Genomic DNA, 57,671 nt, shown 5'->3' on the forward strand with positions numbered 1-57,671 from the left:
ATCGACGGCTGTTTTTGCGGGTCGGGTTTTTCGTCGCGATTCTACTGATCGCCGCCACACCTTTTTTCCTGCAAGTGCAAGGAACCGTTTCCGGCGACGACGCCATGTATCAGCGCCACTTGAACATTTTTCCCGGGCCCGGCCCCAAGCCGACGGAGGAACCGGCGCTGACCAGCTTTGCGTGGGTCGATTTCTTCACCCCCGGTACAGCCGGACGCCGCGCCGACATGTACACCGACAAGCTGCTGTACGTGGCCTACATGGGTTTCGCGGCGTTGGGTCTTGCCCTGGCCGGATGGCGGCGACGCGGAGCGGCGACCTTCGCGGGGTTGGCGTCGCTGTTTTTCCTCTTTGCTCTCGGGCCGCTGTTTTTCGCGGGACAGGCCCGCACGTTCCCGGCCTGGACGAATCCGGTGTATCTCGTTTTTTACTACGCCTTTCCCCTGTTCAATGCGACGATTCACTCCGTCGACCGTTTCGCCGTGCCCTTCCAGTTGGCGCTGGGCGTTGCCGCAGCGGTGGGCTTGGCGCGATTCATGAAGCACGTTCCCGACCGCCGACAAATGTGGCTGGGCGGCGCTGTCGCGGCGTTGATCCTCATCGAGACGCTGCTGATTTCCCCCGCACCGTGGCCGGTCCCCGCGTCGCCCGCGAAGCCCGATTTGGTGGCGCTCGAATTGGCTACCGCGCCGCGCGACGGGGCGGTGTTGGACTTGCCGCCCTATCACGGCGGCACGGGGCTGTTTGACGGCGATATTTTCTTCCAGCAAACCGTGCACGGCTTGCCGATCCCCTACAACCTGGAAGGTGTTTCGCCGACCGTCTACGACAATCCCTTCTACGCGCACGTCGAGGCAATCCTTTTGGAAGGCATCACCTCGCACGGCATTCGTCGGCCGCCTCCGGTTCCGGCTTGTGAGGGCGTCGCGCGACTGGCGGGCTTGGGTTTCTCGTGGGTGGTGCTGCGTCCGGAGCGCTTGGCCCCCTCGGCACGCAACCGCGTGGTGGATTTGATCGAGTCCTGCCTCGGCGAGGGTCGAAAAGTGGGCTCGTCCGTCCTGTATGCGCTGCCGGCGGCGGTGCCTTAAACGAGAAAAGCGGGCCCGTAGGCCCGCCCTCTTAACTTCTTTCGCGATAAATCATTTAGCGCCGATGATCGGCCCAGACGGCGTCCATACAGCGTTGAAGCCCACGTCCGCGCCGGCCGACCAATCGATTTCGCCGGTGATTTCGCTAAGCAGCGGGCGGAAAATCACGTTTTCCAACGCGCCGTCGAACACGTCGCCCACCCAACCGATCTGGTTGATCGTCGCGCAACCCGAGACGCTGACGTAGAACGAGTCGTACGCGCCGGCCATTGTCGCACCGAAAACCATGGCGACGTACATGTTCGGATTGCCGCCGTTAATGCCCTGACCTTCGGGTATATTCAGGTCGTAGTCGCCGGGCGGCACGCTATCCGGGTACATAATCGTCCAGCCGAGTTGGTCGATTTTCAGCCCGTGGATGCCGATGATACCGGCCGGGCTTACGATGTCGACTCCCTGGATCGTCGCACCCAGGATCATTTCCTGTCCGGCCATAATCGGCGGCTCGTTCGGCCAATAGAACGCGGTCGCTTCACTTTCGTCGATTGGCGGGCAGTCGATCGGGGCAGTGTCATCGTCGTTGTCATCGTCGTCGTCATCGTCGTCGTCATCGTCGTCGTCGCCGGCGGTATCGTCATCGGCTGTGTCGTCATCGGCTGTGTCGTCGTCCGTCGCGTCGTCGTCCGCTTCCGCTGTGTCGTCATCGTCATCGTCGTCGTCGCAAGCGCTGCCGACCGCAACAAACGCCATGGCAAGCGCGGCAATCAACACGAGCAACCAAAGATTGCGAATATTCTTCATTTCCGTAGCCTCCACAAAAAAGAAAAGGTACAGGACCATGGGGCCCCGCAAACACTGTTAAATTCGCAGAACCTTAACTATAGGTCAACCTCCACCGGCGCGGCCAGGCGACGCACGCAAGCGCGGTCGAATGGGTCGAACGGGTCGCTCAGCCAGTCCGCGACTAATTCGCGCAGGCAGCGCTGGTCTTCATCGGGCAAGCCCAGCCAATCGGCGCCCAAATCGATCAACAGCGCGTGGTCGGCATTGACCGGCACCACCGCCGCACCTACGAGCCCTTCCGCGACGGCCTTAAAAGCGTTTCCTGAGGGCGTCGCTTGATCGAAGCGGGGAGCGATCAGCAAACCGGGCATCGTCGCGGTCACGGGCGTGCGGTCGACGGTCGGCTCCCGCGTATAGCTCGCGGCCAGCTCTTGGCAAGCGATGTGTGTCATGGCCTCGATCTGTTCGGTCGAGACATAGGGCGGATGCAGCCGCCGAAGCACGAATTCGCGCCCGGCGAAGTCGTTCCAACCCGGAAAATCGATACACATCACGTTGTCGGCATAGGGATCCCAATAAAAACGGTCTTCGTCGGTATCCAGTTCCGACGGCTCGGCCCGCAATCCCTTCGCGGCGTCGTGCCATTGGCGCACCAGCGACCAGTCACCCGCCAACGCTCCAGCCAGTGACCCGACCCACGCCGCCAGCACCGCCGGGCGATCACCCAAATGGAACAGATCCTGGGTCAACGCCCAACCGAAATCCTCGTCGCCGCCGGCCTCATTGAGCAGCCATTCTGTCTCTTCGATCAACGCTTGCCCGTCGGCAAAGGGGCAACGGTCCGAGGCATCGCACGCCGCGGCGAGTTGATCGAGGTTTTCGTCGAGAAAATGCCGGCCGGTGCTTTGCGGCGGCAGTGTGGAATCCAGTACGTAGGCCGACACGCTTTCCGGAAAAAGCCGCAGGTACTCCAGCATGAGCCGCGATCCGTAACTGTTGCCGAACAGCCGCATCTTCTCCACACCTAGGGCACGTCGCACGAAATTCAAATCACGAGCCGCATCGACCGTGCTCATCAAGGCCGGGGACACGCCGCTCTGTTGCGCGTTCAAGCACTGCTGGACGTAGCTGCGGTAGCGCTCGAGGTCGGCAAAGTAGCGCCCGTCCAATGTTTCCGGGCACACCAGCGGTGTCGACGACATGAAACTGCCGCGTGTTTCGACAAAAAGGATGTGGTAGTCGGCCGTCAACCCCGCCGGCACCAGGCCGTCAGGGCGCAGCGAGAAGAGCAACGCGTTGCGCAGATTCGCGTCGGGACCGCCGAGATTGACGGCCAACACGCCGCGCGGCGAGTCCCCCGTCGCCGGGGCCACGGCAAACCGTACTTCCAGGCGTTCGGTATCTTCGCTTTCTTCCCAATCCACCGGCGCTTCGACGGTGCCGCAGGCTAAATCGTTGGGGATCAAGTGATGCCAAGGCGCCGGGAAAAACAGAACGCAGTCGCGCCAAATGATGGTCGGCACATCGGGCCCGCCGCTGGTGTCGTTGTCGTCGTCATCGTCGGACATGGCGGAGTCGTCATCGTCGTCGTTGTCATCGTCGCTGCTGGAGGGGGGGCCGGTCACGGAGCCGGGCATGGGAAGGTCGTCGCCTTCGTCGCTGGAATCGGTTGCGGCCGCACAGCCAAACAAAAACAAAAACAGTACCAATAAAATAACGGAATCCATCCGCTTCATACGAACATTTTGCTTCGTGACGCGCCCGTCGTCCAGAGCGAACTTAGAACACCGGATCGATGCCCGCCGTGAAGTGCGCGCCGAGCATTTCGGCCAGGTATTGGCAGTCGGCCACGGTCGTCGTCTCGCGGATCGAGTGCATCGACAGCATCGGCACGCCCACATCCACCGTCGCGACCCCCAGCCGGGTCGCGCTGATCGGCCCGATGGTGCTGCCGCAGGGCAGATCGCTGCGATGCACATACTGCTGCAGCGGAATGTCGGCGCCCTCGGCCACCATCGTCAGGTAGGTGCGAGTGGCCGCGGTGGTCGCATAGCGTTCATTGGCGTTGACTTTGATCGTGGGGCCGCCGCCCAGTTGCGGTTTGAAGTTGGCGTCATGCTGGCCCGCGTAGTTGGGATGAACCGCGTGCGCGCCGTCGACCGAGACCAGCACCGACCGCGCCACGGTGCGCAGCATGCCTTCACGACCGCCATCGTACCCGAGACACAGGCGTTCGATGACGGCATCCATCAACGTGGAGCCGGCGCCGCGAAACGTGTTGGAGCCGACCTCTTCGTTATCGAACAAGACGGCGATCCGCGTGGTTGGCGTTTCATCGTCTTTGGTTTCGATCAACGCCCATATTGCCGCGTGGCAAGAAACCAGATTGTCGATCCCGCGCGCAAAGAGGAAGTCGTCCTCGAGGCCGCCCAGAGTCGGCGGTTGCGTGTCGACCAAATCCACCATGTAGTCCTGGACCGCTGCCTCGTTAATACCCGCCGCTTCGGCTAGTAGGCAGCGCAGGCTTTGATCGTCCATTTCCTGCTTGCGATCCAGGGCGTAGATCGCCGGCAGGTGTTTCTGCTTGTTAACCTTGTATTCCTCGTTGACCTTGCGGTTGAGATGAATCGCGCAGTTGGCGATGCGCGCCACGGGTCGCTTGAGCGACACCGGAATGTATTGGAGTGGGCCGAAATTCTTGCTGGCCACCAATACGCCGGCCAACGTCAGGTCGCGGTCGAACCAAGTCGCCAGGATCGGCTCGCCGTACACCTCGACACCGAGCATGCGGTAGCCTTCCTTCGAATACACGCCCCGAGGCTTGACGCGCAATGCGGGAACATCCGTGTGCGCGCCTACCAGCCGCAACCCCACCTCGGCCGGCGCTTTTTGCCCGACGATGCCCGCGGCCAGGCTGCCGCCGCCACGGCGTACGAAAAAGGCGTCGCCGGGCTTCAACTCCCACGCGTCCTTCTCGTGCAATTCTCGGAAGCCCGCGCCCTCCAGGCGATGCGCCGCCTCCGCGGCCGTATGTACGGCGGTCGGCGAATTTTCCAAAAAATGCAACAAATCGTCGGGAAAGAGTTTCATGCGCGATCTCCTGTATCGGCGCCGACGCTCTCGTCCTCGCGGTACACCCGCGCCGCTACCGACAAAATCAACTCCGTGGTCGAGGCCAACCCCGCCCTCAAACTACGACCGGAAACCAATGAGAATCCACCTTACCCAACCGCAGCCCGGCGGGCAAGACAGCGCCCGTGACGAAGGACGGCATTCGGTGTTATCTTTGGCCGATGAGTTACGCCCTCGCCCGCTTCCGCGCGATCCGTCACGTAGCGACCGCCAACGCAGCCGCATGCGTGGGCCGCGCTCCATGGCCCCGCGCCGCGCACCTGGTGCCCACATGGCGCTGCAACCTCCGATGCCGCGTGTGCACGGTGTGGAAACGCGCCGGCGACCAGCCCGACCTACCCCTGGCCGACATGCTGCAAATCGTGCGACGCCTGCGCTGCCTGGATATCGTCAAAGTTATCGGCGGCGAGCCTTTCATGTACGAGGAATTCGCCGCGGTAGGGCATGCTATTCGGAAAGAAATCGACCCCTACATCTTTCAGATCATCAGCAACGGCACACTCACTGAGCGCATCGTCGACTTTGTACGCGGGATTGCGTGGCCAGGGCTGCACCTTCGGCTTTCAGTCGACGGCCTGGCGGCGCGGCATGCCGATATGCGCGTCGGGCAGGATGACGGTTTCGAACGAGTCATGAACACGCTGGAGTCGTGCGCACGGCTGCGTCGCGAAAAGAACTTCGTTCTGGGCGTCAATTTCAACCTGACGACCCGCAGCGCGCCGGACCTGCCGGAGATGGCGCGGCGGTGCGAAGAACTTGGCGTCGATCTTATTCCCGGCATCCCGGTCAGCCCCTTCCTGGAAGACGTCGACATTGAAGCCGCCGAACATCGCGTGCTGGAAATCGAAGACCCGGAAGTCGTGCGCGAGGCCCTGGTGCGCGCGGCTTACGGCTCCAAGAAAGGCGTCACGGGCTTCGGCAAGCGCTTTCTCGCGCTGGCCAACGACCGCATCTTCACGCGCCTGCTGGCCGGTGGGGCGGCACAGCCCTTTGGTTGCCGCGAAATGCGCAGCATGATCTACGTTTTTCCGCAGGGGGATATCGTGCTGTGCGGCCTGCGCCACTTGAAGCTGGGTAATCTGGTGGAGCACGATCTGCCGACCCTATGGCGCTCACCCCGCGCCGAGGAATTGCGGCGTGCCGCGGATACCTGCCCGGGCTGCAACCAAGCGGCCATCGAGATCGTCAGCCGCCTATACGGTTTTTGCCCCGCCGTTCGCGCTCGTCGCTTGAATAAGTAAGTCGCTCGATCTAGCGGATGCGCAATGTTGTTGCGTCGCTTTTGGGCGTTAGTGCAATGAAGGGCCACACCGCCCCGAGTACTTTTTCTTCGCCGACCTCGGAGCCGTCGGTCGCCGCCAGCCCCGGCACAGCATGGAACTTCACGACGACCTTGCCGTCGGCGTCCGGTTTCAGATTGCTAAGCCGCAGCTCGCCGAAATCCCATGTGAGGGTTCCCTCGCCGCGCACGAAATAGTCACCGGCCGGGTGATAGCCGAAGGCGACGTGGCCGTCTTGCGACCACTGCTCGGCGAGGAACTCCGCGAAACGCCCGCGGCACGCCGCCAGCGCATGGGGAGAGTGGGCGACGATCAACCTCACCTGATACGCATCGAGATAGTGCCGAAATTCCGCCACGCCGACTTTCTCGATGGGTCGTTCGCCCAGGCGTCCGGCCGTGAAATTCACGAGGTTGTATTTGATGAAGTAGTTCGGATAGTGCCCCGACAAAAACGGCTTGCCGGTCGCCCGCGGCAATATCAGGTGGCCGTACAGCGCCGTGTTATCCGGCAACGGGTCGCGCGCGGCATAGAAAAGATTCCACGTCTCGAACATCACGCGGCCCGCGCCCGTATCGGTCTCGGCAATACGTTCGGCCAGCCTTCGCCATAGGCCGGTGTCGGCTTGAATGCGCTCGGGGGATATCGTCGGCGCCGCTGTGTTGCGCAGCCACGCGATCGGCGCACCGAATAACGCCAGCACCACGAGCACCGCCACCACCCGCGTGGTCGAGGCGCGCCGCGTGAGGTGCCCAACGGCCCACGCCGCGCCGACCACCGCCATGATTTCGGCGAGCAACACGTACACGCACGGATCGAAAATGAACAATCCGGGGACCAACGAGCCGAAGTACGCCAACGCGAAAATCACGGCCCACGCCGCGCCCCAAGCCGCCGCCAACCGGGGCCGGGTGCGGTAACTCACGACAAGGCCGTACACGCCTGCCCCATATAGAATCCATCGAAAAGCAAGCGTTACCCAACCGGTGGGTCGCTGCGCCGCGCCGATCGCCGCGTGCGGATCGATGAAATCCTTGACGACCGCCAGCACATCGGCGTTGACCCAATGCGAAGTTTCGGCGCGAAACATCGTCTCGCCGACGAAACGGAAGAACGGCACAAGCCAAAACGCGTTCACGGCCAGCGTCACGAAAGCCACCGCCGCCAGCGCGGCATAACGCCGGGCGGGCGCTCGACCCAAGTACACCACGGCCATCACGACGCCCGGCAGCGCAAACGTCACGACGCTGATTTTGTGCACCAACAACGCCACGACCGCCGCCATGCCCAGGGCCATCAGGCGGCGCGCGCCGCCGCGTTCCAGGTAACCGGCGAGCAAGGCAAGGCCGAGCAGCGAAAGGTGCATTTCGACGACCGCGGTCGTCATGCCGCTGTGGAACAGCAACGCGCCCAACGCCCCTTGGAACAAGGTTACGCCGAGGATTCCCGCCGCCGCGCCGATCCACGGCCGTTCCGGCCCGGCTGTCGCGAAGCCCGCCGCGACCAGCGCCAGCGGAATCAACAACCACAGCAGCAAGATGCTCAAACGCAGCGCAGTATCCGGTGAGCCGGGAAAAAACACGGCGAAGATTTGCGAAACCAGATAGCTGTGCCATGTGAAGGCGTCGGGATAGCCGCCGAGCAAAAACGGATCGTAACCCCACACCCGACCGGTATTGGCGACGAAACCCGCCGCCGCGTGCACCGCGTAGGTTTGGACGGCGAAATCGACGTACAAACGGGACCCGGCCGCGGTTGGATCCAGCGCCGTACGCTCGCCGGGTGCGGTCACGAGCAGCAAATAGAAACAAATCGCCACGCACGCAAGTAGGACGGCCCAGTGTTTCATGCCCCCCACCTTTTGCGCAGTGGATCCAGCACGAATTTGGAAAGGAAGTACGAGACGTCGCGCCACAACGTGCCGCGTCGCAGGCCGATACGCAGCCTGTCGAGCCAATACGCGGGCCGAAAATAGAATCGCCGGTAGAAACGCCGATACGCCGAGACGATTTCCGTTTCCGACAACGTCGGATGCCGAAAGAGCAAGCGCCCGACGAAATGAAAGTGGAAATCGTCCCAGTTACCCGAAACGATACGGTGTTCATCGTTCCATTGTTCGTAAAGCCGGCTGCCCGGGGTTGGAATGGTGATGGAGGCGCGGGCGAAATCGCAAGGCAACTCGCACGCCAAGCGGTTTGTGGCCTCCATGCTCGCCACGGTTTCGCCGGGCAATCCGAACATAAACAGGGCAATGGTTTCGATTTCGTACTTACGGGCCAGGGAGAATGCGCGCCGCACCTGGTCGAGCCGCGTGCCTTTGCCTACAGCGTCTAAAACCGCTTGATCGCCCGACTCAACGCCGAAGCGGATACGGTAGCAGCCGGCCCGCGCCGCCAGTTCCAGGAATTCCTCGTCGGCCCGGTCGACGCGAATCCCGTTGTAGAGTTCCCATGGGAAGCGCCGGCCGCTGGTGAGGATAAGTTCACAGATGCGTTTCGCGCGATCCAAGTCAGTCGAGAAACCGTCGTCCTGGAAGTGGATTTCCTGGAAACCCATGTCTAAAAAGTGAATGATTTCGCTCACCACGCGCTCGGCGCTTTTCGCGCGCCAGCGGCGGCCGAATACCAGGCGGCTGCTGCAAAACGAGCAGTCAAAGGGGCAACCGCGGCTGCTTTCGGCCATGGCGATGCGTTCCGAGCGCCAAAGCCACTGCCGCCCGTTATAGCGCTCGAGGTCGAACAGCTCATACGCCGGGAAATTGAGCGCGTCCAGGTTGTCGATGAGTTCTCGCGGATTCGTGCGAATAAATCTCTTGCCCCGCCGGTACGCCACACCCGGCACATCGGAGGGTTTTCGCCCGGCCAGCAGATCCCGCAGCGTTTGCTCGCCCTCGCCCATTACCACGATATCAAACGGCGAATCGAGAAAAGCCGCCTCGGTATCCACCTGGGCGTGCACGCCGCCGAGTAACAGCCGGGCGTGCGGCGCCGTTTCGCGGGCCACGCGGGCCAATGCCAGAGCCGGCTTGAAGGTGAACGTAAAGGCCGAGAACCCGATGAAGTCCGGTTGGAAACGGCTGATTACGCGCCGCATTTCCCCGCTCGGATCGGCCTCCATGCGCAAGTCGGCAATCCGCACGTCGTGGCCGTCTTCCCGCGCCGCCCCGGCAAGCATTGCCATGGTCAACGAAGGACAGGCCGGGGCCGCCACAACCGCTTCGCGATACACGTCAAAGGGCGGCGGCGGATCAATCAGCAACAAACGCATGCGCGCGGACTCCTGAAGCGGTGGACAAACGATCTATAGAAAAGCACACCTTGTCCTTTTTGGCGACCGCAAAATGTAGGGAATGGACTCCCGTGGTCCTCGACCACGCCTTTCTCGGGTTTTCTACTTTAAGTTCCCCTGTTATGTGACTAATTTATAATAGAAAAGTTGAACCCTTTGTTGTGTCTAGTAAAGTCGACCATCTTTTTCCCGTTGTTTTTCGAGTACTTATTTATATTCACCATCTACTTTAACTTTTTTTTGTAAATGTATGAAAAATTGCTTGATTTCCGTTTTTCGCCGTGGTAGATCATTCGCGGAGAAAGCGGGAAGGTTAATCGGCCTAAAAACGTGACGGGGTAAGCCGCGATGATGGTCAGGCACGGTCACGAATCCCATGAGCGGACATCGGAAACTAACGTCCGCCTTTGACATTTAGCCCCCAAGCCCGGCTTCTGCTGGGACCCCATATCGTTCCGGCGTCGTGTGTGCCGCATTCCATTCAAAAAACGGCGCCGGACTTTCTTTTTTTAAATCAGTGGGTTGGCTCAAACTGAAGCAGTGTGGTCCGCACGCCGATCGGCACCTGCCGCTGCCAAAACGTCCATGGGCCGAGCGCCCGCAAATCGGGTGCCGCCGCTAGGTGGTGCGGGTCGATGACATCCCCCGCCAGCGGCGTGTAGACCTGCGTATTGTCCGCCAAAATCTTCACGCTGCCCCGCTGCCGCAACCGCGATAGCGATTTCTCAACCAGCCGCTTGTGCCGCAAAGCGCCGTAAAAATCGTTCAACAGCACGAAATCCCCCGCTGCAACCTCGTCGAGGTCGTCCAGCGTTTTCAGGTCGCGGCCCGCCCAGTAGGGCGTGAGATAGGGATCGTCCGACCAACACCGCGCCGCCGGCGGGACAATCTCGGCAACCGCCCGGCCGTCCAATACGGTTTCGGCCCAGTGATCCCGCTCGGCCCCCAGCCATTGCGGAGCCACGTAAAGCGACGCCGCCAGCGCGAGGATCGCCATACCCCAACGCAGCCACCGCACGGGGGGCAAACCCGCCCACCCCAGGGCCGCGGGGACGATGATAAAGGGCGCCAGCGTCACCAGGTAGCGGGCGATCCAGTTGTACCCCACGGCGATTGTGGCAAGGTGCGCAACCAGAAGATATGAGAACAGAAACGCCAGCGGTCGCGTGCTGCGTTCACGGAAAAGGATGTAGTAACCAAATGCGGTCAACGCCGCCACCGGCCACATGAATACCGAAGGCAGCGCCGCCAGCGACAGTCCGAACCACACCGGGAATTGGCGTAGCATCATGCCCGAAAACAAATCCCGATAATCGCCGACACGGTCCGGGCTGTGGGTCACCATCCATGCCAGCGCCAGCAAAAGGGGAATCAACGCCGGAAAAACCAGCCACCATTCGCGCCGCGTTTTTTTGCGCAGGTGGGCGACCCACAACCAAACAAGGGCGGGAAGCAGGACCACCGCCTCATATTTTACGCAGGCCGCGATGCCTGCGAGGGCCGTCGCCCAGGCCAATTCTCGAGCGCGTCGCGCGCCGCCGAGATAATCGATCGCAAAGACCAACGAACCGCTGTAGACCAGCAAATAGAGGGTTTCCGGCCGGACCCGCGTATCCCAAAACACCGCCAGCGGCGCCGTGGCCATCAGTAGCGCGGCAAGCAGGTCCGCGCCCGGCTCCCGAGTCACCCGGCGGACGATCAGCCCGAGTACGACCGCGAGGCCGCCGGCCGACAGGGCGCTGACAACCCGCCCCGCAAACAACGGGTCGTCGAAGAGGCGCCCGACCAGTGAGTTGAGCAGCGGGTAGAACGGCGGCCAATACCCCGCGACTTTGGGCATGAGCGTCTCGTACCAATCGGGCACGACGGCGTGTAGCAGATCCGGCCGCCAAAACAATACGCCCAACCCCAGGCCGTCGGGTTCCAGCCCCAGCGGTGTGTATGCGATATAAAGGCCCAGACGCCAGAGTACGGCGACGGCGAAAACCAACAACCAGTGCCGGTTCGTCAAGTGACGCATCGGCTAGAACACCCCTCCCTTGAAGGTGCAAACAACATGCGATTGCACTTCTCGCAATGCCAGCAACGGCACCGGATCACGCTGAGCGCCGGGGTCGGTGAGCGTAACGCCCGTTGCGGTGGCGTAGGCCGGGGCGGCATCGGCTCCCCGGCAAACCAGATCCGGCACATAATGAAACGACACCACGGCCACGCCGTCCTCGCCGGCGACATCGATGAACTCGAGTTCATCGTAGAACCACGATTCGAGCTTGCCCGCGCCGCGCAAAAAGTAACCCGCGGGTTGTTTGACGCGCCACCCGGCAAAACCCTCTGGGGCGGAAACCGCCTCGACCGTGTCCGTGAAGCGGCGCAACGCCCGCGCGGCTTCGGCAGACCATGTCAGTAAATATTCCACATTATAAAGACGAATTTGTTGCGCGAATTCCGCTTCATTCCATTTATCGACCGCCTTGCCCTGCCACACCGCGCTGAAAAAGTTCGCGTGGTTGAAGTCGAGAAAGATCCCCGAGTAATGCCCGCCGAGCAGCGGTCGCCGCGTGCGGGTCGGCAACTTGATCGCCACACGGGCGAACTGTTCATTCCACGGCGGCTTGAGGGGGTAGAACGAGCTGAATGTCTCCACGTGCACCCGGCCCTTACCCGGCAGGCTGTCGATCCAGCCGGCCATGGCCTCCAACTGGGGCGCCGGCCGGGAATCGATCGGTTGCTGAAGAAAATGCCGGCTCGATGAGGGCAGCACGCCCGCCACGACAAGTAAGGCTAGAAGCAGCGCCGCCGCCCTACCCGGCCCTACGCGCCGCACCAGCCAAGCCGTCGCCGGAAGAGTCAAAAATAAGAAGAAGAGAGGCACATAGCGGCTGGGATCAAACGGCCTCAGCGCTTCCACGAAGCTCGCACCGTAGGCAAACAAGCCGATGGCGGCGGTCATCGCCGCATAACCAATCCATCTCGGCCATGTATGCCGTGATTTCCAGGCCGCCCACAAGGCACCGATCAGTACGAGGTTGCGAAACAGCAAATCGCCCCACCACTCCTGGCGATGCAGCACGCCGATTTTCGCCGAAGGATTCGTCAGGTCACGGAGGAGCGCCAACGGATCCTGATTCGACCAGTAGCTGATCGCCGGATCAAACGTCGCGTGCGACATGTATTGCAGCATCGGAGAAATCCAGAACCAGTTGGCCGCCAACGCCAAAGCGGCGCACCCGCCGAGAAACAACCCGATCCTTAGCGTCAGTTTTCGCCCGTGCGATGCCACGAGAAACAGAGCCGGAAAGGCAAAGGAAATCGCCGCCGTCTTATGCACGAAAAGCAGCAACGGCGCCAGCAGCAGCAATGCCCACGCCCGGCGCGACGGTCGTCGCAACTCGGCCATTACGCCGAGAGCCGCAAACGACAAGGGAAACACCAAAAAGCCGGTCGTCATGCCCACCGCCCAATAGGCAAACGCCATCGACGCGCGAAACCATAACACTCCGGCCAGCGCACCCACGAGCGATGCGCGACGCGAAAAACCGAAACCGCGCCAAGCGATGTAGCAAAGCCAGGGAACCACAAAAGCGGAACCGACTACGGCAAGCTTGAGCACCATGCCGACCGGCAGGCTTGAGAAGAAAATCGTCAGCCACTGCAGGAAGACGTTGCTGTTCCACACAAAGGTCTGCACATGGCCGGCGAGAAAAAAGGGATCGTAACCCCACAAGCGCCCGGCGGCGGCATGCGTTTGCCGGGCCACAAAGCACTGGTAGTCCAGGACGCAATAGTCAAAGGCGTCGAATCCCGCCGCCGATAAAAACGCGTCGAAGGGGCGAAAGACGCCCAGGGCCAATACGGTATGTACGACCGCGAGAAGCAACAACAATCCGGCTGCCGTGGCGCGGTTGGTCTCCTCGCGGCTTTGACGGGGTCCGCCGCGATCCATCAATCCCCCCGGCCGAGCCGGGCCAAAAAGGCGCGTAGGGTCAAACGCAGGTAGATCAACCCCATGCGGATGATGGCGAATTGGCTTTGTCCCTTGCGGCGAAAGGAGTATGTCGTGGGGACTTGTTCGATGTGCAGCTTCAGCGCTTGGGCGCGAAACACCATTTCCGGCGAGATGCCGAAGTCGTGGCGCTGGAGTTGCAGTTCGACGAAGATGCTGCGGCGAAATGCGCGAAACGCGTTCGTGCTGTCGTCGATCGGCAGCCGCAACAACCACCTGGAAAAGGCCGAGAAATAGCGGCTGCCCAGCGCTTTGGCGCCACGCAGTTCGCCGTAGCTGCCGCCGAAAACGGCGCGGCTGGCCACGACGAGATCGGCTCCGTCCTGGAGGTGTTTGCGCATTTCGAGCAAGTCGTCGAGGTTGTCGCTGCGATCGGCCATGACCCAGGATACGAGGGGATAATGTGTTCGTGAGGTACCGGCTTTGAGTGCGGCGCCCATGCCGCCGTTCCCGGCCAGAATCATCGGCGTCAGCCAGGGACGCTGCGCGCTCTCATGTCGTAGCAGGGCCGCGCTTTGATCGGTCGACCCGTCGTCGACGACAATCACCTCGACCTTGCACGGCGCCATGAGCACGAAGTGCTCCAGCTTCTCGAGCAAGCCAGGTAGATTTTCGCTTTCATTGTAAGCGGGCACGACAATTGATAAGTCCACCGAATCTCCGCGCAACGTTCGGATTTCGTTCAAGATAGCACGTTTCTTCGCACGCTCCAACAATTGGGACGGCGCATTTCACACCGCTTGCGGTTTCCGGCCAGTGAATCGGTGGAGTTTCTTCGGTGTCGGCGGGTGATATTCTAAAATAAGCGAACAGTTTCACCGTTGTTGAGCCACTGGCTTTTGTGTCGCGCCGAAACGCCGTGGCGTCCCTCTGTTATTATCAGGTAAAATAATCCTTTTTATCCACAGGGTGTGGAAGCATTTATCCAGGTAATTTCAAGCGCTACGCTTTTCGCATCTTTTTTAAAAAAAAGGATTGAAACGAGTCGGTGGAATTGCTACGTAATCAAAAGCCGGGGACGCACTCCTCGGCTTGACCGACAGCCAACTACACATGATTATGAGGGCTTGCCGGTGGGTTTATCTCATGTGATAGGGGTAAGCCTATAGGTCGCGTATGGGGTGTATCTGTATTTTTGGTTTGCGCAGCAGGCACTCTGCGTAGATTTTCTTCTCTCGGGTTTCGGGAGTTGGGGGAAACATTCGTATGGATTTGTGGAACCGCACTTGTGATGTGCTTTCCAAGACGATTGATGCGAAAAATTTTACCGCGTGGATTCAACCGCTACGTCAGGCGCAGGCTAATCAAAGCTTCTTGCGGTTATCGGCCCCCAACAAGGTCGTCCGCAGTTGGTTTATCAAGCACTATTTGAAGCCTGCAACGGCCGTTTTAACTGAAATCACCGGCCGCGCCATGACCATCGAAGTGGGTGTTTCCAATCCACAAATGAGCTTCGATTCACAGGTCATTCTGCCGAAAGACCAAGCGAAGAAAACCGCCGAGTCGCCCAAAAACGGTTGCCGGCGTACCGCCAAACTGCCCAACGATCAATACACCTTTGAAAACTTCGTCGTCGGCCCGTCCAACGAATTTGCTTACGCCGCGGCCAAGAATGTCGCCAAAAATCCGGGACAGGGAATGAACCCGCTGTTCATTTACGGCGGCACCGGCTTAGGCAAGACGCACTTGCTCAACGCTGTTGGTCATCGCCTGCTGCGACGCGATTCCGAGACGCGACTGGTGATGGTATCAGCCGAGCGCTTCATGAACGAGTTGATCGGCGCGATCCAGGGCAAACGTACCGGCGCGTTCCATCGTAAGTACCGTAATCTCGACGCTCTTTTGATCGATGACATCCAGACCATCGCCGGGAAGAATGCAACGCAAGAAGAATTTTTCCACACCTTTAACACGCTTTATGAAAACGGCGCACAGATCGTTCTAGCCTCCGACCAATACCCGCGCGACATTCCCATGCTCGAAGAGCGCCTGTGCAGCCGTTTCGGTATGGGCATGATTGCCGACATTCAGGTGCCGGAACTTGAAACACGCATGGCCATCATTCGCAAAAAGGCACTGGCCGAGAAAATCAAGATCAACGAGGATGTCACGTTCTACGTCGCCAGCCGCATTACCAATAACGTTCGTGAGCTGGAAGGCGCTTTACGCCGCATTGCCGCCTACAGCGAGTTACACGGTGGAAAAGTCGAGTTAGATATAGCCAAACGCGCTCTGCGCCATATCATCGGAGATCCTGACAAGCCCATTGCCGTCGAGCAAGTACAGAAGACCGTTTGCGAGTATTTCAATATCAAGCAATCCGAGATGCTGGGTGCGCGCCGTCACAAAGCAGTCGCTCAACCGCGGCAGGTCGCCATGTATCTTTCACGGAAATTGACCAATCATTCGTTTCCCGATATCGGCCGCAAATTCGGCGGCCGTGACCACACGACGGTAATGCACGCCGTGCGTAAAATGGAAACTCAATCGCAGGTGAATCCTGAGCTTTTGTCGATGCTGGAAACCCTTGAAAAGACCTTGCGAAACAAATAAAAAGGCAGGGGATAACCTTGTGGCGTACCTCGGGAAAATGATGTATATAAACTGTGTACAAGGTAAACATGGTTTAAGTTGCACAAATGATTCACGTGTTTTCCACAGGCATATACACCATGAAAGCACGTGGATTTACCAGATGTTAACTCACTTATCCACGAGGTTTAAGGAGCTCTACATCTACTAATGTTTTAATTCTTCTTTTTCATAAGTAGAAAAAGGAAGGAACCTCATGCAGTTCACAATAGCTCGAGAAGAACTTCTCCGCGGCCTCGGACGGGCGCAAAGCGTAATCGAGAAAAAGTCGACCCTCCCGATCCTTTCCAACGTGCTCGTGGAAGCCAAAGGCGACACCGTCACGATCGTGGCCACGGATCTGGAAGTCGGCGTTCGGAGCGTTTGCGAAGCAGCCGTCGACAAAGATGGTTCAATTACCGTCAACGCGAAGAAGCTTTTCGAAATATGCAAGGAACTCGAAACCGATGAAATCGGCTTCAAGGTGTTGTCCAACGATTGGGTCGAGATCACTAGCGGTGCGTATTCATCCCGCCTGGTCGGTTTGGCCGCCGATGATTTCCCGGTCCTTCCGGCTACCGATACCGAGAAAACCATCACGCTGAACGGCTCCCTCGTGGCCGAAATGATCGACAAAACGCAATACGCCATCAGCACCAACGAGACCCGCTACTACCTCAACGGCGTCTACCTGCTTATCGCCACCGAGGACGACAAGAAAGTCCTACGCATGGTGGCCACTGATGGGCACCGCTTGAGCCTATGCGACAAAGAACTCCCCGAAGGTTTCGACGTCGATTTGGACGGTATTATCGTGCCGAAAAAAGGTGTCGTGGAACTGCGTAAGCTCGTTGGTGAAGCTGATGGCGATGTGACGATCGGCTTCATGGAACGCACGATCACCGCCAAACGCAGCGACGTGGAATTGATTGTAAGGCTCATCGATGGCGAGTATCCGGATTACCGCCAGGTGATACCGCAAGGCAACGACAAGATCGTAACCTGCCCGCAAGACGCTCTGACGCGCGCTACACGCCGGGTAGCGATCATGGCAACCGAACTGAATAAAGGCGTCAAAGTATCGCTCGAACGAGGGGCGATCGAAATTAGCTGTAACAACCCCAATCTCGGCACGGCGCATGAACAATTGGACGCGACGTATGACGGGCCGAAGTTGGAAATTGGCTTCAACGCAAGATACATCTTAGACGTGTTGGGCGTGGCGGCCAGCGAGGATATCCTCCTTGAGCTGAGCGACGCGTTGTCACCGTGCGTACTTCGTACCCCAGCGGATTCAGGCTTCCTGGCCGTGATTATGCCGATGCGGTTGGAGTGAACACAACAAGGATCCATTCGTGAAATCGCGAAACGGACTTTACTCGTCGCTCTTTCCTAAAAGGGCGGCTTTCATTTTCGGCATTTTGTGCTTGCTCCTGTGTATTTTCGTGTTGGTAATGAATTTATCCTGCACGGGTGACAGCGACCGTCCGTCGGGTGTTGGAATGACCGGAGATGTAGGAGCGCCGTGCGAATTGCGGTGCGTGGGAGATTGGTGCAAAACCGACGATACGCAAGAATGCGGATCCGGTTTTTGTTTAGGACCCGGCGGCGACACATACTGTTCGATTGTTTGCGAGTTCGATGGTTTCTGTCCTGAAGGGTTTATTTGCACAGAGGAGTGCTCGACGCAGGTGGCGAAGAATCCGGTTTGCGTTCGAGAAAAAGATATTGCTCTGCTGCAAGAACTTGAATACTGCCCGTAAGAAAAGGAGGACATTGTGAATAGTGCCCTGCGCATTACGGTTGTGATTTTAGCCTTGTTGATGCTTGTTGTAGCGTGTGACAAGGCCGCGACACCAGTCGATTACACTCACAAACGCGTGACACTCACCGATGAAGATCGCACCGCATTGGTCGGAGCGGCTCGCCAGTGTCTCGAAGAAGGCAAGATAGATAGCAGCGCGTTTTCCTCCACGTTAAATGCTCCTTACAATAAAGATGTATTTGTTTACGCATTTGGCGCCGGCAACCGGCCGATGCATATGCGCGCTCATGAAAAAACCATCGCCGCTTCGTTGGAAAAAGCCTGCAGTGCGTTGTACACCAACGACCGCTTTTCGCGGAAGTTCAAGGGCAAGATGAAACAGGCCCGCATCGGCGTGTACATCATGGACGACCTGAAAGAGGTCAACACGCGCAGCGTCAAGAAAATGAAGCGCATTATTGAACCGGGCGTGCACGGTTTGATGGTTTCTTACAAAGGTGAATTGGGCTATCAACTCGGCGAGGAAGTTCTTTTCAACGGTTGGGGCATGAAAGGTTTTGGCGACCGCGACCGTGTGTCGGGTTCCGGAATGGAACAACGTCGTTTGGAAAGGTTGTGTCGAGCCGCCGATTGGCCGCATACCGCTTGGAAAGATAAGGTGCAGTCGAGAATTTGGCACTTCACCACCCACACAGCTTTGGAAATGGAACCCGGCGGTAAAGTCTTTGAATCCTACCGGGCATTCATGTTGTGGCCGAAAGAAATTACGCGCAGCCGACTGTTGGAGTCGGCGTGGCTAGCCGGTCGCCATCTGGCAATGCACACAGATAAGAAAGGCAAACTGGGCTACCACTATCGTCCGGTTCGAGACGAATTCGCCAAAGACAAATATTACAACATCGTGCGTCACGCCGGCAGCGTTTGGGGGTTGTTTACGGCCTATAATGCAACCGGCGACCGTTTCCTGTTTGAGGCCGGCCAGCGTGCCCTCACGTACCTCGAGAACGAAATTAAGATTGCCGAGGAAGATCCCGAGGTCGCCTTCCTCGATTATCGAGGCCGGTCGTATTTGGGCACCAACGCGCTGACGTTGTTGTCGCTGATCGAGATCCCAAATGAAGCACTGACGCCAAAATTGCTGGAGCTTCGTACGAAACTCGGCAATGGCTTAATCGCATTCCAGGTTGAGGACGGGCGGTTTTATAAATCGTGGCGCGAAGTAATGCGCGGCGGCCCGGTACCGGATCCGCAGCCTCGCTACTTCCCGGGAGAGGCATTCCTGGCGCTCGTGAAGTTCTATGAAATCGACCGGAACGAGAAATGGCTGACGGCCGCCTCGAAATGCGCCGCGGCTCAAATGAGGGAATGGGACAGCAACCCGAAGCAGCAACCGGATGCCTGGGTCGTACAGGCTATGAGCCGCCTTTATCCTTTCACGAACAACGAAAAGTTGCCGGAGTACGTCTTCAAGATGGTCGAGTGGCACTTCCACCATCAGTGGGGAATGCCGGAAAAGGGTAAGCGCCAGGCGATGCCCTACGCGGATTATTTCGGCGGGGCCGATAACTCCACACCGCCGCGTTCTACGCCGACCAGCGCCCGTAATGAAGCGAATACCGAGGCCTGGCATCTGGCCCGCCGCGTCGGTAATGCCGAGATGGAAAAGCGCCTGGGCGATTCGGTCATGGCCGCGCTGTGGCACAATTCTGTCGACCAATTTCGACCGGAAACGTCGTATTTCCTTAGTGATCCCGAGAAAGCTTTGGGCGGCATCCGCGGCTCGTTGATAAGCAACGACATTCGCATTGATTACAACCAACACTTCCTCTCCGCCGCAATCAACGGCCTCGATCTTGCCGAAGAGCGCTATGGCGTCGGCGAACTTGGACCGTTGTCCAGCGGCAAAATTATTGACGTGCACAAAGCGAAGATCGATCCGGCCGAAGCTGCAAAACAGCTCAGCGATCCGACCGCGGAAACCGAAGAAAAAGCCGGGGAGGGCGAAAAGTAATCGTAATCTCGGCATAGTCGCCAACGGAGGCCGTACCGATTTCGCTGCCCAAGCCATTGTTCGCGCTACGCTTACTGCGAACACTTTTTATGGCTGTCAATCTGGCGGCGGCGGCGGCCTTCGTTTGGTTTTCCCTTAACTATTTCTGGCCCTTCGTTTTTTTCGACACTCCGCCGCTCGATCGCCAACTCAACAAAACGATGGTCTCGAAAAGCATCCCGGGAGCGATCGAGAACATCGATCTCGAATTTCGACCGGCCGGCCCGGCTCGGGCTTTATTCGTGCTTTTCGACTACGCCGGCTTCTATGACGATTACCAAGCGTTGCGATTCAGTGCGATTCCGGAATTGCCGTCCGGTCTTGTTGTCTACAAAAAAGGACTTGTCGATCGCGTCCGGCCGTTTCGAAAAACGCTTATCGATGATATCAACAAAATAGGGGTGCATTTCGGCGGCGGTAAACTATCGGTTTGGTTAAACGGGGAGGAAGTATTCGACGACTATTTCCAGCCGGAAGTAGAGCGACATTTTACGATACGTGACAACGGTGTCGCCGTTGGCGAAATGAGCGAACAGCCAAGCGTCGGTTTCGCGATCGTTCCTTCCCATGTTTTGCATTTCTTTCGGCCGGCCCTTTCGCCATTGCGGGATGTGACATTTACCTACTGGAACGCAAGCGGCGCGAGAGAAGATATCGGCATTATGCCCCTGGCTGCGCGCCAGGTGATCATCGGCCTGATTGTAGTGTTTTTGTTTGCGGCGGCATGGTGGGGTGATGCGCGACTGTTTCGGAAAATCGAGAAGTCTCGGAAATTGTCGCGTGCCGTCAAAACGCTTGTACAGAGCTATCCGCTTTGGCCGTGGATTGCCGCGCTCTTTGTTCTGGCGAGCGTCGTGGCCGTGGATCAGGCAAAAAGAGGCGACGCCGAAGCGACGTGGTTAAAGGAATATGTGAGCGTCGGCGGGTTTGACGTCGAAGGCTTCAAGAGGAAGCCGGTGTTAAGACGAAACGGTGAGCGAGTGGAGGTCGACTTAGGTGAAAATGTTGACCGGGTTATAGCCTTCGGTGGGTCGACAACCCACGGCGTGCCGTATTTCCGCGGCGAATACGATTGGCCGACGCAATTAGAGGGTTTACTGAAAACAAGGCGGCGCGTCGCTGGTCGCGAGTGGCAGGTAACCAATCTCGGTTTTGTGGGCAACTATTTAAAAACGAACTTTCCGGATGAAATCGGCGCGTTTTTTGAGGTGACAAAACCAAGGGCCATTGTCATCAATAGCGTCATTAACGAATATTACAAAAATCGGCCGTACGACAATTTGTGGCAGTCATTGGGATATTGGAAGAGACAGACAGCGGACCGGGCGGAAGGCTTGGAAGAATATAGGGCGGAATTGGAGCGGGCGATCGAAATATCAAAGAAATATTGCGATGTGGTTGCGGTCGTTGAGCCGCCGGTCGACAGCTATTATTTTCGTGGCAACCCATGGGCAGCGTGGCAGGGCGCGATGAAAGACGTCGCAAAGGAGAAGGGCGCGATCGTCGTGGAATTGCAGGAACGATTTGACGAGACGCAGCAGAGGTTCGTGTTTTTCGAGTACATGCACGAAACGCTGCAGGGGTACCGGTGGATAGCCGAGTCGGTGTTCGAAGCATTGGAGAAAAGAAGCGCGTTATTTCTCGACGAGGCGGACGTGGAGAGTGGCGCCGGATTCAAGCAGTAGCGCCATCGCGTCACTTTCGACATGGTACGAGATTTTACGGATGACCAATGGATCGAGGTTGAAGACGACCTCGATGTTGATCAGTTTGCCGTTGCGGCCGACGCGAACTGACGACGGGTATCCGGGCGCGTCGCTGAGGTGCTGCGGCTTCCCCAAACCATTGGGCAGAATAATGTGGTCGAGGCTCAAGCTGATCACCGAGGCAAATTCGTAGTCGGTGGCGTAGAGCTGGGTTGGGTGACCGTCAAGCGGAGGCGACCAGACGCGGCGGCGTTGATCGTATACGGCGAGGACCTCGCCAATGCCGCGCGTATTGCGCACGTGAAACCGCAGGGCGTCGAACATAACCAATACGAGTTGGCCGCGATCGTAGCCGTCACGAGCGACACGTATCGACGCCAACGCCGGTATCTTGTCCAGTTCGAGGGTTTCCAGGACTTCGTATCGCGGCTTTTTCTCGCACGCGGTAAAAACGGCGCATAGGAAAAAGACAAGCAGCGAAGCGAGAAGCGATTTTTTGACTTTTGACAAATCCATGATCGGTCCATCTTGTACTAAGCCTGGGGCCAACACGCAAGAGAAAAGCGATATCCGACAAAGAACGAGCCTGGTGAGGAGGAATGGGCGTCGGTCCAAAGGCCCGAAAAACGCTGGCGCCGAAACGAAAGGATGCACCGCCGCGGGCCATTTCTCCAACATCTTCAATTGACTTGGTAGTAACTACCGTGTAGAACCGGCACAGTATTGACGCTCGGTCGTTCCTAAACAAAAACGAACAACAACCATGCAGCAGACTGATGCCGGCTCTCGTCGCGTTACGCTTTTGAGCGACACAATCCGACGCCTTATCCGGCGCCGGGCGACGGTAAATCTGCTTAAAATCATCAAAAAAACTCACGCGGCCGACCTCGCCTTCGTCTTCAAGCAACTCAACACTATCGATGGGCGCACATTATTTGAGTTACTGCCCGACCCGGCCACCGCCGCCGACGTCCTGTCCGAAATGGAAGAATCGGTGCGCGAGTTCTACTTGGAACGACTCAACATCGAACGTCTCGCCGGCATCTTCCAGGAAATGAGCACCGACGACGCCGCTTCCATCATGGATGAAATCGAAGAAGAGGAACGGCGAAACGAGATTCTCGCTCTCATGAAGGACGAAGACTCCGAAGAGGTCGAGGAATTGCTGTCCTACGGCGAAAACACCGCCGGGCGCATCATGAGCCCCGATTTCTTTGCGCTCGAGGAAACCACCGAAGCCCGCGACGCCATCCGCGAAATACGCAAGGCCAGCGAAGCTGAAATGGTCTTCTACGTCTACGTCGTTGATGAAGACGGCCGGCTCGAAGGAGTCGTCAGCTTAAGGGAATTGGTCACTGTGCCGCCGGAAATGTTGCTTAGCGCCCTGATGAACCGCGAAATCGTCAGCGTGGAGCCGCACGTCGACCAAGAAGAGGTCGCCCGTCTCGTCGCCCGGTATAACCTTTTGGCCATTCCGGTCGTCAACGACCAGCGCCGGCTGATCGGTATCGTCACCGTCGACGACGTCGTGGACATCATGCGCGACGAGGCCACCGAAGACATCTTGAAGATGGTCGGTACCAGCGAAGAAGACATCGCCACGAAGTCGGCTTTGCGCAGCGCCTGGATTCGGCTGCCGTGGCTGTTTGCCTCGTGGATCGGCGGCGTGATGGCCGCGCGCGTAATCGCCGGTTTTAGCGAAACGCTCGCGCAAATGGCCGCTTTGGCCGCCTTCATTCCCGTCGTCGTAGGGATGGGCGGCAACATCGGCATTCAATCGGCGTCGATTACGATTCGGGGCTTGGCCACGCACCGCATCGAGCCCGGGCGTGCCTGGAGGTATGTGGGCAAGGAAGTGTTGGTCGGCCTATTGCTCGGCGTGGTGTACGGCGTACTTCTGGGCGTGGTCAGCGCCCTGCTCTATTGGGGCGAAGCCAATAGCGTGGGCCTCGGCATCGCCACCGGTATGGGCATCTTGTGCTCGATGCTGCTCGCCGCGGTCATGGGCTCCTTCTTGCCCCTGCTGTTCAACCGGATGCGAATCGACCCCGCCGTGGCCAGCGGCCCCTTCATCACCACGGCCATCGATGTCATCGGCGTGTCCGCTTACTTTCTGATCGCGACATTGATTCTCCTGTAAACACGCCTGCGGCCCCCCTCTTTGCTTGCGCCAACTGGAGCGCCCCCCTACAATGACGAACCTCGAAAAGAGTTTTCGGAAGCCGAGTTTTATCATCGACGGAGGACCCGTTGGACCTGCTTTACACGCCGACCAAGGAACCGACCCTGGAAAAAATCGAAGCATTGCTTGCTGCAAAATACCCGGATCACAAAATAAAACGACCGCTGCTGCGCCGTAACAGCCTCATCATGCAGAAAAAACATGTTGGTATCGGGATCCGAATTATCGAAAGCAAACGACGCTTTCGAGTTTGGGTGCAGCCCATCGTGCCTAGCGTTGCCAACATTGTTTGGCTGGTTTTTCTTAGCGTGGTCTTTGCCGCGCTTTTGGCGTTGCTGTTCGGCGCCGAAGAAATGGTCGCCGTGGCCGCCCCCGCCGGTGTGGCGCTGGCGTTTGGCGTAATCACCGGCGTTCGCAGAGGAAAATTCGAAGAACTCGAAAAAGAGGTCGCGCATTACATTGCGGATGAATTCAACTAGCGCCAGCCGGGAACAACGGCTGCAGCCGCGTTTGGATAGATAATTGGCAATCCCAACGAAACGTATTTCCACCCCCGCCGTGATTCTGCGGCGCTATCCTCTGGGCGAGTCGGACCGCCTTGTGGTCATGCTGACGCCCGGCAACGGCCTCGTGCGCGCCAATGCCAAGGGGCAACGCCGATCCAAAAAACGTTTCAGCGGCATCATCGATCTGCTGTATTTTCTCGACGTTGACCTGCTCAAACGAAAAAGCGACATCCTGACCATGGAAAACGCGCGCCTCGCCGCCGCCTACCGACCTTTGTCGGAAGACGTGATGCTTTTCGCCGCCGGTTTTCACGTGGCCGAAGTCGCGGCGCTGTTCGCGTCGGATCATCACAGCGACCCTGAAGCTTTCTCGGCGCTCACCGCCGGTCTCGAAGCCCTTTGCCGTGGGGCCGACCCGGGGCGGGTTAGCCGCATCGTCGAACTGCATACGCTGCGGGCCGCCGGCATCGCGCCGCGTCTGACGGAATGCGCGGTGACCGACACCCGTTTCAAGCCTACCCAAAGCGTCATGTTCGATCCGCGCCACGGTGGCGCTGTTATTCCGGCGAAGGCCGGACCCATGGCGGTGAAACTGGCGCCCGCCGCCCGGGAATGGATGACGTCCGCCCTCGCCGCGGATTTCGCGGCCGCCCTGGCTTTGCCGCAGAACGGAGGAGTGAGTCGTCAGATTCGTGAAGCCACGGCGGCGATGATCGCCTTTCACTCGGGCCGCACGATGCGCGCCCGCCGCTTTGCAGAATCCGTGCGGCAATTTTTGCGCGGGCACCGCAAATCCTGAGCGCGACGCGGCCGCCGGTTGTCCATTGGCAGACGCGAAGTCAATCCGTAAAATGGCTGCCGGTTTTGGCACGAGGTAGCGAAAAGAGATGCATACGATGAGCAAAGCGAAGTACAACTTGTGGATTCTGATGCTGGCTGTCGCCCTTATGGTTGCACTCACCGGGGTGGGTTGCGATGACGACGATGACCACAGCTCTCCGGCGGCGGCGGACGACGATGACACGTCGGATGACGACGACACGTCGGGTGATGACGACAATGATGACGATGACACGACCACCGATACACGCCTCGAGGAACTGCTCATCCTCGGCGAACAGCGTCTCCAGAAGGGACATTACGGACCGGCTTTCGATGCTTACAGCGAGGCGCTGAAGCTGGAACCGGACCATCCCGGCGCGCTTTTCGGCCAAGCGCTGGCGCAACTGCAGCACATCGTAGGCCTTGTCGACATGGCCGTCGGCCCGCTTTTGGCGTGGGAGGATGACGGCATTCCCCTACCCGCCGGCGCCGTGGCCGCATCGGCGGTGCATAACATTGTCCTCATCGGTGAAGAGCAGATCGCGCGCCTCGACCAACTCAAGTTGCGGCCCGCCTTGCGCGTCGAACTGAGCCGCTATCCGCTGAAACTGCGCGGCGAAGACGCCTTCGAATTGCATTCCGAGTGGGACACGGCCGATCTGTATTGGTTGTCGGCTTTCTACAAAACCCTGCTGGCGGTGATGTACTACCTGGACGCTCACTCGCTGGAAAACAGTATCGACCCGATAATCGACGGCTTCGACGGCGGCCTCGAAGGCGTTCTCACGGCATTGGCTGAAACACTGGCGGCTGATCCCGAAGCGCTCGACCTGAAAACCGAGGAGGGCGCCGCGCTAGTGGAAAATTCGCGCCGGGCGCTATCCGGAGCCGCCGCCGACTTTCTCCAGGCCGCACTACTCGCCGCGGGCGAAAGCGACGACCAAAGCGACGACGTGTTCGTTCAGCATCCCGGCCTAACTCGCAACGGCGTCGAACACTTCGCTTGGCAGGGCGGCTTCGGGTCGGGCCGTACGCGCGTCGAGTTGCTCTGGCACGGCCGCAACCTATCGGTACGCGACACGCTCTACCGCGTCGGCGCGAATCTCGAAGGGCTGACGGAAAACCGCGTCCGCCTCGAGGACGACCTGGTAATGCTCGTGGGCGTGGCCGTCGACGCGCTCTACAAATCGCTCGGCTTGCGCGAAATCTTGGACATCATTCAAGACTTCGCCGGCATAGATTTCGCCGCGGTCGAGGCCAAGGGAATTCTTGACGGCGAACTGATACCGGCGGCCCTGATCGTCGCCCTGCCCTTGTTGGGCGTGCCGTGGGACGCGACGGAATTCGACCTTGGTGCGTTCTACTCGCGGCCCATCGGTTTGCGCGAACTGCTGCCCAACCATGGCGGCGACCCGATTTTCGGTGGCGAGACCTTCCTTGCTTCCTTTGAGTGCACCCGGGTTGGCTTCGGCGGGGCAGCATTCGCGCCCGGTGCGCCGCTCAGGCTGTACATCTCCGACCCCGGCCCGACCGCCAACACGCAAAGCGGCCCCGGCAACGACCAGCTTAGCGCCCAACTACTCTCGGTGGACGCCGCTACGCGGGACGTGCTGGACACCGAAACCCTCGTTGTGCCGGAAGATGGGAACGTCGAGGCCCTTTTTGCCGCGACAATGAGCACCGCGGTCGCCGTCGCCGTACCTGAGGACGGCACGCTGCAAGTGCCGGCGGGTGCTGCCGTCATGGCGGTGTACATCGAACAAAACGGCGAAGAGCCGCTGCCCATGGAGGCCAACATCGAAGCGAACGGCGCGGTCGCCGACCCCTTTGCCTACCTGGCGGGCTGCAGTGCCGCCGCGGCGCGCGACTACGATCACTTTTGGCAGGCGGAGTTTGCCGGCGCTTATTTCTATGACGATCCGCCCGCGGGCCTCGATCCGCTTGATCCTTACCCGCTGATCGCAGCCGACGGTTTGGCGCGAAGCTATCCGTACCTAGCGTTCAAGAGCGGTTCATGGAACGGCCTGCTCTGGCTCGATATGGAACCGTGGCTCAACGACGACCCGGCGGCGCACGGTTTCCCGGCGGGCTTCACCTTGGCCGACACCCGCATGACTAACGTCTTCGTTCACGGTTTGATCGACGTGATTGAAGGCTTGTTGTAGGAGCGAGCAACGCGATGAAAAAACACGACTCGGCAATACCCCGCATCTCGCGCCGGCAATTTCTGCAAGGCGCCGCAGCCGGTTTGGCTTTCGGCGTGGGCGGTGCGACGGCCGTGCATGCGGGGCGCCACGCGGACAAGCAGGATCGCTATTGGCGTTTCGCGGTGATCTCCGACACGCACATCATCGACGAATTCTACACCGGACCCGAGGGCAGCCCCTTGGACACGCAAACGGTTTTCCAATCCACCGATCGCTTGCTTGCCGCGCGCGAAACCGTCAACGCCATCGACCCGGTCATCGACCGCATATTCGTCCCCGGCGACTTCATTCACAACTACCCGTCGCATGAATGGGAGTTCTATTTCCAAAACCGCACGCGCATCGACAACGCCAAGGAAATAATCGACGGCTTCCGAATGCCGGTTCACGTCGGTTTCGGCAACCACGATTACGACATCGGCGACGGTCTGTCGCGCGAATTTACGCACGACTTGTTCCGCGAGAAAATCGGTATCGAGCCCTACTACGCGGTCGACGACCGCGGTTGGAAGTTCCTGCACATCAATAATTTCCTCGGCGAAACGATGAATGAACAGGGCGATGGGTTCAACAAATCCATTGGCTCATTCGGCGAAACACAGCTTCAATGGCTCGAAGCGCAATTGCAGCAAGGCCGCCCGACCTTCATTTTCCTGCATTTCCCCCCGGCCACCTGTCAGGCCACCGAGGTCGCCGACTTCGGCCTGTTCCCGCTGATGCGCCGGTACCGCGATACGATCAAAATGGTGATCAACGGCCACGTGCATATCTGGCTGCAGTTTGCCGATTTGATCGGCCCGCTTAACTACTCCATGGGTTCAACACGCTACAACAAGGACGCCTATTTCCTCGTGGAACTGGACAACTACCTGCAAACCTACCGAGTGCTGAATTGGGATCAAATTCGCTGGGGCACGTACTGGACCGATCCGTACGCGGCTACGAAGAAAGGACGCTAGATGTCGTTGGTGGAACAGATCCTCGCCATTTTTGCCGTGTTGCTCGCGGCCTATGTTGCCTTCAAGGTCGTTAAATGGGTCGTGAAAAAAATGATCTGGGCGACATTATTTTCCATTTTGGTGTTTCTCGCCGCCGCGTTTTTTGTCTATCAGAAGTTCTTCGCCTAACGTGCTTCGCGCTTAGTCGACCAGCCGCCGCCGCGAGAGCAATAACGGCCCCTGTTTGACGACCACACCGCCAAGCGTGCGCCGGGCTCGCGCCCCTTGCGGCCGCGACAGTTTCTCGCCCGTGGCCATCCGCGCCAGCTCCAGCAAGTGGTAAACCGGCATGCCGGTCGGGTAACTCAATTTGCCGACACTGAGCATTTGCAGGCACCCGGCACAGTAGGAGACCACAGCATCCGCGCCGGTTTGCTTTGCCTCGTGCCACGCCCGCAAGGTCTCCCGCGTCAAGTTCCATGGGTGATAAGCCGAAGAGGCGCTGAACCCTCCGCCGATGCCGCAACACAGGGCGCGCTCCCGGTTGCGGCGGGATTCGACGACTTCGGCGCCCAAGATTTTCAGAAGCCGCCGAGGTAGATCCATGTATTGGTCGCCGAAGAATTTCGCATGACACGATTCCTGAATCGTCACCGTCAAATGGAGCGGATGCGAGACAGTTAACTCGCCGCGTTCGAATCGTTCCACCAGTCGGGGCAGCAAATGCTCCACCTCGAAATCAAAGACGGCGCCGTAGCGCGGCAGCACGTTGGTGAACAGATTCCATCCCGCCGTGCAAAGCAGCGTCATCTTCTTGAAGCCCAAACGGCGGCTCCAGGCTGTCAGGTGCGCGGCGACGCTTCGCAACTTGTCGAATTGTCCGGCGCGAAAATACATCTCGCCGCAACACTCGGCGAGCGTGCCGCGAATGTTCAAGTCGCCCAGCAGTTTGGTTTGCATCAAGTAGGGCGCGGTGATGATGTTGCAGCCCGGAAAGAAGATTTCCTCGCACGGGGACGTGTCGGTCCATTGACGCAATAACGCTTTTTCCTCTGCGGGTAATGCCCCGAGTAAATGAGTACGGAAGTTGTCCTCGGCGAGCGGATCGAAATACCGCGACCGGGCCGGACGACCACTGCGGCGATTCTGCTCGTGCCAGCGGTCAAGAATGCGTTGCGCCGGATTAGCGCCTTCAGGGCAGATGAAATTGCAGGCGAAACAACTCGTACAACGCTGCAACACGTGCTTGGTCGGCAGGGCGTGGTCCAGGCGGGCAACCTCGGCGCGTGCTACGTCCAAGGGCAGCTCCATGACGGGGCATTGGTGAAAACACTCACCGCAGCCTATGCAACGCTCGGCGTCAAAGGGCGCAAAATAGTCCATCGCAGCATCCTTAATGATACTGTAACACGGTTGTTCCCAACAAAAATCGCATCATAGTACGGTACGCTTTTCTTCTTATCCAGGGCGCGTAAAATAAACCCGTTCTACGCCGCGAAGGACCCGATCGATGCAACTTGGCGTATATTGTGAAACCTTGACGCCGCAACGGTTGGCGGAGCCGGACGTGCTGTCGCTGCTGAGCGAATTCGACGTCACCCTCGCCCATGCCATCCAGTTCACCCACCTAGGCGGCGATTTCCGCCCCGAACACGCGGCGCGCCATCTGGAATTCGCCGCCAAACTAAAAGAAGCCGGGGGGCGATACGCGTGGTGGCCCCTACTGCCCAAGGCCTTCGGCTATTGGCCGAACGAACGCAACCTCGGCGCCTTCGAACGTTTGATCGATACGTTGCTGTTGGCGTGTGAAAAATACGGCGCCTCACCGGATTTGATTGTTTTCGACATTGAAACGCCATGGCGGCAAATCGAAAAGATATTTTTCCCCGGCGTGCCTGCCCTCGACCGGGCGCTGGCCGTCGCCAAAATGCTGCTCGGCAACCGCAATCCGCGACGCTTTGCGTGGGCGGCGGGCAAACTCCAGGAGATCGTCTCGCGGGTGCAGTGCGCGGGGATACAGACCGCCGCCGCCGCTTTTGCTTTCTTGATCGCCGATCTGGTTCGCAACGGTCACGTGTTGCAGGACTATCTGGAAATGCCGATATTTCCTGTAAAATTCGACGGTTATAACGGAATGTTCTACACGTCCTATGTACCCAAAGCCGCGCCGATGATCGTTCCCAAGGCCGGGGCGTCTCGCTTTGTATACGAATACGCCCGCGTGCTGAGCGAGAATTTCGGCGACCGAGCATGGATTACTCTGGGCAGCACGTGGGAAGGCGTGATCCCCGGAAATGAAGGGCTGGCTTACGATCGGCCGGCGCAACTTATTGCCGACGCAGCGGCGGCGAAAGCCGCGGGGATCGGGCATCTTTGGCTTTATTGTCTCGAAGGTGTTTTGTATAAGGACCAAGCCCTCCTGAAGCCGAGAACACAGGAAGAAAGGAGGGCGTTTTTCGACGTTCTGCGCAGTACGCCAACCGCCGAACCGGCACCGCACTCAGGCTGGAGCCGCGGGCGACGACGGTTGGAGTGGGCGGCCGGCGATTGGCTGCGATGGTCCTACGATTGGTGACGGGAGGCGCAATAGCCTCGTAATAACAAGACATTAAACACAATAGACGCCGCTTGTTGACAAAGTGATTATCTTTCCAATGAAAAAGAAACAATAAGTAAAGGAGAAGATCGTGAGCGTACTACACGAAAAAGACCGGGAAAAAGTGCGTGGCTTCTTAGAAAAACTCGAGAATCCGGTCAGGATATTGTTTTTCACGCAGGAAATAGAATGCGAGTACTGTTCTGTTACGCGCGGTATGCTCGAAGAAATCAGGGGATTGAACGATAAAATCTCTCTTGAGATTTATGACATTATCAATGACAAGGAAAAAGCCGATCAATACAGTGTGGAGCATATTCCCGCTACGATTCTGATGACAAACGACGACGTCGGTGTTCGCTTCTATGGTGTGCCCGGCGGCTACGAGTTTATGTCGGTCATCGAAGATCTCATCGATCTGAGCCGAGATGATCAGGAACTCGCCGCGCCGATTCTCAACGAACTGAATAAAGTCGACAAACCGGTAACCATGGAAGTCTTGGTGACGCCGACCTGCCCTTATTGTGCGCGGTCGGTGCGGGCGGCCCACAAATTCGCGATGGCCAACCGAAATATCAAAGGCGTGATGATCGACGTGCCTGAATTCCCGGAGATCGGCACCAAGTACGGTGTGACCGGCGTGCCGCACACGGTTATCAACGGCGAAACCCATGTGGTTGGCGCATTGCCCGAGATGCAGATGGCGAAAAAGGTGCTTGAGGCGATCGGAAAAGCGTAAAGGCGACGATCAAGAATACGTGTAACCGTTTGATTTATAAGGTATTACGCGCGGCGCGGCATCGTCAACAAACCGGAAGTAGAACGGGTTGGCAAACACGAGACGTTAGTTACAATTAGGAAACAAGAAGACGAGAAATTGTGATAATCCATATAATTGATAAACAATCTCAACAGAGGAGAGGCTTTGTTGTTTCAGCGAGAGCAGACCGCACAATCGAATGTAGGATCAATCTATCTTCACGGCGGACGCGTTTGGCGCAGCGGCGAGATTCGCTCAGAAAACGTTCTCGTCCAAAACGGCGTGATCGCCGCGATCGGCAACATCGAGGCGCCGCCGAACATCGAAGCGTGGGAGTTGGAAGGGCGATTGATTACACCCGGTTTCATCGACGCCGAACACGATGTCCGTTTCGACCATCTCGGTGCCACCTGCCCCGGCCCCTATCTGGATCGCGAGCGCCGCAAGAGAGATATGCCGGACGTGGGACCCGCAAATGACAGCGAATTGGTCGTGGCGATTGAGACCTTAATTAAGGAAGGGGTATCGACGATCGCGGTGCCCGGCGCGAAGTTGGACGTGAAAGGAATACGCATCGTTTCCGCCCCGTGGATTAGCTCGCTCGTTTTTGAAAGAAATCCCACGAAGCGGTTCGCGAGAACAAAAGGCACGCCGATTTATGTTTCTGTCGCGGACGGCGACAGCAAAGAGAAAGCGCGCGACGTGACGTTGCTGCGGGGTTTCGAGATGCTTAAACCGAATCTCGTGGCCGTGGGCGGCACGGCGCTGCGCCGGGAAGACGCCGAGGAATTGGCGCGAGCCGAAGTTACGCTGGTCTGGCGGCCGGTAACCGACGAGTACATTTTGGGGCGGACAATCGGCCCAGAAGTCTTCGCCGTCGAAAACCTGAAGCTAATGATAGGGGGAGGTACGCGGCAGGACGGCGGTCGCGGGTTAATTGCGGCGCTGCAACGGGCGGATTCGTTCGGGTATTGCTCGCGGCGGAAACTGTTGACTGCGGCGACCGAAACGGCTAGGTGGGTGCTGCAGACGCCAGTGGGAATTGTCGCGGAAGGTTTAGCAGCCGATTTGAACGTTTGGGAAGCCGATGATTTCGAATCGGCGGTATTCGAACGGGGAAAAGAAGCGCTTTGTGCTACAATCGTGGACGGAAGGTCGGCGTTTCGGCGAAATGGATGTTTCACGTGAAACATGACGCCAACGCGCCTTGAAATGTTTCACGTGAAACAATGAAGGAATTGCATCCACCGTGGAAGAGTATTTTGACGTCGTCGTGATCGGCGCCGGCCACGCCGGCGTCGAAGCCGCATACGCCGCAGCGCGACTCGGCGCTAACGTCGCACTCGTCACCCTCAGCGTTGAAGCCGTTGCCCGCATGTCGTGCAACCCCTGTATCGGGGGTATGGCCAAAGGGCACCTTGTTCGCGAAATTGATGCGCTCGGCGGGATCATGGCCAAAGCCGCCGACGAAACGGGAATTCAATTCCGACGGCTCGGCACGAAAAAGGGCCATGCTGTGCGTTCGCGGCGTTGCCAGTCGGACATGGCGGAATACAGCGGCTTCATGCGGCGGTTCGTGGAACGCGATCCGCGAATTCACCTGCGGCAAGATAACGTCATAGAAATACTCGTTAAAGACGGGCGCGCTTACGGCTGCCTGGGGCTTTCGGGCCGGCGATATATCGGCCAAGCCACGGTCTTAACGGCGGGTACGTTCTTGCGCGGTCTCCTGCATATCGGAATGACGCACTTTGCCGGCGGACGTCTCGGCGAAGGGCCAAGCAACGCGCTGTCGGAAAACTTGATGAAACTCGGCCTACCACTCGGCCGACTAAAGACGGGAACACCGGCGAGGCTCGATAGCGAAACGATCGACTACAATGAACTTGAAATCCAGCTTGGCGATGAAAAGCCGGCGTTCTTTTCCTTTGAGACCGGGGGCGTCGAGGTCGATCAAATCCCGTGCCATATCACCTATACGAACGAGCAGACGCACGAAATCATCCGGGGCGGTCTCGATCGCAGCCCCCTTTACGCGGGGAAGATCGAAGGCGTCGGGGCGCGTTATTGCCCGAGCGTGGAAGACAAGATCGTTCGTTTTCCGGAAAAAACGCAGCACCAGATTTTCCTCGAACCTGTTGGCCGGGATTCAACGGAGAGTTATCCCAACGGGATATCGACGAGTTTGCCTTTCGATGTTCAACTCGCGATGATCCACAGCATTCGCGGCTTGGAAAGGGCGGAAGTTATCCGGCCGGGCTACGCCATCGAATACGACTTTATGAACCCGGTTCATCTACACCCGAGTCTCGAAGTAAGGAAGATCACACACCTTTTCTTTGCCGGGCAGGTGAACGGCACCAGTGGCTACGAGGAAGCGGCCGCGCAGGGCCTGATCGCGGCCGTCAATGCGGTGCACCGCATCCGAGACCTTGAACCGGTTATCCTTCGGCGCGACGAGGCGATGATCGGCGTTCTCGTTGACGACCTGGTTACGAAGGGAACTGATGAGCCTTATCGGATGTTTACCAGCCGTGCGGAATACCGTCTGCTGCTTCGCGAAGATAACGCGGATCTTCGGTTGACGCCGCTGGGCGAGCAAATTGGGTTGGTTTCCGATGAGCGGGCGCGAAGAACGGCGGCGAAGAATCGTGATATATCCAGTGAATTCGATAGGTTAGATGGTGTAACCGTCACGCCGACCGAGGCCGTTCTGGAATATCTGCGGGGGCGCGGGTCTGCGGCGATCCAAAACAAGACATCCCTTGCTAAGCTGCTACGGCGACCGGAGCTTTCCTACGAAGATCTCGACGACCTCGATCCTCAGCGACCCAGCCTGGATGCCGATGTAATCGAGCAAATTGAGATTCAGATTCAATACTTCGGCTACATCGAGCGACAAAACGAAGAGGCGCGGCGTTTGCGGGAAGCCGATGCAATCCAAATACCGCCGAATATTTCCTATCGGAAGCTCGCCGGACTATCGACGGAGGTCGCGGAAAAGCTGGACGTCGTGCAGCCGCGAACGATCGGTCAGGCGGGGCGAATCCCAGGCGTGACACCTGCCGCATTGCAGATCCTCATGGTTCACGCCCACCGACAGGCTCAAGGTGACCGAGCGGACCATTCGGAAAAATAAGCGGTTTTCTCGGAGCCAGTTGATTTCAACCGGCGACTATGTCTATGATACCTTTGTCTCGGGGAACGCGCTTTTCGCGGATGAATGTTATTGTTGTATGGATGGTGCATGGCGGCCGACTAGGTAGAAGTATGCGCAAACGAGCGCAAAGGAAGCCGTGTCGTCGATGGGCATGATGGATTACCAAAATAGCGCGAAGTACCGCGAGCGGATGGCGGCTGACATGAAGGTGCTCTTCCCGCACCTGAGTAAGCCGGATGAACAAGCGCTTGCACGTCTAGCTCGCGAGGCCCTCGAGACCGCTCACGAGGCGCGCCGGCGAGAAATTCATCAGCGATTTGGCGCTCGGCCCGAAGAATTGGCATTAAGGTTGCGTCACCTCACCGACAGCTTCGAACATTTAGTTGGTTTTCTCGATCAGCGGGAGTCGACTATTCGCCGCACGGGAAGCGACCCCCTGCATGTTGAAGAAGCGAAACCGGAAAATTTCAAGAGTGTCTTTCTGCAAAGTCGCGGGCACGCGAAAATCGTCGCGGTTGGCGGTGGCAAGGGTGGGATCGGTAAATCGTTAGTCGCGGCAAACTTGGCGATAGCGCTGGCGACGCTTGGCCGCCAAGTCGTGGCCGTGGACATGGACCTGGGTGGCGCGGACCTGCATTTGTCGTTGGGACTGCGCGCTTTGCCGCGAAGTCTGAACGACTTCATCGACCGAAAATTCGACAATATCGATGACGTTCGCCTGACCACAGCCTACCGAAACCTAACGGTTATTGCTACGGATTCTTCGCGTCTCGGCGCGGCGAACATCAAGTATGCGCACAAGGAAAAAATCCTGCGCCACCTGGCGAAGGTCAACTGCGACATCATTATCGTAGACCTCGGAGCGGAAGTCAGCTTCAATGTTCTGGATGTATTCCTGGCCGCCGATCACCGTTACGTGGTGACAAGTACCGAGCCTACCAGCGTGCTCGAAGCTTACGGCCTGATTAAGCTGAGCCTATATCGCAAGCTGCGGCACTTCGCGAGCGAAAGCGTTCCGGCCGGCTCGGAGTTGGGGCGCTTGTTCGACACGTTTCTGTTCGAGAAGGAGAAACGGGAAAACGGCGTGCCGAAAAACGTCTGGGAACTCGTGGAATTACTCGCCGAAAACGAACCGGAGTTGCATAAGCAGTTTGTACGCATTTTGTACGGTTACACGGTCGATCTAGTCATCAACATGTCCGAAGGCGAGGGGGACCGGAACATCGCCACGGCGATGACAAAACTGTGCCAGGAGCAATTAGCTCTCAATTTGCGGCACACGTATCGGATACCATACGAGCGCAAGGTGCGTGAAGCGGCGCGAAAGCTGACGCCGGTGACGATCCACGCGCCGCACAGCGGGGCGGCGCAAGCGCTGTTCCACATTGCAGCCGAGGCGGCACACCGGCACACGGACGCCGAAGAGATGTCCAGGCAAGTCGCTCGCACAGCGGCGAGCGTTATGGAGCGCGTGCAGAAGATGCGCGAGGTCGCGGCACTGTCAACGCCGGGACAGCCGGTCAATTGGCTGATTCCGTTAGAGGAGTCGAAAGAGAGCGTCGGCCAGAAAATCCGCAAATTCCTCAACACCGAGATCCACCTCGGGCGTTAACTCAACAGTACCGGGAAACATTCCTTGTCACGTACCGGCCAGGCCGGAGTCGCGGGATTATTTGCAGCAATCCGACAGAGTGAGAATGTGGAACGGCTGCGTCAGTGGCGCGTGTGGAACGATCATTCGGCTTTCGAAGCACCCATCAGGGTTTTCGGAGGTGACGATGGACCACAGGTCGCCGTAGGCGGCGCCGGCGGCGCAGAGTATGTCGGTTTGGCGCTCCATCATCCACAAGGGGCTATCGCCGGGTAGTTCATGAACGGAATCGATATCGGCGGTATTAATGCAACTCGTTTCGACGTCGGTTTGCGGTTGGTTCACGAGAGCTCGAAACGCAATGTGTTGAGAGTCGCCCGCCTCTTTCGAAATGATAACCCAGTCCAATTCGGACTTCGAGAGGATGCGGTTCCAGAGATGCCAACCGTCGTCTTTTTGCTCGTCGAGGATGAAGTGAGGCAGGTATTCGCCGGCCGGGTCCTCGATCAACGTAAGAGTATAGTCCGCGTTGTCTCGGGCCTGGACCCAGATGCCTTCGATACGCACTAAATCATCGGCGACATTTTCATTCACGCCAAACTTGATTCGCGCGCCGGTATCGCGGTCGTACATACGAACGAGTCCGAACTCATCGGTCAGGCAACTTTTAATCGGGTCTTCGGTCGGTGCGCAGGGTTCTACAGTATCGTCGTCGCTGAAGCTGGTGTCGTTGTCATCGTTATCGCCATCATTGTCGTGGCAAGCGCCAACGGCCAGCGCAAGGCCCAGCGTAACGGCAAGTAACGTGGCGAACCAAAATGTTTTCATCACGCCCTCCGAATCGCGGAACGAATTGCTGTATGATTATGCGATATCGTTTCCTCTTGCAACCATCAAGTGTCGGTTCGTTTGTCGCCGCATTGGAGCGATTGACAAGGCGTCACCACCAGCGCAAAGTTAAATCATTGCTGGTTTTCGATAAAGGATCATCGGACTTGACCCCTCCTAACGTCTCGGCTCACATCTATCGTAAGTTACTAATACTATGCGTGTTTCTTTCAATATCTTGTAGTGAATGCGTGGAATCAAAAGCGCCGCCGCAAGTGATAGCTCGCGAGAAACCGCCTCCGGCCGCAGCGGTGCGCTACGATATCTACCCGCGCAGCTTGGTGACGCCGCCGCCGAGCGATGAGCAATTTTCGCGTTTGGTACAAGCGATCGACCACATGCTTACCGCCGGCGAGCGAGTAAGCGGCCAACATACTATTCTATATGCCGTCGCCAAGCATTTGAATCTTAAATCAACGGATGTGTTCGCCGATATCGGTGCCGGTACCGGGGCGCTCGAGATCATCTTAATGGAAAACGACCTACCGTTTCGGGAAGCCTTGGCTGTGGACATCGATGGGCGGGCACTGAAAGTATTGGACCATGTCTTGTCCAAGCAACACTTTACACAGTCAAAAAAGGTCAAAACGATTCACTCCACGACATCAGACGTTCGTCTTCCGGCCAAATCGGTCGATGTAGCGGCATTCATCAGCGCCCAGTTTTTCCGGGCCGATGTGTTGGACAGCGGCGAATTGAGCGTCCCGCCGAATATCGCAGCGGATTTGCGCTCCCTGCACGCGGCCATGAAACCCGGCGGCATCGTGCATGTGTACGTGCTGGGAGTAAACTTGAAGGAAGATGAACGCCGCTTCGTCATGCCCCTGGAACAAACCGGTTTTCGGCTCGTGAAAAAGGCAGATGAACTCGCCGATTTTCCGCAAACCTGCAAGTATTTCTTGTTTGAGAAGAAATGAGGACTCGGTTCTGACGCACGATTTTTGACCGTTTTTTTGGAGAATGGCGGATGGCCGAGCAAAGCGAAAGGGCGACGACAAGCTGGTTGCTTGATCCGGAGATCACTTACCTCAATCACGGCAGCGTCGGGGCGTGTCCGCGCGAAGTGCTGGCCGAGCAGCGACGAATTCAGGAACAAATGGAACGCGAGCCAATCGACTTTTTCGACCGGCAAGGCGAAGCGCTGCTTGACGCGGCGCGAGAAGCGCTGGCGGCGTTCGTGACCGCGGCGCCGGAGGAATTGGCATTTGTACCCAACGCGACCGCCGGCGTAAACACGGTGCTGCGCTCGCTTTCCTTCGCGCCGAGCGACGAATTGCTGGTGACCGATCACGCCTACAAAGCGTGCGAAAACGCCTTGCGTTTTGTGGCGCGGCGCAGCGGAGCGCAAGTGGTTGTGGCGCCGCTACCGTTTCCGGTCGCGAGCGAGCAGGAGATTATCGCGGCGGTGCTCGAACGGGTGACACCACGCACGCGCCTGGCGTTGATCGATCACATCACAAGCCCCACGGCGCTGCTCTTGCCGGTGACGCAAATCGTGCGGGAATTGCGCGAACGCGGCGTCGATACGCTCGTCGACGGCGCGCACGTACCGGGTCAGGCCCCTTTGGACATTGATGCCATCGGCGCGACCTATTACACCGGCAACTGCCACAAATGGCTTTTCGCCCCGAAGGGGTCGGCGTTCTTGCACGTGCGGCGCGAGCGGCAGAGCGAGATTCATCCGCTCATCATCAGCCACGGGTATGCGGCGACGAGCGACGAGCGAAGCAAGTTTTGGCTGGAATTCGACTGGACCGGCACCGCGGATTGGTCGCCTTTTTTGGCGCTGCCGCGGGCGATTTCGTTTCACGGCGAACTCATGCCGGGCGGCAGTGCGGCGTTGATGGCACAGAATCACGCGCTGGCGCTGGAGGCGCGCGATTTGCTGGCTGCGGCGCTAAAGACGGACCCGCCGTGTCCGAATTCCATGGTGCCGGCGATGACGGCGTTGCCTCTGCCGGATCGCACGGATGCGGAACCGACAGGTTATCGAACCTGGGATCCGTTGCAGCAGATCTTGCGATACGAGCACCGCATCGAAGCGCCGATCCTGGCCTGGCCCGCGTCGCCGAAGCGATTGATTCGTGTGTGCGCGCAAATCTACAACGAACGCGCTCAATACGAACGTCTCGCCGCTGTGCTGCGCGAGTCGGTGTAGCCGCCGCCACCGCTTACGGATTCGACAAGGGGTGCAGGTGTGCATCGAAGAAGTCGCCGACTCGTTCCATGTCGGGTTGCCGCGTGGCGACATCCAAGAAACCATATGGCATGCGCAACACTGGCAGGCCGGCCGTGGCGAAATCGTTGATTTCCAGCGCCAGAGGCTGCAGGGCGGGGACCATGTCGTCAGTGAACAGGGCTTTGTGTTTGCCGCGGTACTCCGAGGTGTTGTCGGTGGCATACGCGGCGAACGCGCCGGGGGCCAGGCGGATCAGCACGTTGCCGAGTGTGCCGCCGCCGGAGTGGCCTATCAGGCCGACGCGACGGGAATCTACCGCGTGCAAATGATGCAGGTAGCGTAACACCACAAGAGTCTGATAGGCGCGCAGCCCGAGGATGCTTTGGCCCTTGTCCAACAACGTTTGCGTAACGTCGTGCTCGGCTTGGCCGGTGCACATGGCCTCGAAAGCCGGGGCGGCGACAATATACCCGCGCCGCACCGCGTTCATGTCCCGCAGGTCGCCGAGAAAGCCTTCGGGGGCTTGGCTGTGACCGTGCAGGGCGAGGATCACGGGGCGCGGCGTGCTCAGTTCGCGGGGGCCGCGCACAATCGCGACGAAATTCCCGATCCATTTGTCGCGGAACAACACGCGCACCGCGATACCATCTTCGCGCTCATGGATGTCGAGTGTGCGGTAGGTGACCGGGCGGTGAAACGCGCCGCACAACAGTTGCCGCACGCCAAGGGCAGCCAGCACGCTTTCGCCCAGCGCCGATCGTTTGGCAAAGGGCGCATCGGAGGGGCAGGCGGCAAACGCTCGGGTCGACAGGGCATGGGCGTAGGCGCGATAGTCGGTTACCGCCCCACAGCCGCGGCCGTCCAAACCAGGGCGCGGGATGTCGCCCAGCTTTAGTTCGGGATCGTAAGTCAGATGAAAGGCGGCGGCGTCGCCGGCCGTGGGGCCCGCGTAGGGAGTCACCGGTGGGCGTGGCGGTTTTTTTTTGCAGCCCGGCAACGCCACGGTGACGCAAAGAGCGACAACCAGCCCGGTGAGCCACACCAAGAGGCGTGTCGATAAATGGGGAAGTCGGTTGGTCATCGTTTCCTTATACCGCGAAGAGGCGGGGTCGGATCAAGGTCGCGTAGGAAAAGGCTCACCGGCTACCGTGTTCGCCGCGAGAAGGCCGGGCAGCCCGCGCCGCATTGGTATTGCAGGTTCTTTACGGCTTCGAGTAAGCCCTGGTTTGATGACCGAGCAATTCAAAAACGTGTAACGCGATGGTTCTTGGAAAAAGAGATCGCGTCGTCTAGACTTTTTTCATGCGCGCCCGAATATTCATAGTGCGCCGGCTGCAATTCGCCCTGTTGGCCACCGCCGTGGTTTTCGCCGGTTTGGAAATCGTGATTCGCCTCACCGGCTGGGGTCTGCCGCGGTCGGATGCGTTTTTCGTCGACATTTATGATCCCGTATTGCGTCTCGGGCCGGCCGCGCGGAATCCTTTTGTCGAGATGGAGGAGTTCCTCAACGGTCGCGGTTTCCGCGGGCCGGGGTTTGAGGCCGTAAAAAAACCGGGCACCACACGCATCGTGTGTCTGGGCGATAGCCAAACCTTTGGTGCGGGCACGTACGAAGAAGCGTACCCGGCGCAATTGGCGCACGTGCTGCACGAGCAATACGAACAACGGCCGGTGGAGGTCATCAATGCCGGCGTCCATGGGACGAATATTTATCAGCAGCGCTTGCTTTTCGAGCGGATGTTTGCCGGTGTCGAGTTGGATTTGTTGGTGCTCATGACCGGTCCCAACGCCCGTCATTCGATTAGTGACTATCGCCGTCGGCTGCAGAGCGGCGCGGGCCGGGCTGTTTCAAGAATTCATCGATTGCTGGCGGCGTTGAAAACATACCGGGTTCTGCGGCGGGCGATCAAAGGCGACGTTCACGCCGGTATCCCCGATGACGACCCGCGCGCGTCGGACCTCGATTTGGACCAATACAACGAAGATTTGCGCGCATTCGTCAATATGGCCCGGGACCGCGGCTTCGCGCTGATGTTGGTGGCGTCGACCGATGAGGTGCTCGTGAATTGTTTGGATCGCGCCGGATTGGACCCCACCGCGCCGGAGTTCTCCGCGCAGGCGATGGTTTGTCATTTTGACCGCCCGCAAGCGGAATTCGCCGCGATAACCGGCATTCCCTATACGGTTTTTTGGGACCGTTTTTTGACCGAGCAGCGGCGTGGGACGGAGCTGTGGCATGACCCCGACCACGCTAACGCATTCGGCAACCGGCTGATTGCCGAAGCAGTGGCGAAAAACGTGTCGGTAATTCTTGGGGCGCGCGACGCGAAACGCGCTACAACAAGTGCTCGGTGAAAAAGGCAAGAATATCTTCTTCCAAACCTTCATATCCATATGGGCCGACGAACACGGGCAGCGCCGCGGTTTCGAAATCGTTGACCAATTCGTGGTAGGGGAATATCGTGGGCACAAAGCTGCTCGCCAAGTTGCCGCCGCCGTCGATGTCGCCGTACGTGCACGTAAAATCAGAGACGTAGGCTTGAAAACCAGACGCCACGCGAATGAGTAGGTTGTTCGAGCAATTGCCGCCCGAGTGACTCATGAGGCCGATGGAGTCATTGTCGATGTCCTCGCGATACTGCAGGTAACGGTACGCGTTGAGGTTTTCGGCCATGCGGTAGGCCGGCAGAGTAAAACCGCCCAGCAGTAACTCGCGGGCAATCGTGGGTTCCCACGGCACGCCGGACAAGACGCGCATGGTCAACGCCAATACGGCGATGCCGTGTTGGGCGTAATAGACGCCGCCGAAGTTCTCGATGAAGTCGCGGGCGTCGCCTTCGTGACCATGAACCGCAACGATCGCGGGGTGCGGTCCGGGGCCGTCGGGCAGCAGGAAGACTCCGAGCGTTGTGCCGGTCAGTGGATCATCGAAAAGGAAATTAAGCTCGGTGTAACCATTTTCGTCATACTCGGCGATTTTGGTAACGGTTAACAGCCGCTGGTACAACCCGTCGTGCAGGAAAGCGAAGTTCAGGCCCGTCACGAGCGTATCGGATAACTCCGCAGCGGTTAGCGCCCCTTCAAACAACGGCACTTCGTCGTTACGGATCGCGTCGATTTGGGCGTCGAGTTCCGCTTCGGGGATCGCGTCGCCGTAGGCGCCGGCGAGGTCGAGAAAGTCATAGAAATCTTCGTAGCAATCGCCGGCGTTCCCCTCGCATTCCCAGGGGGCGTCGAGATCGGTTTCTTCTTGAACACAATAGATGTTCGGGCAGGTTTCGCTGTCGTTATCGTCATCGCCGCCGGTGTCATCGTCGGCCGTATCATCGTCATCGTCCACCCGGCCGTTTTCGTTTGAGCCGCCGCCGCCGCCACAGGCGAGCCCCGCCGTCAATAACAACAGAATTGCCAGAAGTGCTATACGATGCACGAAACGGTCTCCCTTGTTGATCTGCACGGGCTTAGCCCGAGCGGAAGCTGCGTACGGAAAATAGTAACACTTCACCGGCACCGGCGTCAGCCGAAAAAGGGTCGTGCGAACGGGATCGGCCCGAGGGCTCGAGGTTAAAGCGACGATGCGGAGTGTCAGCACGGTTCGCGGTTTCAACAAGAATACGGGGGTGTTTTGGGCCGGGGATTCGGATGTTGACAAGCCGCAATGATCCGGATATGCGTGGTGTTAAACAGTACAGTAAAAGGTTTTCTGCAAGCGGGTGTAGGCATTTGCGCCTTTGGATTTCGCTGTGCAGATGTCGATGCGGTGCCGTCTCGTGTGACGGTGAGGCGTAGCACCGAGAGCGCGACGCGTATCGAGCTGTAGGGGGGCGGGGGCGTGGCGATGGGATATCGTGCCGTCGCTTCTCACAACACGAAAACAATAGAAAGGGAACACCCATGAAGAACCGGTCGGCTCGGAACCGGGCCCGGTTTGTCGCGTTGCTGCTTGTGACGCTGATCGCTGCGCCGCTGGTGATGGTCTCCGATACCGCGGCGGACGAGATGACGACCGGTCTCTATAAGCTGTCCGACCATGAACATTGGCGTTTTCGTTATGACGGGTACGACGTATATGTTTTCGGGTGGGCGCGAAACGCTCACCACGACAAGCAACCCTTCGGCGACCTGGAAAAGATTTACTACTATTGTACGTCGATCAGCGTCGCGAAGCGCGGCGGAAGTCCGGACGTTCAAGTGTCGAGTTGGGGCGACGAAGACACGGTCATCATCGGCATCCAGCACCAGCGGCCGCCGATTTCCGTCATCAAGCAATATCTGATACGGAACAACGTCAACCCGCATGTCACCGACGCGAACATCCGGCCCTTGGGGGTGTTCGGCGTGGAGGCAAAGCACCACCGCGCTTCCCGAGCCTACCGAAACGAGAGCATGAACGGCGTTGATTTTGATCGCATTACCAGCGTCAAGTTGCTTTTCCCCAGCGGCGACGGGGAGCGGTTTCGCGAATACTTCTTGAACGGTTCCGAGCAGATCGAATTCGCGTATCTCGTTTTACGGGGTGCCAGCAGCATTGCGAGCATAAATATCAGGGGACGGGACGTCAAAAACACGAAAACCTTTCGGCAAATCGAGGGCCCGGCGAACCGGAATTATGTGACATCAGGGCAGGCTTTTGACATGGCGGGCGAGGTGATCAGCGATCTAACCGTCCATGGTTATATCGAGGGCGATGTCGGCGATCAATTAACTCGGATGCGCGAGGATCTTTTCAAGAAGTTCGTCGATTACCGGAGAAAGGTGGAGTTGGATTGGTCGAAGATCGACCGACTCCATCCGTATTTGGCGGACCTGTCTTCGGACCGCTTCAAAAGCGATGTGGCGCGACAATTGGCCTCTGACTCGAAAAATCTGTCGAAGCGGGATTTTTGTCACAAGTGGAAAAACGAAGTCGAGCGTCGTCTGGACAACCATCGAAAAATAAACGGCGATGCCACGCTTTCGGTTCTCGGCTTGTTTTCCGTCGGCGGCAAGGGCGGCTACGATAAGGACACCAAGAGTCATATCAGAAACCTTATAAATCGAGAAGATTGCGGTAAAAGCGTATTTGAAAAGAATTTTTCCTACAGCTTCAACGGCGAAATCTACACGCCCAGGGCCATCTACGTGCATGACCTGTTGACCGAAAATATCAACCGTCAAATCAATGAAAGCGTTATTACCGTGAAAATGCGGCAAAAGTACGATTCCGTTGAGATCCCCATACGGTTGTGAAAAAACGGGGCGAAGGAGGAGCGTAATGAATTCGTGGCACGTAGCGGCAGGAAAAGCATTGGTTTTGGTCGTGGCGATGATGGTCGCGCACGCAGCGCTTTTTGCGTCACCGGTGCAAGCCGGGGGTAAATTTTCAAGTACCTACGAATCGACGATCCGTAGCGCGACACGAGTATTGATTGCCGATTTGGTGAAAAAGGAACGGTACCCGCGCGTCGTCATCACGAAAATGCAGTATCGCCAGGAAGGGGCCTACGGCGACAAACGGGAAGCCGTCTTTGAAAAAGCCCGCAAGGTCGATCAACAAAGTCTGCCGGATTTTCAAGAAGTGTTCGAGCGCGCACTGGTTAACTCGGACAAGTTGATGGTCGTGGACCGCTCGCGCTTGCAGCAGGCGCTTCACGAACTCGATTTGCCACGCTATGAAGACTTTAATCCGCGGATGATGGATCCGCAGAACGCCTCGAAGTTGGGGAAAATCGTCAGCGCCACTCACCTCGTTGAGCCAACGGTAACTTGTGACGTTGTGGTCAACCGCATGTACGGTTCAACGCCGGTGGACTATCGCGTGAAATGGACCGTTTCTCTCAAGGCTTACGACATATCGCGTTTGGTGGTGGTATCGCGGGCGACGCGCGAGGACTCGGTTTCGGAGAAACCGAGCGCGAGAATTTCGGTAGGCGCTCAGGCGGAACAAAAAAGCTTGTTGGGTATTTCCGCATTGATTGTGTCGGCCAAAGTTACCGGAAACAACTTGGGTGGCTTGCGAGCCCAGGCGATGACGACTTTCCCCGTTGGCGACAGTTACGGCGAGTGTGTCCTCGCACACGGCAAACCAGTCGAGAAGCCCTTCATCAACCAACGGTTGGATGCGAGCTCGACCGCCAGCGGTTATGCCAGAGTTACGCCCACTTCGGCGGGGTTGATGGGAAGAAGCAATGACGGCGCGATTACGCCGGGTTGCGAGAAAGTGATCGTGCACGCGGCCGTGTTTGATGAGAACACAAAGCACGTTTACGCGGCCGGTAAGTGGTTGTGTACAAAAAAGGGGTGCGAAGAGGTGAAATAGCGGCGTGACGACAAGGGGGTGAAGGATGAAGAGTCGAGTGGCGATTTTGTTGTGCGTGGTGCTCGGTTTGATGTCGGTGGGATTGTACGTGAGGGCCGATGACTCTGAGGGTAAGAAAGAGAAAATCGAAGGCGTCTGGGTTCATCACGGGAGACATACGAACATCAACGTGTTTTGCCAACAACCGTGGATATGTCGTAACAAGGATTCCATCATGCACGGCAGTAAAATGAAGTGTACTTCCTCGGAAGTTACACACGGGGCCTGCAACTCGGGCGGCGACACGATCGACGGCTGCGCGTTCTGCGCGGCGGCGGAGCCGGAAACAGAGTGTTATTGCTGGTTGGAATAAGCGAAGAACCCGGCGTGATCAAACAGGGAGCAACGAACGACACCGCAAGGATCTCGAGAGAATTGTAACTTGCGTAGGGAAGTGAACATTGTGAGACGATTTGCGGTCTAAACGCGATGAACCATATGGCAAATTGGGAAACAGCACATCAACAGAGAGGTGGCGGATGAAAACGGCTAGAGTTGTGGCGTTGGCGATATTGTGTACCTTTTTAGGGGCGTCGGTTGCCTTTGGCGCGTATTTTGGGTCTCCGGAGACGGATTCCGAAACCGGGAAAGTTCAGCGTACCGACACCGGGGCAACATATACATGGCTGCATCGAAAGCCGAGCGGTGAGAGGATCACGGTAACGGTTTCCACGAACGAGGGCCGGTCGTTTTTCCAGCAAGCGCAGCGAATATACAAAGCGAAGTCGCACCGAGGCGTGGGCTACCAAGTGTATATTTACTACGATCCATACAAGAAAAACATCGATTCATGGGCACGAATCCTTAAGCAAGCGGCCAGCCGCTACGGCGTCGATGATTTCGCGCTGGCGCTGTCGTTTGTGCAAAGCATCCCGTACCAAGACGTCAGAAAATACCAACGGTACGCGTTTGAAACCCTCATCGATTGGACGGGCGATTGCTCCGACACTTCGGTGTTGCTGGCCTCGATCATTCATTCCATGGGATACGGCGCCGTCTTGGTGGGTTACCCCACGCATTTAGCGGTCGGCATCAAGTGCTCGCCGGAGTACGTCAGCCGGATGACCCCCGGGAAAACCGTCACCTATTTCGATCACAAAGGCGGCAAATACTATTTGTGCGAGACCACGGGAATGTGGTTCCAAATCGGCGAGAAACCGCCCAACCACCCCGACGTTGCCGAGATCACGTCCGTGCCGAGAAGCGCGCCGCCCTACGCCGCGCAAAGCGGCACCGCAACGTTCAACATCAGAAGCAGATACGCCTATAAGGTGTTCGTCGAATTTTGCTCGGCAAACCAATCACCCTATAGCTACCATTGGCCGGAGCACGACAAACTGTGGGTCATAGCCGACAACGAATGGCACGAATACCGGCTCGATTGCACAATGGGCGACCTGATTTGCTTCGGCGCCAGGAATTCAAGCGACGCATCGCGCGTGACTTCGTCATGGGGCAGCGGCGCGGGCTGCAAAAAGTTATGCCAAAAATGCTGCATACCCTGCGGCGGATCGTACCGAACCAATCTTACACCGTGAGCGCGGCGGCCGATCCGGCATATTAAGCAGTGTTTCTTAGGAACCCGGCTGGGACCGGTATACTCTAAAAGAATAAGATTGGTTTCTATTTAAACGGGAGGTGTTGAAATGGCCATGAGTCGAGTTCACGTACAGCATCGAGACGGTTCGCCCGCGCGCCACGTGCGGGTAGTGCTGGGATTTTCCGGAATCGCCGGCGGGATGACCAAACCCGCGTTTACCGACGGCAGCGGCGACGCTGTCGTGGAACACTCGTCCACCGGCCGCGCGACGGTATATGTCTCCGGAAGCGACTGCGGCTCGTTCCACGCGCCCGGCACTTACGCCGCGACCGTGTGAAAGCAACCGGACCTCCGCCGGAGTTGATCGCTGCGAACAGCCGGGTTACGGTATTGTCCAAGAAGTGACGAGTGTAGCTAGTCCCGGCCGGTAAAGATTGGTTCTTTACGGGTGAAGACTATCGAAAAGCCAAACACATCGTTCGCAAGGGGGAAACCGTATGCCTTTCGTAAAACACGCGTTATGGGCCTTCCTGGCTATTTTTCTGGTAAGCGCCATGTTTGTTGCTTGCGGCGGCGATGACGAGGATGAAGAAACCGGCACGGACGACGACGCCGACGATGATGATGACGCCGCTGATTGCGCCACGATGCCGGACATGGTCGTGGACCGCTTCACGTTTTACGACACCAGCGGCTTTTTCGGCACGGACTTTTCTTTCACCGAGATCGTGATCTGTAACGTCGGCGGCGCGGCGGCGCCCGCGAATTCCGTTTTCGGGTTTTATCTGGTAGCCAATGCCGACTTCACCGGCGATTACTACATCGTTGCGAAATCCAGCCCGCTGGTGGGCTTCGTCCCCGGCGACTGCCTCACGTTCACCCTAAACGCCACCTCGAGCGAAGTGGCTGAAGGGTACTACTACGTGTACATCGTCGCCGACAGCCAGGACGACATCTCCGAGTGCAACGAATCCAACAACTGGGCCCGCTCCGAGGAAGCCATCTACGCCAAACCCGACGAGACAGAACCGGTTTGAGCTCGCGGTCGACCGCGAGCTCTATCTTTCCAGCGACCGTCTAGTTAGCGGCGTTGCGATTATTTCGATATTGTGACCGCCACCGGCCAAAAGACCATGGAAATTTTCAAGCGTTACGACACGGTGTCGAAGAAAGACCTCAAAACCCTCACCGCCGCCGAAGAAAAAGGCGAAGTTGATCCATAGTCAGGTAAAGGACTATAAAACAAGGAAAACCTACCGCGAGGCGAAGGACATGCCGGGAGTTGAATTGAATCGCAGTTTTATTGACATCACGGATTCACATCAGGAACCCGACGTCCGGATGATGGCGAGTATCCTGCAGCAGCTGGACCGCGCTCTGAATTGGACTGGCGTGTTACAACACAAGTACGCTGTCATTCTTGGTGAAGCCCTATCCGGAAAGACGTGGGAGTTTCGGAGACAAACCGAGCGGATTAACAGTAACGGCGGTGACGCATTCTTTTTCCTTCTCCGATCTTTGGCAAACGGCGACTACGAAGTTGCCTTGAGCGGCCCAGAGGAAGGCGAAAAATTGGAGAAGTGGAAAAGCTCAAATGGCGAAGCTTATTTTTTCTTGGATTCGCTTGATGAAACGAAAATTGCAGGAAAGAGCCTGGACCTCGCATTACGCCACTTCGAGAACCGACTCGGCGCCAGCATCAATCGAGCACGTGTCTACATTTCGAGTCGATTTTCGGATTGGAGGCCTAACGCCGATCTCGAAATACTGAACGAATTTATAGAAAAAGTGGACAAAAAGAGTGACGGAATTGAAAACGACCAACATCAAAACGGCAACAGAGAATTCACCGCCCGAGTATTTCATCTTGGATGGTTGAACAATGAACAGATCCGGACAGTGGCTGAGTTCGAGACAAAGCGAGACGCGACAGGCTTCGCTGCGGCTGTGTACCGGGAAGGGGTTTCTGAACTCGTTGCCAGACCCGGGGACGTGCGATGGGCTGTACGCTTTTGGACAGAAAAAGGGCGCTTCGGCAGATATTCAGAAATAATTGAACACAATATCCAGCAGCGTCTTCAGGAACGAAGAGAGTTGGTTGAAAGCCTTTCGCCGCAAGAGTGTCAGGCGGCAGTCGAAGACTTAGCGCTCTTCGCGACTATGACGGGCTCCTTTTCTTTTCAAGTTCCTGATCATGGATCTTTTGCGGGAGAAATCGGGCAGCCGGTCAATGCGAGTGACATACTACAGTCTTGGAACAACGAAAAAATTGGCCGGTTGTTGAGGCTGGCAATATTTGACGTGGCAACATACGGACAGGTGAAGTTCCACGTGCGTCCGGTTCAAGAGTATCTCGCGGCCATGTCGCTGAAGGCGAAGTTCTCCGATGGTGTGGGTCAGAAAGAGATCGAACGTCTTTTCTTCGTCCAGAGTTTTGGAGCGACCGTAGTGCCGCGGCACCTTCACGAAACAGCAGCTTGGTTGGCAATAAAGATCGATTGGTTTCGAGAGCAGCTGGCGGATATTGCACCGGAAATTTTGATTGACCTGGGAGACCCGTCTTCACTTCCGATAGATACAAAAAGAAAGCTCCTCCGAAAGTGGAATTTGAAAATGCGGGAGCGCCCATACCAATGGCAGTGGTTCGGCGTCCACTCGTTGCGCCGGTTTGCTTCCGAAGAACTCGTGCCGGAAATCAACGAAATGCTCCTTTCCGAGGAAACTCATCATCTTGCGAAACGAACCCTGTTGTCGTTGGCGGACGACGGTGGGCTTCAAGGAGCAGTGAAATCGTGCCTCGCATTGTTGAAAAACCGTCGTGAAAGGGAAATGCTAGGGGATTTGGCTTGTGACGCCGTTTGCGCCAATGGAAGCCGCTCGGAGAAGAGGGAGCTTGTGGAAACCGTCCTCGGGTTCCAAAACGTGCAATATGCAATTTCAAACAGTGTTGCAAAGCGGTTATTTCCGGAAGTTCTGAAGCGAGAAGAATTGGTCGAAGTGATTAAAAAGACACGGCCTTTTCCGGATGAGAACACAACGACGTATTTCGAATTGTTTTTGGAAAACCAACTCCCTGAAAAATGCGACGTAGAAACGGCTAAGTTTATCCTCAGGGAGTTCGTGTTCAAGGCCAAAGCCGATGCGGGAACTAATGAGCGATGGAGGCTATGCCAGGAAGCGACAAGATGGACTGAGCGCATTGTGACTGGCTTGCTGGTAAAATTACTTGAAAACACAGAAAACACGGAGGAAATCGAAAACGCTCTGATCGCATTTAGAAACGAAGACACGCACGTGAGTTCGAGAAGACAGGCCTTGTTCAAACGTGTGGCGGAGGCATTGAAAGCGAATGCCGGGTGCAGGAGAGCGTTGTTTTGGCGGAACGTCGCTCAGGTACCAGAATCTGAAAGGAGCGGCCCGCCATACTACCGCAATTTGAATTACCCGTTCAGAATCTTCCATTTGGATGAGTGGGACACCGATTGGTTGCTAGAGGATGCGGCAAGAAAAGAAAAGCGTTTAGATCGCCTTGTGGCATTCGAACTTGCATTGTGTTTTCTCGGACGTGTCAAAAACCTGAAGGCCGACCCCCGCGTCGAGGAATTAAGAAGGCAACACGTGGAACTAGATGCGCGGTTTATGCGTTTTACGAACCCAAAGCCGTCTAATAGTTTCATGAAGACGCCCAGTCAGCGAAAAATTGAAATGTACGAAAGGAGAGATAAGGCAAAGCGTGAGGCAATGAAGAGCAGAACTGCGGAAATCGAAAAAGCCGCCGATGAGGAAGCTCTCCAGGAGCTCTATATCTATTGCCTCCAGAGAGTCATAAAAACGCAACTTGGCATCTCCAATCTGCGTCCGGTCATCGAGGAATACGGCGAAGAAACAGCAAACGCCGTCAAAGAGGGCGCTAAACGTTTCTGGAGGAAGCACCCCGTTCAAAAATTGACGTGCGGTAGTGTCGGATTGGCGTTGACGGGCTTGCTGTTCGAATTCCTTGGCGGATTGGATTTCGCGAGCATGCCGGAACCGGATGTGGCCATTGCGACAGAGTTAGCTTTGGAAGAGAAAAACGAGTTCCCACCTTGGTTCGAGAATTTACTTGAAACAAGACCGGGAATCGTGAAACCGCTTGTATCGAGAAGCTTGGAGGAGGAATTCACCAAACCCGAAGAAAGCCGCCCCCGGCGCCCAAATATCGAGAAAGTGCGTAAAGCTAGTTCAACCGTCCGATCAGTTTTTGAGGAGCAGATTTTCAATTTGTTGAAAACATCGGCGCCGCTTTCAACCGAAACACTGCAAAATGTCCTCGGAATCCTGGTTGATTCGGTTGAAGTGGACTGCGAAGACCTTTCAGCGAGGATTATTGTGCTTGCGAATGAATTCAGGCATTCACGAGATTCCTTTGTTCCTTTGTGGTGTGTGTTGTTTTGCGTAAGACCAAGTCATGCGATTGAAATGTGGGAAAGCATTAACTCAACTACCAGTGACGACGAAATCGACGATCTTAAACACGAAATATGTAAATTCCTGAGTTTCTGGTCCAATGGACTTTGGCCGACTGAGTTTCCCAGAAACGATGCGAAACAATTGGGGTTTCTGATTGCGGGGTTGCACCCCGATGATAAATCCACGAATGACGACTACTACGCGCGCCACTTTTTAAACGACGTGGAAAAGTGGCTTTGGAACACGAATTCGGAAACGACTGTCGCAGTATTCCGCGAATTGTCGGAAAAGCCGTTGTTTCAGCATCGGAAGTATGAATTCCTCAGGAGTGCAGAAACGAAAGCACGGGAAGTTGGGAGTTGTCGGCCGTTCAGCATGGCACAGGTGAGAGATTGGTTGGGCAAAAAGAGTTTCGAACCACTTTTACCAGGCCAGCTTTTCCGAATCGCGAAGTGGCGAATAGAAGAGGCAAAAGCTGCAATTGAGAAAAACAGGTTCAGCCTTCGCAATGAACTCAGGGAAGGCGATGAAGCCGGATTCCAACGATGGTTGGCAAACGCCCTTGAAACGAACAGCCACGGCCATTTCTCTGTTGTGCGCGAAGAAGAGGTCGACCAGAGGAAGAAACCAGACATCCGCCTTCATTCGACCAGTTTCATGTCGCCGATCGGTATCGAAATGAAAATCGCGGACAATTGGACTGGGCCCAAATTGGCGGAGCGCCTAAGAAACCAACTAGTTGGTCAATATCTTTCTACACATGATGCTTTCTATGCGCTGTTCGTCGTCGCCTTCTTCGGACGGGGGAAAGAACGGTGGCAGATTAAAAGGGGGCACAATCTCGATTTCAGCGAACTGGTTGATGAACTCCGGGCGATCGCATCCGACATCGCAAAAGGAAATCCAGAAGTGTACGGTCTCGAGGTAATCGGAATCAATTTCCGGGATCCAAAAAAAGGTTAGCCGCGCCTAAGAAAAACAGTGGACATCTATATGAACACCGGGGATTTTTCGGCACGAAAAAAGGGATCAGACCGAATCGCCTAACCCCTTGAAATCATTTGTGCCGGAGGTCGGAATCGAACCGACACGAGCGCAAGGCTCGCGGGATTTTGAGTCCCGTGCGTCTACCAATTTCACCACTCCGGCGAGATAAAAAAGAGCGAATGTGCAAACTGGCGAGTCATGCGCCTCATACAACTTGGAGCTAGCCGGGCTCGAACCGGCGACCTCTTGAATGCCATTCAAGCGCTCTTCCAACTGAGCTATAGCCCCGAAACGGACGTTCTCTTTACCAAACTTCGCGTCAACTCGTCAAGCGTCAAACACCGGTGTTTCGCCTGTGTCCTCAGCCGTTTTGACCGCCGGCGCGACGCGACTTGGAGCGTTCACTAAGCGCGCGAATCACCTCTTCGTTGCGCTCGACCGGAATCGACTTCTGCGCCTGTTCGATCCAGGCCTGCAAGGTTAGGTCGGCCTTTTCGCCAACCAACTCATCGCGCAACTCATCGCGCTTGACGCGGTATGCCGCGGGCGAAGGCTCGACGCGTTCTTTGAGCACTGCCACCACCACGCCGCTGCCCGCTTGGTAGGGCTTCTCGACCACGGGGCTGCCCGAGGTCAGCGCGAAGGCGGCGACTTGCAGTTCGGGCGCGGCGCCGACTTTCGGCACGGCGGTTTGCTGCCGCGCGAACAGACCGGTTTCTTGGATGTCCAAGCCGCGGGCGGTTGCGACGGCGTCGAATTTTTGGCCCGCGTTGAGCGCGGCGATGATCTGTTCACCCTTGGTTTGCAGGGCTTGTTGTTCAAGTTCTTTGCGTAGTTCTTCGCGCACCTTTTCGGCCACGTCGGCGAATTCCGGAATGTGTGATTCGACGATGTTGGTCAGCTTGAACAAGAATATCTGGTCGCCGGTCACGAAGGGCTCGCTGATGTCGCCGGTTTGAAGCTGGAACAGATCGATAGCGGCGCGACGGCCGTTGCGGATACCGGGCACGCCTTCGTCCTTCGTGAAGGTTGAGGTGGAGACAACTTTCAAGCCGCGGTCGTTTCCGAAGCGAAGGATATCGGCGCCGGGAGTGAGTTCGGCTTTGGCGGCGTCGGCGTCGGCTTTCGCCATACGTCGGGCCTCAAGTGTTTTCACCCGGCGTTCGATACGCGCCTTCACATCTTCCAGGGCCAGGATACTTTCCGCGCGCTTTTCCAGCGTTTCGATGATGTGGAAACCGTAGGGCGACTCGACCACGCCCGAGCGCTTACCCGGCTCGAGGCTGAAGGCGGTTTCTTCAAAAACCTTGACCATGCGGCCGCGACCGAAGAAGCCCAGGTCGCCGCCCTTGTCCTTGGTGCCAGGATCTTCGCTGTATTTCTTGGCGAGTTCGGCAAAGTCGCCGCCGTCTTTGAGTTGGTCAAGAATATCTTCGGCTTTAATGCGCGCCGCCTCTTTGAGGGCGGTGTCGGCGTCGGCGTCGACGTTGATCAGAATGTGGCGGGCGTGCGCTTGTTCGGGTTGCTTGAATTCCCGGTCGCGGTTCGCCTCATAGTATTGCGTAATTTGCGCCTCGGAGATCACGACGTCTTCGACGTAGCTGGAAGCGTCGAATACGGCATATTCTGCCTTGCGCTTTTCGGGCATCTTGAAGCGCTCTTTATCTTTTTCGAAGAAAGCGTTGGCGCTCTCGTCGGTGACCTTAACCTCGCCTTTCACCTTGTCGGGCTCGAGTTTGACGAAGCGCAAGTTGACCTTCAGTTCGCGGTTATCGAATTCTTCCTGCACTTCGGATTCGGCAACCTTGACCGAGGAAAGTACGAGAGAGCGCAGTTTCTGCCCGAGCAGTTGGCGGCGCAAATCGGTTTCGTAATCCGTGGGGCTGACTTTCTGCCGGCGCAGGATTTGGATGTAGCGCTCGCGGTTGAAACGCCCGTTCTGATAAAAGACGGGGTTCTTAACGATGGTGTTGCCGAGCTCCGCGTCGGTGACCGTCAGGCCCATTTGCAGGGCGAGGCTTTGAATGACGCGCTCGGTGATCAGCTTGTTCAGGGCGATGCCGGTCATGTCCATGTTCGCCAAGAAACTGTCGGCCGATTCGCCGAATCGATCGCGGTACATCTTGGCAATGCTTTGTTCGGTATTGACCAGTACGCGCGCGCCGATAGGCACACCGTCAACCTGGGCCACCCAAGCTTGCTTGTTTTGACCGCCACGACCGGCCGTGCGGCCGACGTACGACATGGCGCCGAAACCAATAATAAAGCTAAGCGCAACCGCGCCGAGGAGGATCTTGACAAGCAGCGACTGCTTGGATCGCCTTAAGATACTGAGAGCCATGCAAAAAACCCCTGTTAATTCAAGCTCACGGAACGTGGAAAGCTACAACAGCGGTGTGTAAAAATCAACCGCTCTGATCTGAGGTCGAACTCTCGTCGAATTCTGGCTCCGTGGCGTCGGATTCGGTTGTGTTTTGTTGCGCCGTCGAGACGAGGCGTTCGGCGTATTCGCGCTCGTCGGCACCCTGATAAATTGTCGTCAGTACTTCGGGAATCAGCGGCATATAGCGGGCGAAGTGTTTCGTTAAATGTAAGTCCACCGCCTCCAGAAGTTGCTCGGGTGAAGTGAAGCCGCTGACGATTTCCCGTTTGCGTTTTTTCCAATAGTTGTACTCGTCGTCTTCCAGAAAGCGAATCACGCCCGCCCAGAAAAGCAGTTTTTGGATGGCGTAGATGGTTTTCTGGGTCAGTTCGTAATGCGGCAAACCGGCCTTAGCCAGAAACTCTTCCGCGTAGGGTCCGAGTAGGTATTCCTCCAACTCGTATTGACTCATGGGGTTGCCGGGGCCGTTGATCCGGCAGATTTCGGAAATCACGGGCTTGGCGATTTCGCGGTTATACAAGTAGATACGCGGCGACCACAACGTTCGCAAATAATCCCCCCGCCGGATGTCTTTCGGATCCTGCGGGTAATCTTGCGGGTCGTCGTGTTGGAAAGCAAAATTCGAGGGTTGATCGTGGTCGCGGTCCGTGATGGTGACAATGGAGTCGTCGCCGCTCTGGCCGTCATGGCCGGGAACGTGCCCGTCTTCGGTGGCGGCCGGTCGCTCCGCGCTCTCAGCCCCGGCCTTTAGCCCTTGGCCGGCAAGCAGTTCGATTTTCATTTCCTGGAAACGATCGTCGTAGGTCAGGCGCACCACATCCTTGCAGGCTTCGAGAAACTCGCGGAAGTTGGCGAAACCCAAGTCGGCCTCATCAAACGATGGAGCCAACTGGATCATCTGCCAACGCAGCCATCGGCCGACGGCCGGGCGATCGGTGAAGCGGTGGCGTTGCATGGCGCGGGCGAGCAGATCCTTGGCCTCCTGCATATCCATGTCGCCGACGGTTTCGCGCAGCAGGTGCGGATTTTCCGTGGCGATGGTGCGATAGAAGCGGAATAGGTTGCAGGCGCGCACGAGGTGATCGCTGGTGTGTTGGCGCGTGCCGATCCCCACGACTTTCTTGCCGTATTTGCGCAAATTGAGAATAAGGCCGGTATAGTCCGAGTCCGACGCGACGATCACGTAGGTTGTGATGGCCGGAAACGTAAATAGCGTTTCCATCGAGTCGGCGGTCAGACGGATATCAGCCGCATTTTTGCGCTGGGTGCCGCGTGTATAAATTTGGACGAGGTCGACGTTGTTCCCCAATAGATTGTACATATGAGGATTCACATAATGCCAGTTGGAGTAGGCTTTTTTGATGGCGACCCGTCCAATGTTTTGGTCGACGTACTCAAGAACCTTGCCGATTTGAAAGGGTTCTTCACCGGTCTCTTCGACGGTCAACCGCATGTTCTCAAAATCGATGAACACGGCAGCAGTTTCCTTGCCAGGGTTGAAGAGCAAAGGAGCCTCGGTGTCGTTAAACATGATTTCCTCTCCTTAAAAAATATTTAGAAAGAACAGATGCCCCGTGCCCTAACCTAAGACAAAACGAGAATCTGTCAATCCGATAAAAGCTCTTTTCGACAAGTTAGCGGAGGCCGGAGGAAAAGATCGGGAGGCGTCTTTTTTGTTTGTTTCTTATAGGTTACCGGTCAACGAGCGATAACCGGCGGCCCGAAAAGAGTATAAAGATAACTTCTCAAAGCCCGATGGGTGCACGAATAAGACGACGCATCGGCGATTAAATCTCACCGGACGATGGGGCAGGCACACTTCCTCAGCGAAGCGCAATAGGTCAATAATAGCATAGAATATACCACTAATGAAATAATGCGTTGACAAATACCCCATTACTGAAATATAAGCATGCATGTAGTGAATGTTACCCTCTGTTTTTAACATCGAAGGGCGGGATGCGTTTGCAGCTTGTAAGAACAGCGGGACGTCGGGCGATCGGCTATTTCGTTGCCGCCGCCGCCCTTGGATTTTTCGTGTTGATCTCCGAGGTCGCGCTCAAGTATTTCGAAGTACCAGTCTACCTGCTGCCGCGACCCAGCCAAGTAATCAACGAAATCATTCAACATTTCGGTTACTACCTGACGCAGACCAGCGTTACGATGCTCGAGGCTGCCTCCGGCTTCCTGGTTGGCAATACAATCGCGTACGGTTTGGCGCTGTTTTTTGTACGCTTTCCCTCTGTGGAGAAAATGGGGCTGGCGGCGGCGGTCGCGGTGAAATCGACGCCCATCGTCGTTCTGGCGCCGCTGTTTATCATCTGGTTCGGCAACGGCTTGTTCGGCAAATGCCTGATGGCTGCACTGATCTGCTTCTTTCCCATGCTGGTGAACTCCACGGTCGGATTGCGCTCGGTCGACCCGGATATTCTGAATTACCTGCGCAGTTTGGGTGCGACACCAACGCAGACTTTGCTCAA

General features: G+C 57.3%; 43 protein-coding genes and 2 tRNA genes (2 of these 45 cut by a window edge). 28 read left to right on the forward strand and 17 right to left on the reverse strand.

Going from position 1 to position 57,671, the window contains the following annotated elements:
- On the forward strand, positions 1-1,088 hold the 3' portion of the coding sequence (locus P9L99_06080) for a hypothetical protein (GenBank protein ID MDP8222909.1). It extends 688 nt beyond the left edge of the window; only the last 1,088 of its 1,776 coding nucleotides appear in the window; the start codon falls outside the window, past its left edge; the stop codon is at positions 1,086-1,088.
- A 51-nt stretch (positions 1,089-1,139) separates the two neighbouring features.
- On the opposite strand, the gene P9L99_06085 is transcribed toward P9L99_06080, so the two are convergent.
- From P9L99_06085 to P9L99_06095, 3 genes are all read right to left on the reverse strand, one after another.
- Positions 1,140-1,889, reverse strand: a complete 750-nt coding sequence (locus P9L99_06085; GenBank protein MDP8222910.1) for a hypothetical protein — start codon at positions 1,887-1,889, stop codon at positions 1,140-1,142.
- Positions 1,890-1,966: 77 nt separating this feature from the next.
- Positions 1,967-3,607 carry an alpha/beta hydrolase gene (locus tag P9L99_06090; protein ID MDP8222911.1) on the reverse strand — a complete coding sequence of 547 codons (1,641 nt, stop codon included), beginning with the start codon at positions 3,605-3,607 and terminating at the stop codon, positions 1,967-1,969.
- 43 nt (positions 3,608-3,650) lie between these two features.
- Positions 3,651-4,961, reverse strand: a complete 1,311-nt coding sequence (locus P9L99_06095) for a M18 family aminopeptidase (protein MDP8222912.1) — start codon at positions 4,959-4,961, stop codon at positions 3,651-3,653.
- A 203-nt stretch (positions 4,962-5,164) separates the two neighbouring features.
- Here P9L99_06095 and P9L99_06100 point away from each other — a divergent pair, with 203 nt between their 5' ends.
- Positions 5,165-6,244, forward strand: coding sequence for a radical SAM protein (locus P9L99_06100; protein MDP8222913.1), 1,080 nt, complete (start codon positions 5,165-5,167; stop codon positions 6,242-6,244).
- Between the two features lie 10 nt (positions 6,245-6,254).
- On the opposite strand, the gene P9L99_06105 is transcribed toward P9L99_06100, so the two are convergent.
- From P9L99_06105 to P9L99_06125, 5 genes are all read right to left on the reverse strand, one after another.
- The gene (locus P9L99_06105; protein ID MDP8222914.1) at positions 6,255-8,132 is read right to left on the reverse strand and encodes a hypothetical protein; all 1,878 of its coding nucleotides are present in this window, start codon (positions 8,130-8,132) and stop codon (positions 6,255-6,257) included.
- Positions 8,129-9,550, reverse strand: a complete 1,422-nt coding sequence (locus P9L99_06110; protein ID MDP8222915.1) for a radical SAM protein — start codon at positions 9,548-9,550, stop codon at positions 8,129-8,131. The genes P9L99_06105 and P9L99_06110 overlap by 4 nt, the downstream gene beginning before the upstream one ends.
- Before the next feature lie 535 nt (positions 9,551-10,085).
- A complete protein-coding gene (locus P9L99_06115) occupies positions 10,086-11,591 on the reverse strand; it encodes a glycosyltransferase family 39 protein (protein MDP8222916.1) in 1,506 nt (501 codons plus the stop codon).
- A gap of 3 nt (positions 11,592-11,594) precedes the next feature.
- Positions 11,595-13,514: a hypothetical protein gene (locus tag P9L99_06120; protein ID MDP8222917.1), complete on the reverse strand. Its 1,920-nt coding sequence runs from the start codon at positions 13,512-13,514 to the stop codon at positions 11,595-11,597.
- Entirely contained in the window at positions 13,514-14,227 is a 714-nt protein-coding gene (locus P9L99_06125) for a glycosyltransferase family 2 protein (GenBank protein MDP8222918.1), read from the reverse strand. The genes P9L99_06120 and P9L99_06125 overlap by 1 nt, the downstream gene beginning before the upstream one ends.
- Positions 14,228-14,780: 553 nt before the next feature.
- On the opposite strand from P9L99_06125, the gene dnaA reads away from it, so the two are divergent.
- From dnaA to P9L99_06145, 4 genes are all read left to right on the forward strand, one after another.
- The gene (gene dnaA / locus P9L99_06130; protein MDP8222919.1) at positions 14,781-16,127 is read left to right on the forward strand and encodes a chromosomal replication initiator protein DnaA; all 1,347 of its coding nucleotides are present in this window, start codon (positions 14,781-14,783) and stop codon (positions 16,125-16,127) included.
- A 235-nt stretch (positions 16,128-16,362) separates the two neighbouring features.
- Positions 16,363-17,481: a DNA polymerase III subunit beta gene (dnaN, locus tag P9L99_06135; GenBank protein MDP8222920.1), complete on the forward strand. Its 1,119-nt coding sequence runs from the start codon at positions 16,363-16,365 to the stop codon at positions 17,479-17,481.
- Between the two features lie 442 nt (positions 17,482-17,923).
- Complete coding sequence (locus tag P9L99_06140; protein ID MDP8222921.1) at positions 17,924-19,921, forward strand: hypothetical protein; 1,998 nt, start codon at positions 17,924-17,926, stop codon at positions 19,919-19,921.
- 281 nt (positions 19,922-20,202) lie between these two features.
- Positions 20,203-21,645, forward strand: coding sequence for a hypothetical protein (locus P9L99_06145; GenBank protein ID MDP8222922.1), 1,443 nt, complete (start codon positions 20,203-20,205; stop codon positions 21,643-21,645).
- On the opposite strand, the gene P9L99_06150 is transcribed toward P9L99_06145, so the two are convergent.
- Positions 21,595-22,182 (reverse strand): hypothetical protein, encoded by a 588-nt coding sequence (locus P9L99_06150; GenBank protein MDP8222923.1) that lies wholly within the window; start codon positions 22,180-22,182, stop codon positions 21,595-21,597. The genes P9L99_06145 and P9L99_06150 overlap by 51 nt on opposite strands.
- 247 nt (positions 22,183-22,429) lie before the next feature.
- Between P9L99_06150 and mgtE the strand changes: the two genes are divergently transcribed.
- The 6 genes from mgtE (at position 22,430) to P9L99_06180 (ending at position 28,510) form a co-directional block, all read left to right on the forward strand.
- A complete protein-coding gene (gene mgtE / locus P9L99_06155) occupies positions 22,430-23,806 on the forward strand; it encodes a magnesium transporter (protein MDP8222924.1) in 1,377 nt (458 codons plus the stop codon).
- Positions 23,807-23,916: 110 nt separating this feature from the next.
- On the forward strand, positions 23,917-24,327 hold the full coding sequence (locus tag P9L99_06160) for a hypothetical protein (GenBank protein ID MDP8222925.1): 411 nt from the start codon (positions 23,917-23,919) through the stop codon (positions 24,325-24,327).
- A gap of 43 nt (positions 24,328-24,370) precedes the next feature.
- On the forward strand, positions 24,371-25,153 hold the full coding sequence (recO, locus tag P9L99_06165) for a DNA repair protein RecO (protein ID MDP8222926.1): 783 nt from the start codon (positions 24,371-24,373) through the stop codon (positions 25,151-25,153).
- Positions 25,154-25,250: 97 nt separating this feature from the next.
- Positions 25,251-27,341: a hypothetical protein gene (locus P9L99_06170; protein ID MDP8222927.1), complete on the forward strand. Its 2,091-nt coding sequence runs from the start codon at positions 25,251-25,253 to the stop codon at positions 27,339-27,341.
- Positions 27,342-27,355: 14 nt separating this feature from the next.
- Positions 27,356-28,342 (forward strand): metallophosphoesterase, encoded by a 987-nt coding sequence (locus tag P9L99_06175; protein ID MDP8222928.1) that lies wholly within the window; start codon positions 27,356-27,358, stop codon positions 28,340-28,342.
- A complete protein-coding gene (locus P9L99_06180) occupies positions 28,343-28,510 on the forward strand; it encodes a hypothetical protein (GenBank protein MDP8222929.1) in 168 nt (55 codons plus the stop codon).
- Positions 28,511-28,522: 12 nt separating this feature from the next.
- Here the strand turns inward: P9L99_06180 and P9L99_06185 are convergent, their stop codons facing one another.
- A complete protein-coding gene (locus P9L99_06185) occupies positions 28,523-29,704 on the reverse strand; it encodes a (Fe-S)-binding protein (protein ID MDP8222930.1) in 1,182 nt (393 codons plus the stop codon).
- A gap of 127 nt (positions 29,705-29,831) precedes the next feature.
- Between P9L99_06185 and P9L99_06190 the strand changes: the two genes are divergently transcribed.
- The 5 genes from P9L99_06190 (at position 29,832) to P9L99_06210 (ending at position 36,449) form a co-directional block, all read left to right on the forward strand.
- Positions 29,832-30,896: a hypothetical protein gene (locus tag P9L99_06190; GenBank protein MDP8222931.1), complete on the forward strand. Its 1,065-nt coding sequence runs from the start codon at positions 29,832-29,834 to the stop codon at positions 30,894-30,896.
- 112 nt (positions 30,897-31,008) lie between these two features.
- Complete coding sequence (locus P9L99_06195) at positions 31,009-31,656, forward strand: thioredoxin family protein (GenBank protein MDP8222932.1); 648 nt, start codon at positions 31,009-31,011, stop codon at positions 31,654-31,656.
- A 186-nt stretch (positions 31,657-31,842) separates the two neighbouring features.
- A complete protein-coding gene (locus P9L99_06200; protein MDP8222933.1) occupies positions 31,843-32,865 on the forward strand; it encodes a hypothetical protein in 1,023 nt (340 codons plus the stop codon).
- Positions 32,866-32,926: 61 nt separating this feature from the next.
- On the forward strand, positions 32,927-34,816 hold the full coding sequence (gene mnmG / locus P9L99_06205) for a tRNA uridine-5-carboxymethylaminomethyl(34) synthesis enzyme MnmG (GenBank protein ID MDP8222934.1): 1,890 nt from the start codon (positions 32,927-32,929) through the stop codon (positions 34,814-34,816).
- Between the two features lie 175 nt (positions 34,817-34,991).
- Entirely contained in the window at positions 34,992-36,449 is a 1,458-nt protein-coding gene (locus tag P9L99_06210) for a P-loop NTPase (protein MDP8222935.1), read from the forward strand.
- Positions 36,450-36,506: 57 nt separating this feature from the next.
- On the opposite strand, the gene P9L99_06215 is transcribed toward P9L99_06210, so the two are convergent.
- Complete coding sequence (locus tag P9L99_06215) at positions 36,507-37,256, reverse strand: hypothetical protein (protein ID MDP8222936.1); 750 nt, start codon at positions 37,254-37,256, stop codon at positions 36,507-36,509.
- Between the two features lie 38 nt (positions 37,257-37,294).
- Between P9L99_06215 and P9L99_06220 the strand changes: the two genes are divergently transcribed.
- Together P9L99_06220 and P9L99_06225 are read left to right on the forward strand one after the other, a co-directional pair.
- Positions 37,295-38,233, forward strand: coding sequence for a class I SAM-dependent methyltransferase (locus P9L99_06220; GenBank protein ID MDP8222937.1), 939 nt, complete (start codon positions 37,295-37,297; stop codon positions 38,231-38,233).
- Between the two features lie 50 nt (positions 38,234-38,283).
- Positions 38,284-39,474: an aminotransferase class V-fold PLP-dependent enzyme gene (locus P9L99_06225; GenBank protein MDP8222938.1), complete on the forward strand. Its 1,191-nt coding sequence runs from the start codon at positions 38,284-38,286 to the stop codon at positions 39,472-39,474.
- Positions 39,475-39,487: 13 nt separating this feature from the next.
- Here the strand turns inward: P9L99_06225 and P9L99_06230 are convergent, their stop codons facing one another.
- Positions 39,488-40,576, reverse strand: coding sequence for a PHB depolymerase family esterase (locus P9L99_06230; GenBank protein MDP8222939.1), 1,089 nt, complete (start codon positions 40,574-40,576; stop codon positions 39,488-39,490).
- 221 nt (positions 40,577-40,797) lie between these two features.
- On the opposite strand from P9L99_06230, the gene P9L99_06235 reads away from it, so the two are divergent.
- Positions 40,798-41,850, forward strand: coding sequence for an SGNH/GDSL hydrolase family protein (locus tag P9L99_06235; GenBank protein ID MDP8222940.1), 1,053 nt, complete (start codon positions 40,798-40,800; stop codon positions 41,848-41,850).
- Here P9L99_06235 and P9L99_06240 read toward each other — a convergent pair.
- Positions 41,831-42,925 (reverse strand): hypothetical protein, encoded by a 1,095-nt coding sequence (locus P9L99_06240; protein MDP8222941.1) that lies wholly within the window; start codon positions 42,923-42,925, stop codon positions 41,831-41,833. The genes P9L99_06235 and P9L99_06240 overlap by 20 nt on opposite strands.
- A 464-nt stretch (positions 42,926-43,389) precedes the next feature.
- On the opposite strand from P9L99_06240, the gene P9L99_06245 reads away from it, so the two are divergent.
- The 7 genes from P9L99_06245 (at position 43,390) to P9L99_06275 (ending at position 52,784) form a co-directional block, all read left to right on the forward strand.
- Entirely contained in the window at positions 43,390-44,724 is a 1,335-nt protein-coding gene (locus P9L99_06245; protein ID MDP8222942.1) for a hypothetical protein, read from the forward strand.
- 25 nt (positions 44,725-44,749) lie between these two features.
- Positions 44,750-45,793 carry a CsgG/HfaB family protein gene (locus P9L99_06250; GenBank protein MDP8222943.1) on the forward strand — a complete coding sequence of 348 codons (1,044 nt, stop codon included), beginning with the start codon at positions 44,750-44,752 and terminating at the stop codon, positions 45,791-45,793.
- A gap of 25 nt (positions 45,794-45,818) precedes the next feature.
- On the forward strand, positions 45,819-46,145 hold the full coding sequence (locus P9L99_06255) for a hypothetical protein (protein MDP8222944.1): 327 nt from the start codon (positions 45,819-45,821) through the stop codon (positions 46,143-46,145).
- Positions 46,146-46,311: 166 nt separating this feature from the next.
- Positions 46,312-47,370: a hypothetical protein gene (locus P9L99_06260; GenBank protein MDP8222945.1), complete on the forward strand. Its 1,059-nt coding sequence runs from the start codon at positions 46,312-46,314 to the stop codon at positions 47,368-47,370.
- A gap of 108 nt (positions 47,371-47,478) precedes the next feature.
- Entirely contained in the window at positions 47,479-47,709 is a 231-nt protein-coding gene (locus tag P9L99_06265; protein MDP8222946.1) for a hypothetical protein, read from the forward strand.
- 160 nt (positions 47,710-47,869) lie between these two features.
- On the forward strand, positions 47,870-48,409 hold the full coding sequence (locus P9L99_06270) for a CARDB domain-containing protein (GenBank protein MDP8222947.1): 540 nt from the start codon (positions 47,870-47,872) through the stop codon (positions 48,407-48,409).
- A 235-nt stretch (positions 48,410-48,644) separates the two neighbouring features.
- Positions 48,645-52,784 carry a hypothetical protein gene (locus tag P9L99_06275; GenBank protein MDP8222948.1) on the forward strand — a complete coding sequence of 1,380 codons (4,140 nt, stop codon included), beginning with the start codon at positions 48,645-48,647 and terminating at the stop codon, positions 52,782-52,784.
- 101 nt (positions 52,785-52,885) lie between these two features.
- Here the strand turns inward: P9L99_06275 and P9L99_06280 are convergent.
- The 4 genes from P9L99_06280 to P9L99_06295 all read right to left on the reverse strand — a co-directional run bounded on the left by P9L99_06280 (position 52,886) and on the right by P9L99_06295 (position 56,722).
- A tRNA-Leu gene (locus P9L99_06280) sits at positions 52,886-52,970 on the reverse strand.
- A gap of 53 nt (positions 52,971-53,023) precedes the next feature.
- Positions 53,024-53,096: transfer RNA gene (locus P9L99_06285), tRNA-Ala, on the reverse strand.
- A gap of 73 nt (positions 53,097-53,169) precedes the next feature.
- Positions 53,170-55,149, reverse strand: coding sequence for a peptidylprolyl isomerase (locus P9L99_06290; GenBank protein ID MDP8222949.1), 1,980 nt, complete (start codon positions 55,147-55,149; stop codon positions 53,170-53,172).
- A 64-nt stretch (positions 55,150-55,213) separates the two neighbouring features.
- Positions 55,214-56,722, reverse strand: coding sequence for an NYN domain-containing protein (locus tag P9L99_06295; protein ID MDP8222950.1), 1,509 nt, complete (start codon positions 56,720-56,722; stop codon positions 55,214-55,216).
- Between the two features lie 428 nt (positions 56,723-57,150).
- Between P9L99_06295 and P9L99_06300 the strand changes: the two genes are divergently transcribed.
- Positions 57,151-57,671 carry the 5' portion of an ABC transporter permease gene (locus P9L99_06300; GenBank protein ID MDP8222951.1) on the forward strand. 277 nt of this gene lie beyond the right edge of the window, so 521 of the gene's 798 nt are visible here — the first part of the coding sequence; its start codon is at positions 57,151-57,153; its stop codon lies off the right edge, out of view.

The organism is Candidatus Lernaella stagnicola, from assembly GCA_030765525.1.
GTDB lineage: Bacteria > Lernaellota > Lernaellaia > Lernaellales > Lernaellaceae > Lernaella > Lernaella stagnicola.

Coding starts and splice junctions, on each gene's coding strand:
- P9L99_06230 (MDP8222939.1), bottom strand. CDS start 40,576: ATGACCAACCGACTTCCCCATTTATCGACACGCCTCTTGGTGTGGCTC.
- dnaA (MDP8222919.1), top strand. CDS start 14,781: ATGGATTTGTGGAACCGCACTTGTGATGTGCTTTCCAAGACGATTGAT.
- P9L99_06105 (MDP8222914.1), bottom strand. CDS start 8,132: ATGAAACACTGGGCCGTCCTACTTGCGTGCGTGGCGATTTGTTTCTAT.
- P9L99_06265 (MDP8222946.1), top strand. CDS start 47,479: ATGGCCATGAGTCGAGTTCACGTACAGCATCGAGACGGTTCGCCCGCG.
- P9L99_06115 (MDP8222916.1), bottom strand. CDS start 11,591: ATGCGTCACTTGACGAACCGGCACTGGTTGTTGGTTTTCGCCGTCGCC.
- P9L99_06150 (MDP8222923.1), bottom strand. CDS start 22,182: ATGGATTTGTCAAAAGTCAAAAAATCGCTTCTCGCTTCGCTGCTTGTC.
- P9L99_06260 (MDP8222945.1), top strand. CDS start 46,312: ATGAAAACGGCTAGAGTTGTGGCGTTGGCGATATTGTGTACCTTTTTA.
- P9L99_06170 (MDP8222927.1), top strand. CDS start 25,251: ATGAGCAAAGCGAAGTACAACTTGTGGATTCTGATGCTGGCTGTCGCC.
- P9L99_06100 (MDP8222913.1), top strand. CDS start 5,165: ATGAGTTACGCCCTCGCCCGCTTCCGCGCGATCCGTCACGTAGCGACC.
- P9L99_06255 (MDP8222944.1), top strand. CDS start 45,819: ATGAAGAGTCGAGTGGCGATTTTGTTGTGCGTGGTGCTCGGTTTGATG.
- P9L99_06175 (MDP8222928.1), top strand. CDS start 27,356: ATGAAAAAACACGACTCGGCAATACCCCGCATCTCGCGCCGGCAATTT.
- P9L99_06295 (MDP8222950.1), bottom strand. CDS start 56,722: ATGTTTAACGACACCGAGGCTCCTTTGCTCTTCAACCCTGGCAAGGAA.
- P9L99_06090 (MDP8222911.1), bottom strand. CDS start 3,607: ATGAAGCGGATGGATTCCGTTATTTTATTGGTACTGTTTTTGTTTTTG.
- P9L99_06110 (MDP8222915.1), bottom strand. CDS start 9,550: ATGCGTTTGTTGCTGATTGATCCGCCGCCGCCCTTTGACGTGTATCGC.
- dnaN (MDP8222920.1), top strand. CDS start 16,363: ATGCAGTTCACAATAGCTCGAGAAGAACTTCTCCGCGGCCTCGGACGG.
- P9L99_06180 (MDP8222929.1), top strand. CDS start 28,343: ATGTCGTTGGTGGAACAGATCCTCGCCATTTTTGCCGTGTTGCTCGCG.
- P9L99_06095 (MDP8222912.1), bottom strand. CDS start 4,961: ATGAAACTCTTTCCCGACGATTTGTTGCATTTTTTGGAAAATTCGCCG.
- P9L99_06250 (MDP8222943.1), top strand. CDS start 44,750: ATGAATTCGTGGCACGTAGCGGCAGGAAAAGCATTGGTTTTGGTCGTG.
- P9L99_06120 (MDP8222917.1), bottom strand. CDS start 13,514: ATGGATCGCGGCGGACCCCGTCAAAGCCGCGAGGAGACCAACCGCGCC.
- P9L99_06185 (MDP8222930.1), bottom strand. CDS start 29,704: ATGGACTATTTTGCGCCCTTTGACGCCGAGCGTTGCATAGGCTGCGGT.
- P9L99_06220 (MDP8222937.1), top strand. CDS start 37,295: ATGCGATATCGTTTCCTCTTGCAACCATCAAGTGTCGGTTCGTTTGTC.
- P9L99_06190 (MDP8222931.1), top strand. CDS start 29,832: ATGCAACTTGGCGTATATTGTGAAACCTTGACGCCGCAACGGTTGGCG.
- P9L99_06270 (MDP8222947.1), top strand. CDS start 47,870: ATGCCTTTCGTAAAACACGCGTTATGGGCCTTCCTGGCTATTTTTCTG.
- P9L99_06235 (MDP8222940.1), top strand. CDS start 40,798: ATGCGCGCCCGAATATTCATAGTGCGCCGGCTGCAATTCGCCCTGTTG.
- P9L99_06210 (MDP8222935.1), top strand. CDS start 34,992: ATGGATTACCAAAATAGCGCGAAGTACCGCGAGCGGATGGCGGCTGAC.
- P9L99_06245 (MDP8222942.1), top strand. CDS start 43,390: ATGAAGAACCGGTCGGCTCGGAACCGGGCCCGGTTTGTCGCGTTGCTG.
- P9L99_06275 (MDP8222948.1), top strand. CDS start 48,645: ATGCCGGGAGTTGAATTGAATCGCAGTTTTATTGACATCACGGATTCA.
- mgtE (MDP8222924.1), top strand. CDS start 22,430: ATGCAGCAGACTGATGCCGGCTCTCGTCGCGTTACGCTTTTGAGCGAC.
- P9L99_06215 (MDP8222936.1), bottom strand. CDS start 37,256: ATGAAAACATTTTGGTTCGCCACGTTACTTGCCGTTACGCTGGGCCTT.
- P9L99_06290 (MDP8222949.1), bottom strand. CDS start 55,149: ATGGCTCTCAGTATCTTAAGGCGATCCAAGCAGTCGCTGCTTGTCAAG.
- P9L99_06085 (MDP8222910.1), bottom strand. CDS start 1,889: ATGAAGAATATTCGCAATCTTTGGTTGCTCGTGTTGATTGCCGCGCTT.
- P9L99_06225 (MDP8222938.1), top strand. CDS start 38,284: ATGGCCGAGCAAAGCGAAAGGGCGACGACAAGCTGGTTGCTTGATCCG.